Source organism: Paenibacillus sp. J31R122 (assembly GCF_056269185.1).
In genome coordinates this window covers 288,356-346,026 of record NZ_JBWDNM010000004.1, presented here as the reverse complement: position 1 = coordinate 346,026, position 57,671 = coordinate 288,356, and the positions used below count along the sequence as shown (strand labels likewise).

Annotated in this window: 51 protein-coding genes (2 of these 51 running past the window's edge); 12 read left to right on the top strand and 39 right to left on the bottom strand. The window is 42.3% G+C overall.

What is annotated here, in order from left to right; translation table 11 throughout:
* The 3 genes from AC0YN7_RS09400 to AC0YN7_RS09390 all read right to left on the bottom strand — a co-directional run.
* A protein-coding gene (locus AC0YN7_RS09400) for a GTP pyrophosphokinase (RefSeq protein WP_475809717.1) crosses the window boundary here: on the bottom strand, positions 1-250 show its beginning. The gene continues 503 nt to the left of window position 1, outside the view; the window shows 250 of its 753 coding nt (coding positions 1-250); the start codon lies at positions 248-250; its stop codon lies beyond the left edge, outside the window.
* Positions 251-665: 415 nt separating this feature from the next.
* Positions 666-1,772: a serine hydrolase domain-containing protein gene (locus tag AC0YN7_RS09395; RefSeq protein WP_475809716.1), complete on the bottom strand. Its 1,107-nt coding sequence runs from the start codon at positions 1,770-1,772 to the stop codon at positions 666-668.
* Positions 1,773-1,786: 14 nt separating this feature from the next.
* Positions 1,787-2,695, bottom strand: a complete 909-nt coding sequence (locus AC0YN7_RS09390) for a serine/threonine protein kinase (protein WP_475809715.1) — start codon at positions 2,693-2,695, stop codon at positions 1,787-1,789.
* 263 nt (positions 2,696-2,958) lie between these two features.
* Here AC0YN7_RS09390 and AC0YN7_RS09385 point away from each other — a divergent pair, with 263 nt between their 5' ends.
* Complete coding sequence (locus AC0YN7_RS09385) at positions 2,959-3,603, top strand: phosphatase PAP2 family protein (protein ID WP_475809714.1); 645 nt, start codon at positions 2,959-2,961, stop codon at positions 3,601-3,603.
* Between the two features lie 151 nt (positions 3,604-3,754).
* Here the strand turns inward: AC0YN7_RS09385 and AC0YN7_RS09380 are convergent, their stop codons facing one another.
* From AC0YN7_RS09380 to AC0YN7_RS09350, 7 genes are all read right to left on the bottom strand, one after another.
* Positions 3,755-5,557 carry an alpha-1,3-galactosidase-related protein gene (locus AC0YN7_RS09380; protein ID WP_475809713.1) on the bottom strand — a complete coding sequence of 601 codons (1,803 nt, stop codon included), beginning with the start codon at positions 5,555-5,557 and terminating at the stop codon, positions 3,755-3,757.
* Positions 5,558-5,755: 198 nt separating this feature from the next.
* On the bottom strand, positions 5,756-5,887 hold the full coding sequence (locus AC0YN7_RS09375) for a hypothetical protein (protein ID WP_475809712.1): 132 nt from the start codon (positions 5,885-5,887) through the stop codon (positions 5,756-5,758).
* A gap of 201 nt (positions 5,888-6,088) precedes the next feature.
* Positions 6,089-7,501 (bottom strand): endo-alpha-N-acetylgalactosaminidase family protein, encoded by a 1,413-nt coding sequence (locus AC0YN7_RS09370; protein WP_475809711.1) that lies wholly within the window; start codon positions 7,499-7,501, stop codon positions 6,089-6,091.
* 54 nt (positions 7,502-7,555) lie between these two features.
* Complete coding sequence (locus AC0YN7_RS09365; protein ID WP_475809710.1) at positions 7,556-9,631, bottom strand: endo-alpha-N-acetylgalactosaminidase family protein; 2,076 nt, start codon at positions 9,629-9,631, stop codon at positions 7,556-7,558.
* A gap of 232 nt (positions 9,632-9,863) precedes the next feature.
* Positions 9,864-11,474 carry an extracellular solute-binding protein gene (locus tag AC0YN7_RS09360; protein WP_475809709.1) on the bottom strand — a complete coding sequence of 537 codons (1,611 nt, stop codon included), beginning with the start codon at positions 11,472-11,474 and terminating at the stop codon, positions 9,864-9,866.
* Positions 11,475-11,496: 22 nt separating this feature from the next.
* On the bottom strand, positions 11,497-12,390 hold the full coding sequence (locus AC0YN7_RS09355; RefSeq protein WP_475809708.1) for a carbohydrate ABC transporter permease: 894 nt from the start codon (positions 12,388-12,390) through the stop codon (positions 11,497-11,499).
* Positions 12,391-12,403: 13 nt separating this feature from the next.
* Positions 12,404-13,306, bottom strand: a complete 903-nt coding sequence (locus AC0YN7_RS09350) for an ABC transporter permease (protein WP_475809707.1) — start codon at positions 13,304-13,306, stop codon at positions 12,404-12,406.
* A 234-nt stretch (positions 13,307-13,540) separates the two neighbouring features.
* Between AC0YN7_RS09350 and AC0YN7_RS09345 the strand changes: the two genes are divergently transcribed.
* Positions 13,541-15,643, top strand: coding sequence for a helix-turn-helix transcriptional regulator (locus tag AC0YN7_RS09345; protein ID WP_475809706.1), 2,103 nt, complete (start codon positions 13,541-13,543; stop codon positions 15,641-15,643).
* 63 nt (positions 15,644-15,706) lie between these two features.
* On the opposite strand, the gene AC0YN7_RS09340 is transcribed toward AC0YN7_RS09345, so the two are convergent.
* The 3 genes from AC0YN7_RS09340 to AC0YN7_RS09330 all read right to left on the bottom strand — a co-directional run bounded on the left by AC0YN7_RS09340 (position 15,707) and on the right by AC0YN7_RS09330 (position 18,711).
* Positions 15,707-16,867 carry a cytochrome P450 gene (locus tag AC0YN7_RS09340; RefSeq protein WP_475809705.1) on the bottom strand — a complete coding sequence of 387 codons (1,161 nt, stop codon included), beginning with the start codon at positions 16,865-16,867 and terminating at the stop codon, positions 15,707-15,709.
* 304 nt (positions 16,868-17,171) lie between these two features.
* The gene (locus AC0YN7_RS09335) at positions 17,172-17,738 is read right to left on the bottom strand and encodes a TetR/AcrR family transcriptional regulator (RefSeq protein WP_475809704.1); all 567 of its coding nucleotides are present in this window, start codon (positions 17,736-17,738) and stop codon (positions 17,172-17,174) included.
* Between the two features lie 109 nt (positions 17,739-17,847).
* Positions 17,848-18,711 carry a helix-turn-helix domain-containing protein gene (locus AC0YN7_RS09330; RefSeq protein ID WP_475809703.1) on the bottom strand — a complete coding sequence of 288 codons (864 nt, stop codon included), beginning with the start codon at positions 18,709-18,711 and terminating at the stop codon, positions 17,848-17,850.
* Between the two features lie 189 nt (positions 18,712-18,900).
* On the opposite strand from AC0YN7_RS09330, the gene AC0YN7_RS09325 reads away from it, so the two are divergent.
* From AC0YN7_RS09325 to AC0YN7_RS09315, 3 genes are all read left to right on the top strand, one after another.
* A complete protein-coding gene (locus AC0YN7_RS09325) occupies positions 18,901-21,513 on the top strand; it encodes a GH116 family glycosyl-hydrolase (RefSeq protein WP_475809702.1) in 2,613 nt (870 codons plus the stop codon).
* Positions 21,514-21,586: 73 nt separating this feature from the next.
* Positions 21,587-22,957 (top strand): aldehyde dehydrogenase, encoded by a 1,371-nt coding sequence (locus tag AC0YN7_RS09320; RefSeq protein WP_475809701.1) that lies wholly within the window; start codon positions 21,587-21,589, stop codon positions 22,955-22,957.
* A 36-nt stretch (positions 22,958-22,993) separates the two neighbouring features.
* The gene (locus tag AC0YN7_RS09315) at positions 22,994-23,641 is read left to right on the top strand and encodes a lysoplasmalogenase (RefSeq protein WP_475809700.1); all 648 of its coding nucleotides are present in this window, start codon (positions 22,994-22,996) and stop codon (positions 23,639-23,641) included.
* On the opposite strand, the gene AC0YN7_RS09310 is transcribed toward AC0YN7_RS09315, so the two are convergent.
* Positions 23,636-24,457 (bottom strand): uroporphyrinogen-III synthase, encoded by an 822-nt coding sequence (locus tag AC0YN7_RS09310; RefSeq protein WP_475809699.1) that lies wholly within the window; start codon positions 24,455-24,457, stop codon positions 23,636-23,638. The genes AC0YN7_RS09315 and AC0YN7_RS09310 overlap by 6 nt on opposite strands.
* A gap of 575 nt (positions 24,458-25,032) precedes the next feature.
* Positions 25,033-26,145, bottom strand: a complete 1,113-nt coding sequence (locus AC0YN7_RS09305; protein ID WP_475809698.1) for a hypothetical protein — start codon at positions 26,143-26,145, stop codon at positions 25,033-25,035.
* A gap of 333 nt (positions 26,146-26,478) precedes the next feature.
* On the opposite strand from AC0YN7_RS09305, the gene AC0YN7_RS09300 reads away from it, so the two are divergent.
* Entirely contained in the window at positions 26,479-26,622 is a 144-nt protein-coding gene (locus AC0YN7_RS09300) for a YoaP domain-containing protein (protein WP_475809697.1), read from the top strand.
* A 552-nt stretch (positions 26,623-27,174) separates the two neighbouring features.
* Here the strand turns inward: AC0YN7_RS09300 and AC0YN7_RS09295 are convergent.
* Positions 27,175-28,374: a benzoate/H(+) symporter BenE family transporter gene (locus tag AC0YN7_RS09295; RefSeq protein ID WP_475809696.1), complete on the bottom strand. Its 1,200-nt coding sequence runs from the start codon at positions 28,372-28,374 to the stop codon at positions 27,175-27,177.
* 227 nt (positions 28,375-28,601) lie between these two features.
* Here AC0YN7_RS09295 and pdxR point away from each other — a divergent pair, with 227 nt between their 5' ends.
* A complete protein-coding gene (pdxR, locus tag AC0YN7_RS09290; protein ID WP_475809695.1) occupies positions 28,602-30,041 on the top strand; it encodes a MocR-like pyridoxine biosynthesis transcription factor PdxR in 1,440 nt (479 codons plus the stop codon).
* A gap of 37 nt (positions 30,042-30,078) precedes the next feature.
* Here the strand turns inward: pdxR and AC0YN7_RS09285 are convergent, their stop codons facing one another.
* Positions 30,079-30,975 carry a VanW family protein gene (locus AC0YN7_RS09285; RefSeq protein WP_475809781.1) on the bottom strand — a complete coding sequence of 299 codons (897 nt, stop codon included), beginning with the start codon at positions 30,973-30,975 and terminating at the stop codon, positions 30,079-30,081.
* 196 nt (positions 30,976-31,171) lie between these two features.
* On the opposite strand from AC0YN7_RS09285, the gene AC0YN7_RS09280 reads away from it, so the two are divergent.
* On the top strand, positions 31,172-32,347 hold the full coding sequence (locus tag AC0YN7_RS09280) for a hypothetical protein (protein ID WP_475809694.1): 1,176 nt from the start codon (positions 31,172-31,174) through the stop codon (positions 32,345-32,347).
* A 73-nt stretch (positions 32,348-32,420) separates the two neighbouring features.
* On the top strand, positions 32,421-32,777 hold the full coding sequence (locus AC0YN7_RS09275) for a helix-turn-helix domain-containing protein (protein WP_475809693.1): 357 nt from the start codon (positions 32,421-32,423) through the stop codon (positions 32,775-32,777).
* A 1-nt stretch (position 32,778) separates the two neighbouring features.
* Here AC0YN7_RS09275 and AC0YN7_RS09270 read toward each other — a convergent pair whose 3' ends face one another.
* The 19 genes from AC0YN7_RS09270 to AC0YN7_RS09180 all read right to left on the bottom strand — a co-directional run bounded on the left by AC0YN7_RS09270 (position 32,779) and on the right by AC0YN7_RS09180 (position 53,454).
* Positions 32,779-33,633 carry a hypothetical protein gene (locus AC0YN7_RS09270; protein WP_475809692.1) on the bottom strand — a complete coding sequence of 285 codons (855 nt, stop codon included), beginning with the start codon at positions 33,631-33,633 and terminating at the stop codon, positions 32,779-32,781.
* An 80-nt stretch (positions 33,634-33,713) separates the two neighbouring features.
* Entirely contained in the window at positions 33,714-35,999 is a 2,286-nt protein-coding gene (locus AC0YN7_RS09265) for a hypothetical protein (RefSeq protein ID WP_475809691.1), read from the bottom strand.
* Between the two features lie 30 nt (positions 36,000-36,029).
* Positions 36,030-37,370: a UDP-glucose dehydrogenase family protein gene (locus AC0YN7_RS09260; protein WP_475809690.1), complete on the bottom strand. Its 1,341-nt coding sequence runs from the start codon at positions 37,368-37,370 to the stop codon at positions 36,030-36,032.
* Positions 37,371-37,400: 30 nt separating this feature from the next.
* Positions 37,401-38,777, bottom strand: coding sequence for a sugar phosphate nucleotidyltransferase (locus tag AC0YN7_RS09255; RefSeq protein WP_475809689.1), 1,377 nt, complete (start codon positions 38,775-38,777; stop codon positions 37,401-37,403).
* Complete coding sequence (locus tag AC0YN7_RS09250) at positions 38,774-39,733, bottom strand: polysaccharide pyruvyl transferase family protein (RefSeq protein ID WP_475809688.1); 960 nt, start codon at positions 39,731-39,733, stop codon at positions 38,774-38,776. The genes AC0YN7_RS09255 and AC0YN7_RS09250 overlap by 4 nt, the downstream gene beginning before the upstream one ends.
* 1 nt (position 39,734) lies before the next feature.
* On the bottom strand, positions 39,735-41,087 hold the full coding sequence (locus AC0YN7_RS09245) for an oligosaccharide flippase family protein (RefSeq protein WP_475809687.1): 1,353 nt from the start codon (positions 41,085-41,087) through the stop codon (positions 39,735-39,737).
* 9 nt (positions 41,088-41,096) lie between these two features.
* Positions 41,097-41,996 (bottom strand): glycosyltransferase, encoded by a 900-nt coding sequence (locus tag AC0YN7_RS09240; protein ID WP_475809686.1) that lies wholly within the window; start codon positions 41,994-41,996, stop codon positions 41,097-41,099.
* Positions 41,997-41,999: 3 nt separating this feature from the next.
* Positions 42,000-43,031 (bottom strand): glycosyltransferase family 4 protein, encoded by a 1,032-nt coding sequence (locus tag AC0YN7_RS09235; RefSeq protein ID WP_475809685.1) that lies wholly within the window; start codon positions 43,029-43,031, stop codon positions 42,000-42,002.
* Between the two features lie 20 nt (positions 43,032-43,051).
* The gene (locus tag AC0YN7_RS09230; RefSeq protein WP_475809684.1) at positions 43,052-43,624 is read right to left on the bottom strand and encodes an LbetaH domain-containing protein; all 573 of its coding nucleotides are present in this window, start codon (positions 43,622-43,624) and stop codon (positions 43,052-43,054) included.
* A 4-nt stretch (positions 43,625-43,628) separates the two neighbouring features.
* Positions 43,629-44,750 (bottom strand): glycosyltransferase, encoded by a 1,122-nt coding sequence (locus AC0YN7_RS09225; RefSeq protein WP_475809683.1) that lies wholly within the window; start codon positions 44,748-44,750, stop codon positions 43,629-43,631.
* Complete coding sequence (locus tag AC0YN7_RS09220) at positions 44,751-45,920, bottom strand: glycosyltransferase family 4 protein (protein ID WP_475809682.1); 1,170 nt, start codon at positions 45,918-45,920, stop codon at positions 44,751-44,753. It abuts the gene before it with no gap.
* Complete coding sequence (locus tag AC0YN7_RS09215) at positions 45,917-47,251, bottom strand: hypothetical protein (protein WP_475809681.1); 1,335 nt, start codon at positions 47,249-47,251, stop codon at positions 45,917-45,919. The genes AC0YN7_RS09220 and AC0YN7_RS09215 overlap by 4 nt, the downstream gene beginning before the upstream one ends.
* A complete protein-coding gene (locus tag AC0YN7_RS09210) occupies positions 47,244-48,359 on the bottom strand; it encodes a glycosyltransferase (protein WP_475809680.1) in 1,116 nt (371 codons plus the stop codon). The genes AC0YN7_RS09215 and AC0YN7_RS09210 overlap by 8 nt, the downstream gene beginning before the upstream one ends.
* A gap of 31 nt (positions 48,360-48,390) precedes the next feature.
* Positions 48,391-49,083 carry a sugar transferase gene (locus AC0YN7_RS09205; RefSeq protein WP_475809679.1) on the bottom strand — a complete coding sequence of 231 codons (693 nt, stop codon included), beginning with the start codon at positions 49,081-49,083 and terminating at the stop codon, positions 48,391-48,393.
* Positions 49,080-49,988 (bottom strand): UTP--glucose-1-phosphate uridylyltransferase GalU, encoded by a 909-nt coding sequence (gene galU, locus AC0YN7_RS09200; RefSeq protein WP_475809678.1) that lies wholly within the window; start codon positions 49,986-49,988, stop codon positions 49,080-49,082. Before galU ends, AC0YN7_RS09205 begins: the two co-directional genes overlap by 4 nt.
* A 63-nt stretch (positions 49,989-50,051) precedes the next feature.
* Positions 50,052-50,744 carry a CpsD/CapB family tyrosine-protein kinase gene (locus tag AC0YN7_RS09195; RefSeq protein ID WP_475809677.1) on the bottom strand — a complete coding sequence of 231 codons (693 nt, stop codon included), beginning with the start codon at positions 50,742-50,744 and terminating at the stop codon, positions 50,052-50,054.
* Positions 50,725-51,480 carry a YveK family protein gene (locus tag AC0YN7_RS09190; RefSeq protein WP_475809676.1) on the bottom strand — a complete coding sequence of 252 codons (756 nt, stop codon included), beginning with the start codon at positions 51,478-51,480 and terminating at the stop codon, positions 50,725-50,727. Before AC0YN7_RS09190 ends, AC0YN7_RS09195 begins: the two co-directional genes overlap by 20 nt.
* A 144-nt stretch (positions 51,481-51,624) precedes the next feature.
* Positions 51,625-51,930: a hypothetical protein gene (locus tag AC0YN7_RS09185; protein WP_475809675.1), complete on the bottom strand. Its 306-nt coding sequence runs from the start codon at positions 51,928-51,930 to the stop codon at positions 51,625-51,627.
* Positions 51,931-52,674: 744 nt separating this feature from the next.
* Positions 52,675-53,454: a squalene/phytoene synthase family protein gene (locus tag AC0YN7_RS09180; protein ID WP_475809674.1), complete on the bottom strand. Its 780-nt coding sequence runs from the start codon at positions 53,452-53,454 to the stop codon at positions 52,675-52,677.
* 355 nt (positions 53,455-53,809) lie between these two features.
* Between AC0YN7_RS09180 and AC0YN7_RS09175 the strand changes: the two genes are divergently transcribed.
* Together AC0YN7_RS09175 and AC0YN7_RS09170 are read left to right on the top strand one after the other, a co-directional pair.
* A complete protein-coding gene (locus AC0YN7_RS09175; RefSeq protein ID WP_475809673.1) occupies positions 53,810-54,364 on the top strand; it encodes a methylated-DNA--[protein]-cysteine S-methyltransferase in 555 nt (184 codons plus the stop codon).
* Entirely contained in the window at positions 54,365-55,183 is an 819-nt protein-coding gene (locus AC0YN7_RS09170; RefSeq protein WP_475809672.1) for an SPL family radical SAM protein, read from the top strand.
* Between the two features lie 9 nt (positions 55,184-55,192).
* Here AC0YN7_RS09170 and AC0YN7_RS09165 read toward each other — a convergent pair whose 3' ends face one another.
* Both AC0YN7_RS09165 and AC0YN7_RS09160 read right to left on the bottom strand, forming a co-directional pair.
* On the bottom strand, positions 55,193-55,873 hold the full coding sequence (locus AC0YN7_RS09165; RefSeq protein WP_475809671.1) for a DNA alkylation repair protein: 681 nt from the start codon (positions 55,871-55,873) through the stop codon (positions 55,193-55,195).
* A 21-nt stretch (positions 55,874-55,894) separates the two neighbouring features.
* The gene (locus tag AC0YN7_RS09160) at positions 55,895-56,515 is read right to left on the bottom strand and encodes a DNA-3-methyladenine glycosylase family protein (RefSeq protein WP_475809670.1); all 621 of its coding nucleotides are present in this window, start codon (positions 56,513-56,515) and stop codon (positions 55,895-55,897) included.
* A 228-nt stretch (positions 56,516-56,743) separates the two neighbouring features.
* Here AC0YN7_RS09160 and AC0YN7_RS09155 point away from each other — a divergent pair, with 228 nt between their 5' ends.
* Positions 56,744-57,421, top strand: coding sequence for a GntR family transcriptional regulator (locus tag AC0YN7_RS09155; RefSeq protein ID WP_475809669.1), 678 nt, complete (start codon positions 56,744-56,746; stop codon positions 57,419-57,421).
* Between the two features lie 181 nt (positions 57,422-57,602).
* Here the strand turns inward: AC0YN7_RS09155 and AC0YN7_RS09150 are convergent, their stop codons facing one another.
* Positions 57,603-57,671, bottom strand: partial view of a M81 family metallopeptidase gene (locus AC0YN7_RS09150; RefSeq protein WP_475809668.1) — the end only. Its footprint extends 1,392 nt past the window's final position; only the last 69 of its 1,461 coding nucleotides appear in the window; its start codon lies off the right edge, out of view; its stop codon occupies positions 57,603-57,605.

The following is a 57,671-nucleotide window of genomic DNA, read 5'->3' as shown; positions in this document are numbered from 1 at the left end:
TAATCTTGTTTTTTATATTTGAGAGATCAAGATCTATACCTTTCCTATATATCTTTCTCATTATGCTTTCCAGCGATTTTATGCGAGACTTCGTATTTTCAATCGGATTATAGTCATGTAAAATGTGAAATTCCTCTTTTAAAATTTCTGTCTTCGTCTCTAGCTCATCTAAAGCGAACTTGTACATCATCATGAATCGGGTCATTTCCGTTTTCATTTTTTTTAGCTGCTTGACTTGATCTGAAGTCATTATTATGTCTTCCCTTCAATGTGCAATCTTATGAATTTAATTATAACCTCTTTGATCTTGGAATCCAAATTGCTAGACTTCTTGCAAGAGCCGCATACCGCTTGCTTCAAATTCCTTTATAGGGGAAAATGATACATTCCAATTATAGTGGAGGTACAAGTTTTGATTCAGAAATCGTAATGTATAGGTAACCACATATGGCGTTTCAATATAAACCATCGTAAGTTTCAACGTTTTTTGATCCAGCCAAGAAGCATAGGTGACAACCTGTTGTCGATGCTGAGATAAATCTTTTACAAAGATATCATGGGTATGTACTGGTTGGAATAGGTTAAATGGAACAACTTTATTATTTCCTCCATCTTCATAACAAAATTCAACTTCCAGCAGCTCTCCGCTCCTATAAAAGCTGATTTTATTGAGTTATATAATCCATCTCATAGCTGTTATTATTTATATCAAAAATGTCATCTAGTAAAAGTTGTGAATCTGCAAAAGAAGACTTCATAGAAGAGAGTTGCTGCTCTAATATAGAAGCATCATCATTCACTCTCTGAATAGTCGTATTATCTAACTTGTCGATAATATATTCATAGATTAAATCCAACAGCGTTTGGAGCTGATTCATACTTTTAAAGCTTGATGCTGCCGCAATAACGATATTTTCTTTGGGTGCTACAAAACATAATTGTCCAAATGCCCCATCGCCTCTAAAGGCACCTCGTCGGCACAAAAGAAATTGATAGCCATAGCCTTGCGAGGAATCTATTCGATCCGTATTGCCGCGATTGTCACTGTGTTCCATTGTAGCTAATCCGATATATTTTTCAGATACTATTCTCTGATTGTTGTATACCCCTTTGTTCAGCAGCATCTGTCCAAACTTCGCAACGCTTTCTGTTGTGAGGCTTAGCCCCATGCCTCCCGCTATTATTCCTTTGGGACAGGTTTCCCACGAAGGCTTTGCGATCCCAAGCGGCTCAAATAGCCGCGGCATTAAAAAATGAATTAAATCTTGGCCCGTTGCTCGCTCAATAATAGCCGACAACATATACGTTGCATGAGTATTGTACAGATAACAGCTCCCTGGATCATTTAATATGTCCAAAGACAAAAATGTTTTTACCCAGTCTTCTTCCGCTGCTACTGTACTGTAAATATTATCATGATGCCCTGTACTCATAGATAACAGGTGGTGGATGGTCAGCTTCTCCAGGTTCGAAGAAACCGTCTGCGGTAATTTATCAGGAAAGAAAGATATCACTTTATCTTGCAAGTCCAGAAACCCATTGTCCCAAGCTATACCAACTGCTATAGATGTAAAGCTTTTGCTAAGTGAATATAGTAGCTGTGCGCTGTCTCTGCGATAAGGCTCTCGCCAGAACTGTGCAGTAGCTTTGCCGTCCTGCAGCAGCATAAAGCTGTTTACCTCTAAATCCAGCTGCTCCATTTGCGCAAAAAAATCTATTAACGCCTTTGAGGAAAGCCTATGATTTTCTGGAATATCACTTATTATTTCCAAGACTGTGCCTCCAGTCAAAACAAGTTACTTAAATATTTCGGCACACCATTATTAATATTACTTTGTTTCCATGCCGCCTTGAATTCAGATACATTTAAGTACCGTAATTCTCGATCTGGATTTACAGCCCGTAAAGCGACAGCATAAAGCTCCTGGCCTGCTTCCCATTTTGAATAAGACCTATCCATTTCCCCGCCCAACAAACCAAAAGCAATTGCTCCCATATTGAATACATTCGTTTTTTCGTCAATGGGCGCATTAAGGATGAATTCTTCTGGAGACTTAGACCTTACTGCACCCCAAAAATGTTCACCAATATCATTTGTAGCAGGCTTTTCTCTATAAAAATCAATATCACATATTCTTGTTGCATCATTATCAAAATCATAAAGAATGCTTCCGTCATAAAAATCGATAGCTACATATCCTTTGGACTCTATATACTGATGGAAGGAAAAAATTGTATTTAGCGATTTTAAACGCTTCTCCAAAGTTAGGTTTTTATATCGAAAAAACGGAGAATCAGGGTGATTATATTTAGCTGCTCCGGAGTATGACCAATGCGAATGCAAGCATTCACCATCAAACCATTCAAATACAGCGGCATAACCCGTTTCAATATGAAAATGTGTTACCATATTGATTAGTGCTGGATGACTTAGCTTGTCGTATAAAGGTATAGCTTGAATTAGACGATTAACAGCATCCTGCGGGTCCCCATTGAAATCTAACGGCTTTGTACCGGCAAATTTAACAAAATATTTTCTTCCTTCCTTTTCTACACCGAAGCAGATATTACCCGAATCCTGTTGGTCAAATACGCGGAATACTCGGCCAAGCTCTTTAAGCCAATTAAAATCATATGCTTCTTGCAATTGAAAGGTAACCTCATCTATTTCAAAATTAAATAACACTTCGCTCATAATGCCCCCTGATCGTTTTAAAAGTAATTGCTCACGTATATCATTTTATCAAGATTGGCAACTGCGGCAAGGGTAAAAACAATTATATCCTTATGTCGTAATACTCCTGTTGATAAGTTGTTTACTGCTGTGGTCTGCAGAAAATGTATTTACCTGACTAAGATAAAAATATATGACCACTGTTTTAAGAAATATCTATTGTGCTGGCAGCATATAAAGCTTAGGATGGAATCTACTTTATGATTATCAAGTGAGGACTAATAATGAAAATGTGGTTAAAAAAGTGGGTGTATATTTTAGGCATTTTATCGATTCCTCTTCAGGGGCTAATTTATGTTTGGATCGCTCGCAACATTGGTCCAAACAGTTATCTGGACTATGCTTGGGTCGATACGCATATACCTTTTGTGAAGTGGTTCATCTTCCCTTATATAAGCTGGATGCCTGTTCTTTACCTTAGTTTTATATTTATGGCCATTGTGAATCGCAACGTCTATTGGCGTACGCTTCTGATTTATAATATTTCCGTCATGGCATGTAATGTCTGTTTCTGGTTTTTTGCTACCCATGTCCCTCGCCCCGACGTAGAAGGAGCAGATTTGGCTAGCATGCTTGTTAATTATATTTATCTTTCTGACGCACCATTTAACTGCTTCCCGAGTGTTCATTGTTTGACGAGTTACTTACTGTTCATTACCTTTAAACGTGATCTTGTAATCAAGACTTCTATGCGTATCTTTCTATATACTCTGCTGTGGCTCATCATCATTTCCACCGTATTTACCAAACAACATGCGCTATTGGATGTGTTTGGGGGAATCTTTTTCGCTGAAGTCACATATCGACTAGTCCATTATGTTTCTTCAAATAATCGGAAGCGTGAAAAGCAGACCTCTATTAGTTTGTAGTATCATAAGTAGAAAGGGGCAACGTAAGTCCTCTATCTAAATCTATAAAAAATATACTAAGTGATATTTGTGAGATGAGCAGAGTGACAACAAGCAAAAAAACATCCAACCTGGGTGCAATCCCAATTTGAATGTTCTTTTGAGTATCTGCTTATTCGCAATTCAACAATAAAGGCTGCCCGGCATCGATCACTAGATCTTCCTCCGACATTGAAATTGCCGTCACAGTTCCGACTTTCTCGCCCTCAAATGTATTGCCGCTTATCTTCACTTCGCTGCATGCCAACAATCGGATATGGGAGTCACCTTTTACCGCAGCTTTATCTTCCGCAAGGCTGCTATGCATTATCCGATTGTTCGAGAATATCAGATTTCTAGTACTCTTAGCATCTAAAAGTCGCGATCCTACCATTTCAATATCGTTTCCTTCTATAGCAATGTTGGAATGAACAGGGTTTTTCGCCGAAATGACCGTATTTTCCGGATGAATTAGGATAACGGGTTCGTTGCCCTCTGCACAGGAGATAATCCGATTGCCCCGCACTTTAACATCTCTTACCATACCAGACTCAAACCAGCTTCCAGCATCATCAGCAATGAGGATAGCGCTCATCTGCGTACCATCGAAAACATTGCCTTCAATGATCACTTCGCGACGAGTCGTGACGAGAACCCCGCGAGTAGGTATTCTCTTGAAGCAATTACCACGGATAGACACCTCTGGTGTCCATGTTACATTCTCAATGACGTCCGCTTCTTCCATGTTCTCCGGTATAGCTTCATCCAGCGTCAGTTCGATTTCCCGCAAGGAGATTATAGATATGGCAACAATCGTACGAGTCGCATAAGGCGTTAATTTGCTGGTTGAAATAAAATCGACCACATCTCCCGGCTGAAACGCTTTGAATCCGTAGCTTTGATGATGCATAAATCGAACACGAATGCATCGATCTGCGTCATTGCCTACGATCCTAAGATGCGTTCCATGGACGTTGATCGCATCATCATGTGCTCCCTCAAACACACTGTTATGTATAGATATCTTCCCCTTGTTACCGGAGAAATGCATAAAATCAGCAAACGCCGATGCTGTTCTTCCGCTTGAAGAATGAGGTGCCAACTGCAATTGTTCGAATATTAGGTTTTCACTTAATTGACCAACGATACCAAGACCATGCATATATCTCATTTCTATATTGCGCCATACGATATTTCGGCAGCCTATAATTAAGGAACCGACCTGATCCCTTATACCGTCCCGCATTTGAAAAACATGATCGATCTCTGTTCTCGGAGCGGAATCAAACAACAAACGAAGCTTGCCCGGCTGGATTTCTTCTACTAGAGTCGCCAATGACATTGGATTAGACACACGCCATGTTCGATTGGTGCAGGGATCATATTCTTGTGACGGTCCGTCGGTATAGCTCCATCCTTCACCAACCCAAAGCAACTTCCCATCCTGCAGCATATAGCGTGAATCGGAATGCACCGTCACGTCCCAGTGACGCTCGCCAATTGCTGTAATTCGCATTTCAGAAATCGTAGGACGAGCAAAATCGATATTCAGATTTCGTATTTCCGCATCCTCGCAGCCATCCATAACGAGTGGCGTCATTTTTCCATGAAAGAGCAGCAGTGAATCGTTACCTTCCAAAATAAATCGGCTTATTCCTTTTAACAAAAGTCCTATCGTCTTTGTCGGATCGGGGTGTTCCTGTTCGCTTGCCGTATTAGAAACATAATATGCCTCTTTCGCAGCATGATCCGGGTACAAATCATATCGCCCTTGAGGAAAATCAATGACAACCAGGCCCATCACGCCGGAAGCGGCAGCTATTGTTGATTGTATGGCCCTCATCGCATCCTCGCCTGAATCCGGTCTTGCTCCAAAGTCAGTTACCCGAAAAACAGCTATCTTTTCGTCTACCGTATCATTCTTTAGATTAGACAATAGTCTTCACTCCCAAGAAATAAGTTATGGAATATACGTTGTTCAGTTTGAACTGAATAAATTTTAACATCTATACAAACAAAATTGGAGGTTATTTCCTTTGAAATATGGTAATTGTCAAAAAATATGTACAGAACCCCCGTTTTTAATAAAACATAACGGGGGTTCCAATCACTATGATCTTATTTAATAGAAACCTTATTTAATAGAAGCTGCTTTCTCGTTCATCAGCGCAAGAATCGCTTCATAGTCTCCCATTTTCTTAATCTCTTCTTTGTACTTGTCCCACTCGTCGAAGCTTTTTTCACCAATGATGAATTTGGTTACCAAACAGCTTTACACCGATCATGATCCTCGTGAAGATTTGATTTACCCATTTTAATTTTAATGCTAGTAGAGCCTTACTCGACAATTCCAGTAACATCATGTCCACCGCAGCCAACATCCGTACTATCTTCTCACTAATTGGGCACAGTGCCTAAATCAGTCGCCTTCACATATTCATTCGTTATCAATTGAAAGCTTCCTAAATTATTGATTCGGAAAAATCGCTACAGCCATTCCTGGAGCCAATGAAAGCTCCAATTTATCACCGAAGAGCTGACAGCTGCATTCCACTTCCGTTAATCCATCAGCTGTAATCCGATAAATATCTACAGATGTAACATTGTCCCAATCCGGAGGAATGGTCCACATCCTGACTGAATATCCTTGCTTGCTATAAGCGATCAGCTCTGGTTGAGCTTGCCAGAGCGCAGGAAAGAACACATCGTCACCTTCGCGCAGCATCCTGCCATTGCATCTAATCGAATGATCATACAAATGAACGGTATGCCCCCCTGAATATTGCATCACTCGGTTATCACCTTCATTCTCCAGGCAGATCCGATCCAATTGGTTAAGATATTGATATTGCAGCATTTTAAGACAGAATCGTTCAATCAACAGATCATGCCAATTCTCACGTGGAGCACTATGCTCAAAATCCCAGAATACATCCTCTCCATGCACACCCACCCCGAAGAGAAATTCCAGATCATGCCGAACCGGTATTCCCGGAAGCGTATAATCGCGAATCGCAGCGCCGCTCAATAGCTTTGCAGGCCTCTCTATAAAATGCTGCTCTAGGTTCTGATCGAACCACCAGCACCAAGGCTGTAATCCGATAAATGGGTCGTCGCGTAGATGGGCAAAGTTTTCGCTTGTCACATCGATGCCACGCTCGCGAAAATATCGGATTGTACGGCGCATATAGGAAGATTCCTCTTCTTGCGAAATTCCGTGAAAAATGTTTGCTCTCGGAAAATAGGCATCCAAATGCACGGTTCCTACTTTATCCAGCTGCAGCAAAGAAATCAGCTTCTCGATTCGCTGGACAATAACGCCGCTTTCCCATTCACGCTTGTAACAAATTTGGTAAGCTGCCTGGTTATTGTAGCTCCCGATTTGCATCAAGGTACCATCCTCGTTGCGTGCTATTAGATCATGCTCCATATAGAAGTCCCAATGCGGACTGTTATCGTAAGCATCCGTCATATTGACATGGACGCTGATTATCGTATTATGCTTCCGTGATTCTTCCACTAGCCACAAATAACTGTCTCTTGCGGTTCTATCCTGTGCTCTCTTAAGATGCGCATTAACCTCATCCCATGCCGGATACCTGTCATCATGTCCATTGTACTGCCAGCCGACAAGGTAAATAATTTTCGGGATCCCTCTTGTAATCCGATCGGTTTCCTCAATATATTGTAAAGCCTGTTCGAATGTACAATAAACATTAGCTCCTCCATGCCCATCAGGAACTGCCATGCCTATCTTCATCGTCAGCGTCTGGCTATAATCGAAATTATACGGACTTTCCGGTTGCATATTTTCTTTCCAGTCATAGTAATGTCCAGGTATCGCGCGCCACGCTTCATGCTTTTCGGTCATTTGAGTCATTTGTATCTCTCCTCTTCTATTAAACTATTAAATTTACTCGATCATTCAGCATAATTAATTTGCGATAATAACATCTCTTTCTATGATGACAGGTACATGAGGTTCTAATTTCACTTTGATTTTTCCATCCATGATGATAAAGTCCTTTATACTTTCTTTACCTGATTTGGATAGTCGATATAGTTGAAAGCTAGAATTATTCCATCCATCAGGCAATATCCAAAATCGCTCAGTTCCATATCGGCTATACATGTATATAGTATTGCCAATAGGGATAAAGCGGTTATGGTTTTCAGCAATAATTATGTTATTCCAAATTACATTTAAGCTATCCGATTTCTTATTAATCTCTACTTTCACACCATCAGCAAATCTAATATTTACCCGCTTATCATCTTCCCGCATCTCTATCATTTCCCGTGCAAGGTAAAAGCGATAAAGCATTGACCCAAGATATATAATATCGACAATTTGATGCCAATTCACTTCAAATGAATTCGTCTGAAACTGATCAAATTCATGTTTGGATAGCACTCCCTGATAATAAATGTCCGCATCGATGGACACGCCTTTGCCCCAAACTAGAGTATCTGTCCGAACACTTCCCCCACCAATAATTTTACCGTGATAGAGGATTGATGGACTAAAGTGCCAGTAAGCGCTAAAAATACCAGCATCTTCGATCGGCATTCCATTTTGACCTTCTGTTGATACATCAATTCCTTTTGAATTAAAATACTGGATAATCGGTTTCATCCCGCATTCCAACTCTTCCAAAGGCCCAATATATGTATTGTTTTCCCAGCTAACGTTGGTATTTCGAAAGGCATCTATATGAATTGTTTTTTCAATGGGAACGAGCTGTAAGAGTTTATCAATTCGATCAAATACATTACCACTCTCTACATCTTTGGTATGGCAAATGTGGTATACTTTTTCTTCGCCACTGTTTGGACTGTCTTGTGCCCCTAAATTGAGCCAAACACGTTCTGATCCGTCAGGATCGCGGCTAAGAATGTCAGGATTCCAATCAGGTGAATCAATATAAGCATCATCCACATTAATATGATAACTGACCGTACAGTTGAATTCTTCTTTGGCTCTTCGAACTAAATCAAATAATTCCACTCTAGTATCTTCTGGGTTCATCGCCAATTTTGTATTTATCTGATTTAACGAAGGATAACCTGTGTCATGTCCTTCAAACTGCCAACCAACCAAATAAGCAATCTGGGCAGCACCGTTTGTAATGCTGTGAATTTGGCGAATAATTTCCAACGCTTGCTGAAATGTCGTCATGACTTCCGATTTATTGTTTGCACAAAAAATTTTATACCAAATGGCCGCTTTATATATCGGATTTGCTTCAGGAAGTTTCCTGTTCATCCATAGTTGATACTCACATTCGTCGGCTTTTCCGTCATCATTCATATCTGTAATAAAGACAACTCTCATTTTGAGAGGGGGCATTATCCTATCGCGAATACGATATTGATAGGTATTTGGGGTGATGGAAAAACTACCGGAACGGTTTAGATATTGATCATCTTCCGATAATTGAGTTAATAATGGAATTACCGGATAATTTGTGTGTACAAAACAGCATACTTGTTCGTTAAATAGACACGTATGCATCGTCGGCACAGGTTGTCGTTCAGGAATTGTATCCAGAATTTGTTCCCGAACCAGTTTTCTATTATAAAGCCCTCTTCCCCCACTTGGAATTAACCTCCAATTGGTTTGATGGATCTCGGTACGCCAAAAGTAGAATTCCTGATCTTGGCAAGTTATTAATGGTTGATCCGTCCAATCTATACTTTGCAATGGAAAGTGAGTATCATCGATCACATTTATTCGCACACAAAGCTCATGTTCTTCTAACTGATATTCAAAAAGCAAATTCAAATCATGAGTAATCAATTTCATTCTGTATGAAACAGAAAGCGTATCCGAATTATAATCCGCATTGATATCCCAATCGTCCCAATTTGTAATACTATTATTTATAGTCAGCTTACCTTCAGGACTGCTACCGAGAATTCGCGATCCAGAGGCTTTGTGTACATATTGTTTAACTCCAGGCCAATTATACAATTCTACCACTAAATGTTTATTTTCTAATGTGTACATACATATAACCTCCAGATAGACACTGAATTTCCAATCCATAATATTCCTAGCCGACAGGTTTCACCTCAATCTTAATGTATGCTCCCAAAGCTCTGAAATCAGTGTTCGTCGGCGGTGGAAATAACTTTTTTGCTTCTTCTATGAGATGTAACTCTGTATGAAATAGCTCTCCATGAATAAGGAAACCCCCGCATTTATAGAATGCATTCGGGGGTTTCCACTTCTTATGAGCTTACTTAGTAGAAGCTGCTTGCTCGTTCATCATCGTAACAATGGATTCATAGTCTCCCATTTTCTTGATGTCTTCTTTGTACTTGTCCCACTCATCGAAGCTTTTCTCACCGATGATAAACTTCGTTACCATCTCACTGACATAAGTTTCGATCGGCGTCATGATCTCGCTCCGTTTCGCCTGCTCTTCCTTGCTCAATAATATTACAGGAGCCCTATCCATCGGTGCGATCGATTCTGCACCACCATATTGATTCGAAGCTACGAAGATAATTTCATTAATAAATTTTCCTTCTGCATAGAATGGCATTGGTTTATATTTTCCGATGTCAGCACCGAAATCCTGTGGAGTAAAGACTATTCCTGGGCGAGAACCCATGTACTTTACCAGTTCATTTCCAGGAATGTCAGCATTCATTATTTCCGGTAAATAGTACTTTTTACCATCTTTGATTTCATACGTCATTCCTTCAATACCCCAGTTGATTAGATCTATCATTTCATCCGAATATTGATAATCGATCATTTTTACGAGTAGCTCCGGATTTTTTGCTTTCGCAGAAATGAGTACACCATTATAAGGTCTAATAATTTGACCCGGTTCAGTGGATGACATTTTCCACGACTTTCCGTAATTAGGGTTGTTAGGGAGTAATGCAGCGCCCCATTCCATAGTGCCTTTCGTCATGATGTTAAATTCATTTCCAAACCCGTACCAAGCGAGCGGAATCATAAAGGACTTGCCCGTCGTTGCCTTCTGCTTCACCTGATCATCAGACTGTGTAATAATCTCGGGATCCAACAATTTCTCCTTGTACAATTTACTTACAAACATAAGCGCTTCCTTAAAGGCATCCGAAGTTGCACCATACGTAAATTCAGTACCATTCCAGAAAATACCGGAATTTGTATGATTGGAATATTGAAATCCTTCTTCCACTTTTGGCCAACCGAATGAATTGACCGGGTAAATATCTGGGTACAACTCCTTTAGTTTTTGGGCTGCGGCGTAAAATTCATCTTGAGTTTCCGGAATTTTTATGTTGTGCTTCTTAAAGATGTCGAAACGGTATAACGAACCGTACGCTGATCCTTCATTATTTTCCTTATTGGTAAAACCATCACCGAAGAAATACATATTGCCTTCCGGTGTATACATACTCGATTCAACATAAGGTGTGGACTCGAGGAACCTTGAGTAATTTGGAGCTTGATCTAAATATTTAGAAATATCGAGAACGATGCCTTGTCTACCATATTGAACAGCCAGTTCTCCTCCTTTGTTGGTCATAATGTCCGGTAGATCACCGCTTGCTAGCATTAGCTTAAATTTGTCTTCATACTCACCCCATGGAACGTACTTCCAGTCAATATCCAATGGACGGCCGATGTATGCCTCCATTCTCTTCTGCCATTCCTTTTGAATTTCAGTATTTTCCGGAGTCGTTCCAAAGGAAGCAGCCATGATGGACACCTTGAGAGGTGCTTTGTCGTCGCTTGCTTCCGAACTCTCGTTGGAATTAGACGAACAGCCCCCGAGTACTATAGTGAGTAACAGCAGTAGCGCTAATCCTGATAAGCCCAATAATTTGGTTCTTTTGAACATTTTCATTATTTCTTCCACCCTCTCAAATTTATCCTTTGATCGAACCAATCATCATACCTGTCGCAAAATGCTTTTGTAAAAAAGGATAGAGCATTAACATCGGTATAATGGTAACTATCACTGTTGCCATCTTAATGTTCTTGCTATGAACTTTCATGTCACTCATCATTTTGAAAGTTTGTGCGTTCATCGTTGAGTTATCTGTTTCCAAAATCATTTTCCGCAAAATCATCTGAATGGGATATCTATCCTCATTATTTAAATAGATTAAGGCATCGAACCACCCATTCCACGCACCAACAATTCCAAACAAGGCGAATGTCGCAAGCAAAGCTTTGGAAATCGGTAAATAGATTTGGAACAATATCCGAAAATCACTCGCTCCGTCCATATAGGCCGACTCGCCCAAATCTTTCGGAATCGTCCGGAAGAAGGTTCGAAATAGAATGACATTAAAGGCAGAAATCGCACCTGGAATGACCATAACCCATAACGTATCCAGCAAATGCAGCTTGCGAATCAGCAAATAGGTAGGAATTAATCCGCCTCCAAAAAACATCGTAATCGTCAAAAATATGATCGTGAACTTACGCAGAACAAAGTTCTGTAATGTAAGCGGATAAGCCATCATCGATGTTAACAGTAACATAATAAATGTACCTATCCCTGCATAGATAACCGTATTCCCAAACGAAGTAAGTAATTTCGATTCCGAGAGGATATATTTATAGCCTTCCAAGTTAAATCCACGTGGAATCCAACTCACTTTCCCTTGAATAATCATTTCAGGTTTACTGAGTGAGATCGCAAATGTGTTTACTAACGGATATAACATGATAATACATAAACCAATTAAAAAAATATAATTACTGAAATCAAATATTTTGGAGGTTAATCCTTGTTTGTAATGCTTAATGTTCATAGTCACTCTCCGTCTACCATAGACTCGTTTCGGAAACCTTCTTGGATATCCAATTGCCACCCGCCACAAAGACGAACGCGATCACCGAAAGCATAAACCCTACGGCTGTGCTGTATTCGTACTGAGCTCCGAGAATTCCTTGGCGATACACATAGGTATCAATTACATCTGCCGTTTCGTAAATATTCGGATTGTACATCAATATAATTTTTTGAAAATCTGTTCCTACAACACTTCCGAGCGACAAAATAAATAGGATCGTCGTTGCAGGAATGATCGCGGGCCAAGTAATATGCCATAGCCGCTGCCATCTATTCGCTCCATCTATAGTGGCCGCTTCATGAAGTACTTCATCTACACCTGATAATGCCGCCAAATAAATAATCGTTCCCCAACCGACGCCCTGCCAAATGCCTGATCCGATAAAGAGTGTTCGAAAATATTCTGACTTAGCCAAAATAGGAAACGGTTCAGCTCCAAACCAACTTATAATTCGATTAAAAAGACCATCTAGTGCCGTAAATTCTTTGATGAAACCGACAATAATTACAACCGATAAAAAATGGGGAAAATAAATGATACTTTGAACCGATCTCTTAAAAAATTTGTTATTCACTTCATTTAATAGTAATGCAAGAATAAGAGGTGCTGGAAAACTCCATAGTAGAGAATAGATGCCAAGTAAAAATGTGTTCTTAATTAGTCTAGGACTTAATGGGTTATTAAAAAATGAATAAAAATGTTTGAGGCCTACCCACGGGCTGTTAAAAATTCCTGCAGCAACATCGTAATTTTTAAATGCGATTAAGATTCCATAGATGGGAAGGTACTTGAAAACGATTACAACAAGTAAACCAGGCAGTATCATCAGTAGCAAGTTACGCTGCCTGTAGCATTGGGTCATAAATGATTTCAATGTCTTCCTCCTTTCCTTCGTTCTAGTTATAGCGTAATTCCATGCTAGAAGAAGGACAAGGCGCTGAACTTAATAATAGGGTCAGTTTTCAATATTTAAAGCCCGTCGGTATTTAATATAGGCATCAGTTTTTAATATAGATATAGATTTCGATTAGAAAAATACGTATGATTAACTTAGAAATGTAATCGCTATCATAATAGATTAGCAGAATGTAGAATAGGGGGTCGCTGTATGAATACTAGATTTTTGAAGCTAAAAAACCAAAACATGTACGTAAAAATTATTACACTCAACCTGATTTTCACTCTTCTTTTTTCGTCGATCCTCCTGTACAATTCCCAGTATTTGAAAAATACCGTTATACATAATCTCAATCAAACGAACAAAGATTCCTTAATTGATATCGCCGGAGATGTTGATCAACAGCTTAATAAGCTTAAGCAAAGTGTATTTTCATTAAGCATGAATTTGGACATGGTCTACCTTAACAAAACGGATTCCAGTGCACTGGGTTACAAGTCAATGTTAATACGGTTCAATCAGAAGTTGAATGAGCTAGGTCGTCTACTGCCATTTGAGTCTTCCATTTTCGTCTATTTTAATGATAAAGGTTACGTAACAAGCGCTGATGGAAGCCGCCAATTGGATCTATTCTATGAGAAGCTCCGTTTGGAAAGCACTGATTTCACCTGCAAGTGCCTACATCTAATAGAGCAAAGTGACACTTTCCAAAATTATGATCGGTTTATGACCTATGTATATCGAATTAATAACGTTGGATCTATCATAGTCAAAATTAACAAATCAGGTCTTGAAAGTGATCTGCGCAAATCCGCACAAGTACTAGACAATATGATATGGATTACAATGGAAAACGGTGGAATGGTGGCGGGGAATTCCCGAATTACTGCAGACCTAAAAGATCAGTTACAGTCCGAGGCTTCTTCATTCGTTATTGATAATAAAAAATATTCCTCCATCCAAATGACATTAAACAAATTCAACTATACCGTTCTTTACCCTGAAAGCATCCTTCAGCAAAAAATTCGTCAAGCCAATCAATACACGATGCTGCTGTTCATTGTGTTTCTGGTCATATCCACTGGGTTGCTCATGGCAAATATGACCATTTATAGACCGATCAAATCAACCATTACCAGTCTAAATTCTACCAACCAAAAGATGAAGCAAGCATTGAATGAGCAGAATATGATTATGGAGCAAAATGCACTCTTACGACTTGCTTCTGACACGTCACAGGACATTCCACAAGAGATGCTTCAAGCACTTCATAACGCATACAATAACGGTTATATTCTGACTTTCTTTATCGAAACACATCGCGGTACCAGCCTAGAGCATGCATACAAGACGCTGGAGCAGCATTTGTTAACGTATTTTACTGTACATAAATTAATTCATCGTACGGATGCCGGTACCTACCTCATCTATAATATGAACCCTGTTGATATGAGCAGAGAGATGCCTGTCATTCTCGACATAATCGCATCCGAAGGCTATTTCATTATGTGTGGTATAAGCGGGTATATGACCGATATTAGTACGATACATCAAGCCATTCAGGAAAGTACTCAAGCTATTGAGCAATACCCGTACAATTGGGAAGCTACCCATCATATCGCTAACTTCACCGACCATACTTTGATCCAAGAAACATCAATTGCCCTCTCTATCGATAAGGAGCAGGAATTAATTGCTTATGTATTAAAGGGCAACCAAGAAAGCTTGAGACAATTTTTTTCCGGTACAGTCCGTCATTTGATGAAGCGAATGACTTATCAGGATATTCGTATTCTCCATCGATACTTAAACGATTTGTTTAATGTCATCATCTCTAGCAAAAAGATCAAAACGACTCATTTAGGTGATGCGCTAAAAATGGACTTAAGCTCCGCCCGCAATCCTGAGCTTGTTTATATGGAGCTGCTCCATAAATATGATGCACTTACCTCTTACTCAACCAATCAAGATATGACGCTGTATGATAAGATCGTTATTTTTATTGATGAAAACTATAACCGGGACTTGTCGCTTACTATTATTGCCGATCAATTCAATATCACTACCGTTTATTTATCAAGCTATTTCAAAAAAAATTCTGGCTATAATATTACTCATTACGTTAAAAATGTCCGTATGAATGCGGCTCTTAAACAGCAGATCCAGCACCCTCATCTGACCATTAAAGAAATTGCTGATAGGGTCGGTTATTGCAGCGAGCAGACGTTTACCCGGCATTTCAAAAAAACATTCGGAACTACGCCTACACAGTACATGAGAATCCCGATGGAGAACGTACTCATGGAAAACTGAATAACTGGAGAACGGAACAACTGGGTGATTCCCGTTCCGTTCTCCATCCACGTCACCTTATCTCTATAGAATTGAACTGCTCTCATGATTCGTATCCCAGCATATAGATAATTTTTTCACACCGAAAACAATCGAACTATCCAATCTTTCCAGCACTGTATCTGCTTCCTGCTGCAAGCCTTTGATTCGCTGTAACAATACGGTTAGCGCAATTTTTGCCTCCAACCGCGCAAGTGAAGCACCAAGACAAAAATGAATACCTTGGCCAAACGCAAGATGCGGATTCGATCCACGACGTATGTCAAATTGCTCTGGCTCCGTGAACACCCTCTCATCATGGTTGGCTGATCCAATCCAAACGACAACCTCCTGCCCTACCTCAAATTGTTTTCCGTGCAGCTCAGTTGCTTTTTTCACCCTCCGGTACATAGACTGTACAGGTGAACAATAACGCAGCACTTCTTCAACCGCTTGCGGAAGCAGCGCCAAATCCTCCGTTATTTCTGCCAACACCGAAGGCTGATTTTCCAGACAAAGAACCGCAGACGAGATGAGATTCGTCGTCGTTTCGTTCCCCGCGACAAGCAACAATATGCAAAAGCCGATCAGCTCCAGCTCATCCAGCTTTTCTCCTTCACATTCCGCGCGTACGAGATTACTGATCAAGTCATCTTCCGGCTGTTTACGGCGCTGTTCGATGATATCACCAAAATACTCACTCATATCCTGTTGGCATTGCAGATAACGTGAATAATCGTTTCCAACTAGTGCATCTGACCACTCCTTGAAACGATCAAGATCCTCAGAGGGAATTCCGAGCATTTCAGCAATAACGATGATAGGAAGAGGGCTGGCAAAATCATGGACAACGTCCATACGGCCATACGGTACTACCCGATCGAGCAGTTCATCAGCAATTTCCTCGATTTTCGGAGCCAGCGCTTCGATCACTTTCGGAGTGAACGCCTGCATGACTAATCTGCGCAGCAGTCTCTGCTTGGGGGGATCTGTTCGTAGAATACTTGCCTCGATTGGCTCCTCCTTTTGCGGCTTTTCCGTAAATTGAGACGAAAAGTGCTCATGATCAGACAAGACCAATTTGACATCATCATACCGAAACATAGACCATGTATTTGACTCTGCATGAAATGAGACAGGGTCATGATCCCTCATTTGTTTATACCACGACAGCGGAACCAGTTTATCCGTTTTTAACCAATCCATAACGTCCACCACACTTCCTATTTTAGTTATAATGAGCTTCAATTCTTTTTTGTACTGACTAGTCAGTTTAAATCATACATAGTATATCTTCAACTGTCAATCCCATCTAGCTCTATTTACAAGCATAAACGGCTGGCGCCGTCTTCTGGCGGCATAAGCTCGTTTCGCGGTGAAATATAGGTGAAGTATAAGCGTGAAACTTATACTTTCCTATATTTGAACAAAAAAAAGACCTACCTTGTAGTAAGGAGGCTTAGACAAACACTATTCACTTCAATTCATTCGAATCAACCAGGTCATTCTTCTATATGAAAAGTGTAGAGGTGACGGACATATACATAAATTGTTCAATCTCTTCTTGCTTCAAATCGTCTTTATGGTTCAAATAATAGCCGCAAAGCCCGTTGAGCATACCAAGGATGCCTGCAGCCGCCAGATTAAAGTTCATTTCCTTGAACATGCCATCACGCCAGCCCTCTTCCAAAAGCGAAGCAATAAAGCCGATATATCCGACACGCAGTTCTTTCATTTCTTCCAAAATATCCGGTTCAATTCCGTTTGACATCTCATTGAAAAAGATATGTGCCAACCTATTATATTCCAGGTAAAGGTCAATATTATGTTTGATCGCAAGCAAGACCCGCTCTCCCGGGGACAAATCGTCGTTCAGAGCTTCACTGACCTTGCCGGTAATCATCTCTAGCCCTTCGATTACGAGCGCCTTAAACAATTGCGCTTTAGACGGAAAGTGATAGTATAACGTACCCTTCGCCACAGACGCCTCCAAAGCGATGTCATCCATGCTTGCCCGATGATACCCATTTTCCGAAAAAACGGTAAGGGCCGCCTCCAAAATTTTGACTCTGCTCATTTTCATCCTGCCTTCACCACAGATTTATAGTCCAAGGTTTTTCTTTTCATTATACTCTGCGATCAAGTATTGTCCATACAGTTAGCCTATGGAGAATGTATTGGATCACCTATTCTATGAATCTATCCCTATACTTCCCGGGAGTGATTCCTGTTGCTTTTTTGAATGCATTTGAGAAGTGATGTACGTCCGAAAACCCACAATATTCACTAACAAGTTGAATCGAATGATCGTTCCTCAACAACTCCAGTGCATGATCAATTCTAACTTTTAGCAAATATCGATATGGGGAAGTCCCAAAGGCTTGTTTGAATAATACTTGAAACCTCGACGTTGATATGCCAGCTCTTTGCGCCATATCACTCACTGTGATCGGTTCGGAGAAGTGGAACGAAATATACGAAGTGATCCAATTCAGAAAAGGTTTGGTCTGGATAGAGGAAAGCTGTGGTTTCATATAATCCTTGATAATGGCGGCCACGCATTCATAAACGAAATGATTAGCCTCCATGCGACTGATGAAGGTTTGCAACTGCCAAAGCTCTATAGCTTTCAACAACAGGTCACGCATTTTTTGTGGCTGGTTGCAATTGAGCTTAAGCGGAATTTCGAACGCTGTAAAATCATTCAATCTCGGCTGCATCAAATCCACATGATTCGTCATATCCAATTGTCCCGGCAGCGTAATAAAGCTTTGTTCTCGAAGCGGATTATAGAAGAAGTCAAGGTGAATGTACGGGTTTATCGTATTGGTTATCCCTTTTATAGTATGAATATCGCCAGGCTGAAGCAAACAAAAGTCGCCTTCATTTAAAGTATAAGGCACCCCATTGAGCTGAATCTCGAATATTCCTTCCTGAACATAGAAAAGGATGTAATCCAGCAAATTGCGTTCTCCCAAATAAAACGGAGGGCGAATCGCATAATCAGCCTGACGAATGTAAGGAACAATATCATATTGATCAATCTCCATCCCAAGTCTCCTTATGGAAATAACCTTCTTGAATGCCAAGAGGTTATTAATCGCAATCGTTTTTTACAAAGAGAATAATAGCTCTCTTCAAAGATTTCACCCTCAAATTCTTCTATTATTATAGCATATTAGCCTCTAAGTATAAGTGCCGCCACTAGCTGCAAATACGAGAGAAAAAGGAGTGTTAAAATGAAAAAAGTATATAAAGATGCAAAGACAAAAGAAATCTCTTTCCCGCTTGGCGGAATTGGAACGGGTTGTATCGGCTTAGCGGGAAATGGCCGATTGATCGATTGGGAGATCTTCAACCGACCGAACAAAAAGAGCTTCAACGGCTTTAGCCATTTTGCTGTAAAAGCAGAGTCTGATGGCAAGGTATTGGATGCTCGTGTGCTCCAAGGCGATTTACAAGCGCCCTTTGTGGGTGAACCTCTGCGAAATGCTCCATTGCATAGCGGATATGGCTTCGGCCCAGAGAGCAACACAATGGCTGGCATGCCGCATTTTAAAGATACTACCTTCAGCGGTGAGTTTCCTTTAGCACAAATGAATTTCGCCGATGATCAATTTCCGGGGACCATTACTTTAAATGCGTTTAATCCCTTTATCCCTTTAAATGATCATGATTCAAGCTTGCCGGCTGCTTTTTTCGAAATCGAATTTACGAATACGAGCCAGCAGCCAATTACCTATACGGCATGTTTATCTGTCGGCAACCCGGTGCCTTCAGAGAAAGTCATTCATCAGTATAAGAAAGAAAACAGCAGCGCTCATGAGAGCATTCATTCCATAAAGTTATTATCCAATCAATTTGCTGCGGACGATCCTCAGTTTGGAGATATTAGCGTTGCAACCGATGCCGATTCCGTTAGTTATCAGGAGTTCTGGTACCGCGGCGGTTGGTGCGATAATTTGGAGATGTTCTGGCGGGATTTTACCACGCATGGACCGATGAAAAATAGACATTACCCAGAGAGCTCACCCACTCATCCAAGACATCGGGATATGTCTTCCTTAGCAGCGCACATTGACTTGCTTCCTGGGCAGAAGGAGACAATCCGTTTTGTTATTAGCTGGAATTATCCGAATTGCTATAACTTTTGGAATCCAGAGAAGGACAACACAACGCTTTGGAAAAATTATTACGCAACGCTATTTGCAGATTCTAGCCAGAGCGCGGCTTATGCACTGCAGCATTGGAATCGACTTTATACGGAAACAAATTTGTTTAAAGAAGCTTTATTCAGTTCAACGTTGCCTCCTGTCGTAATCGAAGCTATTTCTGCTAATTTGTCGGTATTAAAAACGCCAACAAGCTTAAGACTGACCGACGGTTCGTTTTATGGATTTGAAGGCTCTATAGCCGATATCGGCTGCTGTGAAGGCTCTTGTACCCATGTATGGAACTATGCGTACGCCCTACCTTTTCTTTTCCCGAAGCTGGAGCGCAGTATGCGTGATCTGGATTATAAGCACAACCTGCACGAAGACGGCAGAATGTCCTTCCGCCTCATGCTTCCTCTAGGCCGTGCAGCTGATGGGTTCCATGCGTGCGCGGATGGACAATTTGGAGGTGTAATCAAAGCCTATCGCGATTGGAAAATTTCCGGTGATACGAGCAACCTGAAAGCTAACTGGCCGGCTATTAAACGTTCCATCGCATATGCTTGGGCCGATAGTAATAAAGATCAGTGGGATCCACAAAAGCGGGGCGTGTTAGACGGAAGGCAGCACCATACGCTGGATATGGAGCTATATGGGCCTAATTCGTGGTTGACGGGCTTCTACCTGGCAGCGCTTAAAGCAGGTGCGGAAATGGCTGAATATTTAGGAGAGCCTAAGCTCGCAATGGAATACCGTGCAATTTTTGATAAAGGACGTCAATGGACGGACGAGAACCTGTTCAACGGTGAGTATTATATGCAAAAGATCGACTTGCAGGATCGGAAAATTCTAGAGCCATATATCTCAGTAGAAGACGACGATACCATTCTGGCATACTGGAACGAAGAAGTTCAGGAAATCAAATATCAGGTTTCCGAAGGCTGTGTGATTGATCAGGTCATCGCACAGTGGCATGCTAATCTATGTGGTCTGGGTCAAATATTCGACAACCAGCAGGTGCGCAAAGCGCTAAAATCGCTCTACAACTATAATTTCAAATCCTCTATGAAGAATGAAGCCAATACGTGGCGGTTGTTCTCACTCAATGATGAAGCCGGCATTGTAATATGTTCTTGGCCTGAAGGAATCACCAAACCAGCCGTCCCGCTAACTTATGCATCTGAAACGATGACAGGTTTTGAATACCAAGCAGCATCCCATATGATACAAGAAGGGCTGATTGAAGAGGGGCTTTCGATTGTAAATGCAATTCGCGAACGTTATGACGGGGAGAAACGAAACCCTTGGAACGAAATAGAATGCGGAAGCAATTATGCCCGATCTATGGCAAGCTATTCCTTATTGCAAGCATACAGCGGATTCTCATTTAATGCGGTAAAGGGCTTGATCGGTTTTCAACCCATCCTTACCGAGGATGGTACTTTCCGCTCATTCTGGTCTTTGGATAGTGGCTGGGGATTGTTCAGCGTACAAGCAGAGCGTATACAGCTCCAAGTTTTGAAGGGTATTCTTAATTTATCTCTGTTTCAGCTTCCAAATGCATGGCTTGCCCAAATCACAGCTGTTCATATTGAAGAACATCCTGTGAAATTCAGCATTGAGAATAATCTTATCCATTTTCCAGACACCATAGCATTGGGTGAGCAGCGTGTATTAGAATTAATACTTCAGAAATAAAGCCAGCAGGAATCAGAAGATTGACGGTCGAATATACGGTTGTATAGCAAATTGAAATTAAAGGGGTGACAGAATGGAAAATTACTCCGCATTAATTAGTAAGCAGAGAGCTTTCTTTAATAAACATGAAACCAAGCCTCTCCCCATCCGGATTGAAGCACTGCACAAATTAGGAGAAGCAATAAGGAAATATGAGAAGGACATTATTCAAGCTTTGAAGCTCGATTTGAATAAATCCGAGTTCGAGGCTTATTCAACTGAAATAGGAATTGTACTGAAAGAAATCCGTTTTGTCATTAAGCATCTGCGATCTTGGGCTCGGCCCAAAAATGTAAAAACGCCAATTACTCATATCGGCTCGAAAAGCACTATTTATTATGAGCCCTACGGAATTGCTCTCATTATTGCTCCTTGGAACTTCCCTTTCCAATTAGCTGTCGCACCGCTTATTGGTGCCATTGCCGCGGGAAACTGTGCCATCGTTAAGCCGTCAGAGCTAACTCCTCGAACATCCGAGGTATTAGCGCATTTAATTAAAGAAACGTTTCCGGAAAAATATATAGCTGTCGTGCAGGGGGGCGTAGAAACAAGCCAAGCTCTGCTGAATGAGAAGTTCGATTATATCTTTTATACGGGGGGCATTCCTGTAGGAAAAGTGATAATGGAAGCAGCCTCCAAACATTTAACACCGGTCACCTTAGAATTAGGGGGCAAAAGTCCCTGCATCGTTCATAAGGATGCCCACTTGAAGCTGGCTGCCAGACGAATTGCTTGGGGAAAGTTTATGAACGCAGGTCAAATCTGTGTAGCACCGGACTATATTTACATTCATCATTCGATTAGAGCCGCGTTTATTGCTGAATTAAAGAACGCTACTGAACAATTGTATGGTGTCCATCCGCTCGATAACGAGTCCTATACGCGAATCGTAAGCGACAAGCATTTTAATCGGCTGCAATCGTTGCTCCATGATGGAGAAATTGTAATAGGCGGGAAAAGCAATCGCGACAGATTAATTATTGAGCCTACCGTAATAACAGGTATAACATCTGAAAGTACGATCATGCAGGATGAAATATTCGGTCCTATTTTGCCTGTACTTGAATATAGTGATATGGAAACGGTTCTGGGAGAAATCAATAGTAGGCCAAAGCCGCTTGCCCTGTATATCTTCTCAGAAAGTAAGGATATACAGCAGCAAGTGCTTACTAATGCTTCTTTTGGCGGAGGCTGTATAAATGATACGGTCTATCACTTTACCTCTCCTTACTTACCCTTTGGTGGAGTTGGAAGCAGCGGAATCGGTGATTATCATGGTCAAAGCAGCTTTAAGCTTTTCTCGCACCGCAAAAGCGTGTTGAAGCAGACCACGTTATTTGATATTCCTTTTCGCTATCCCCATATTAAAAATGGACTTAAAAAAATTAAAATGTTTCTGAAATAAGGATCATTCTACATGGAAGGACGAGGAGTAATCTCAATGAAAAAGTACTGGTTACCCGCACTTATATTATTAATGAGCTTGCTCTACATATTCGTTATTCCTTCTGACCCGCATATCATCAAGATACTATTCAAGTTAATTCCGATGTGGCTCATAATCGTGTATGCCTATCTGCAATTTCCTAGCGCCAGAAGGCGATATCATTGGCTGTTATTGATCGGATTATTTTTCTGCATGCTTGGCGATGGTCTGCTGCAATGGTTTGTCGTAGGATTATCCGCCTTTCTCATCGGTCATCTATTTTATTTGTCCGCATTTCTAAATAGATGGCATTTCTCGAAGCTTCGTATGCTAACAATTGCACCGATCGCTCTTTTCGGCGTATTCATGGGTTCTGAAATTGTTCATGCGTTGATAAAAGACAGCAATGAATCCTTAATCGTGCCTGTTGTTCTCTACATAATCGTCATTTCCTTAATGACATGGTCAGCCATTATGACCGGACACAAATGGGCAATTATAGGAAGTATCTTGTTTACGATTTCGGACTCTATTTTATCCTGGAACCTATTTGTATCCGACATAACGTATTCAGGTACACTCATCATGACAACTTATTACGGCGCTCAATTTTGTATAGCCTACAGCATTCGAACAATAGCTGCAAATAAGACCATTCTATAAGGTAGTCGTCTCATAATATCGCGCAATTTCGATTATCATCGCACCCATACGTTCTAATTCTGGGACGACGATTCGTTCTATACCCTGCTCTTTCAGCGCCTCAGCCGTCACTTTGCCAACCGCTGCTGCCAGAACAGGTCCCTGAAAAGCTGTCATAACCGTTTTTTCATGACCTTTTGCAGCCGCATAGTTGAAGAAATATTTGACCTGAACACCTGTCGTAAAGCATACGGCATCCACTGAGCCTTCTGACAACTCCGCAATGAGCGTATCCATCGTGCTGTCTTCCGGCGGAGTATGTCTGTAGGGCAGCACCGATTCTACATCCGAAGCGCCTTTATCCAGTAAAAACTTCTCCAGCTCCGGAGACGGTTCGCCATGGAGTTGAACGAGTACCCGCTGACCTTCAAAGCTGCAGTCCTTCAGGTTTTCCATGAGGCTTTGAACGGTGCCGTCGTCATCACTAACAACCGCACTAAGCCCCGTTCTCTTAAGGAAGGCCGACGTTTTATAACCTCTTGTTGCTATTTTCGCTTTTGTAAATGCAGCCAGCACTTCCGTATGAATACTTAGTTTTTCAGCTGCCTTAAGCAGGCTGTCCGCACCAATTCCGGTTGTTAAAATAATCCAGTCCGTACCTTCTTTAGCCAGCTTCTGCAAAGAAACAGCTACAGAAGCATCTTCTATTATCGTTAAACCCTGAAGAGAACGAATAATCGGCGTACCGCCCTGCTTCTCAATAATCAAACTCATTTCATTCGTTTTCTGTGATCCCCCGATTACAATACGCTTGCCTTGCAATGCTTCGTTCCCCATGATGATTCTTGTCACCGCACTTTCTATGATTATACTAATCTACGCTAACGTCATTATACCTGAAGGAAAATAAACGAACAGCTTATTTATTTAAGTTGTTGTCCCTTTTTAATACTCACAACGTAGAACAAACTGGTTTCTTTTGCATGCGAAGAAAGCCTGTTGATTAACCTAATACTGGAAACCAATAACAAGCAATAAGGAGCTCAAAAACGGTTCATATAAATATAGTTTTAAGTTTCACGCTTATGCTCTTCCTATTTTTCGCCGTGAAACGAGCTTATGCCGCTAGAAAAAGACCCAGCCGTTTACGCGTGTGCCGCATAGTTTCAAATTCTGAAACTAAATAAGGCTGCAATAGGGTAAACTGCGATTTAGTGTCAACAGATGAACGTAATTGCTGGTTGAGCGCGATCTATGCCCTCTTTATGGTGGATTAGTTGCATATTCTGAAATTACACCATCGCTATTTCCATAAAGATACTCATTAGTTTCACATTATGACACTAATAAATATGGCCTCCAAGCTACCAATGATTAATCACATGCAAAGCAATATCCTATCGACATAGCAACTAATACAAACCCTTCGCTTCAAGTAAAGCCAACTTTTCAGTGGGTACACTCTTTGCGATATCCTTTCTACCGCGGAACGCTTCCTCGTCGACGAAGAACACAAACTCCTTCACTAGTGGTCGAATATCCCCCCCTTTGAACTGATTGAGCTCCTGCGCTACTTCATACCACAGCTTTTTTGACTCCCTCCACCAGTTTCCCTTTGATTCCCAGTACTGAAGGAGGATGGAGAATTGCTCTGCCAACTCATTATTTTCAAGCTGCAATTGATATTCAGTCGGATGCTCGCTAGAATACCATAGTTCGTCTTTCTTGTGTTTGCCCTGCAACTGTTCAATTCGAGTTTCTTCTGAGCCCAACTGTACAATGGGATTGGAAATAGCATCCGGTGTATCATGAAGATAGATTGCAGCAAAGCACATTTTTTCTTTCGGATTTCGTTCGCAATATTCTAGTAATTCTCGTTCCCATTCCATAATAAGCGATTCAATTACTCGCTCTCGCAACTCCAGCGTTTCTGATTTTTCCATCTTTAAATAGATCGTTTTGTCATGCTGATCTTTAATTTGTTTAAGTGTTTCACCTTCATCGTATGTAAGCGTATAACGATAATGACGGTTTCCTACACCCGAATATACATCCCGCTGAATTGATATGATCTGGCGGTTTTTATCATCATTTTTGTATAGTTCCTCGAAATACCAACTTTGCATCAGTGAGATACCGTGCCTAACAATAAATTCCACATACTGAACTGGCAAGCCTTGCTCGAATACAATTACTTCGATGCTGTCCAGCTTATCGTTATGGTATTTTCTTGTTATTCGCCGATTATTATCGACAGATTGATAGCTACAAAAATCTACCGATGTTTTTTTAGTTACAAGTACGTTTCCTTCAGCATCGAGTCCGTATAACCAACCATGATCTTTTTTACTAATGCCAGCTGGCTTCTCATGATTTCTTTCAAAATAAAAGGGCATGACTTCATATCTATTGCCTCTTGTAAACTCCCACTTCACAACCTTGTTCTCTGCTTCGGCCATATACAGGTTTCTATTGATTTGTGAATCTTCACATAGAGCTATGTAATCTTTTCCATCAATACTCATTGGACACGCTCTCCCTATTGCAAGTAAGTCACAAGTATTTGAATAACAATTCAGTTTATTATAACTAACAACAGCAATTTTTGTTCTATACAAGAAGAAAAAAAGCCATAGGCTGAGGGTTGTATCATCGCAGCTGATACAACCGGCAAAGTTGCGAACCGAACAAACAATTCAGGACGAGAGCGACACAAAATAAAAAACGATTATAAACCAAGAACTATTCAACAAACGGGGAACGTTAGTTAAACATAAAGGGTTCTACATATTAAGCATGACTAATATATAGAACGTACAATAACTAAAACTGCCAATGAGCTAGGTATTGTCTTAAATGTGATCGAAATTAATAATTATAAAGATTCTCAAAGCTCACCCTCCGCTAACGGTGCTTTTAACGTAATATACAACGGCAAGCTTCTCACATACCAACCCATCACAAAACGAGAGTTTCTGAAACTTCTTCAAGAAGCAAAATAACATAGATGAAAAGCACCAAAAAGCCAGCGTAAAAACGAGACCACTGAAAAAGTTCATAGCATTAAAACAGAGTACCCTTCCTCGATTTTTTTGAGGAAGAGTACTCTGTTTTTACAGAATAAATATTGCCTTGATAACGGGCGAAATGCAGTGCCTCCCATTTGTATGTTTAAATATGGCTCGACCTAAAAATCAGCGTTTGACAGAAAGTGAGTTCAGCCTACTCTACTTTTCTCTTCTGTTGTCGTATTTGACTGTATTATATACAACCAACTCCACTTCAAAAACGTTGTATTTGTCCCAGACTGTATTTCATACAAGCTAATCGCCTGTTACGTAGATAAAGAGCTTCAAACAACCTATTTGATTGTATCTTTTCCATTCAAACACATTGAAACATGGGAATATAAGCTGTTTGAATGTACGATATCCATTCTACACGCCCATCTATCCCACTTACATGCGTTGAAACACAGGTTTTTCAGTGAACTCCGTAAAAACGCTTGCTTTTGTCAACTTCTCGCATCCGAATAGGCAATCCGTTAATTATCTCTAAACTGCCTCTGCTTTTTTGCCTTCGCCCATTAGCTTCGCTGTAATAACCCCTACAACTAAGCACCATACCGGTGCTGAGATGCCAAGAAAGGACACATTGGACACCGCGATAGCAAATGTAAATGCTGTTGCATAGCGATATTCAGTCCGGGTAAATGCAGATTGCAAACTCTGAATAAATACGCCAACTAACGAGAAGCCTGTAATAATAAGTATAAAAGAAAAAGGAAGTATTTTTAGAAACGCAATAACCTTCCAAGCAAATAAACCAAACAGCGCTACGAGCACACCAGAGACGATCGCTGCGTAATATCTTTTCTCCTTAGGTCCCGCTTCTTCATTACTACAAAGCATACTCATCATACCGCCAATGTTAATCGTGTGGCCGCCCAGCCATCCGATTGCTATGGTAGAGAGACCTGAAATCGTTATCGTTTTTGCAGCAGGAGGCTCGTAGCCATTTTTGCGAAGTGCCGCTAGGGCAACGAATAGATCATTGCTTAGAACAAGAATTGCCAAAGGAAACGCTAATGATACCAATGCGCTCCATGAAAATACCGGGGTAACGATATGCGGCAGCGCGAACGGTATTTGCTCTATTTTCGGGAAGTCATAGCTTATCCAAAGTGCGAGCATTCCCATACAGATGACTCCTAGAACGGGAGGACATTTTTTGAACAGCCTCGGAAATAAGAAAAAGCCAACCAGCGCCATTCCGCCTACAAAAGGGCCATCCTTAAATGCCGGAACAATCTGTACAATGTGGTTGAAGATTAGACCTGCTAGCATCGCGTCCATAAGTGGTTTTGGAAGAACAGCAAGCAGCTTGTCAGAAAGTCCTGAAAACCCGAATATCGCAATAATCAAACCTGCCATTATACTAGCGCCAGCCAGTTGTTCGACAGTGAATTGTGAAACCGACGTGCTTAAAAAAGCGACAGCCGTAATCGAATGGGCGCCGCCAAAAGGGATCTTATAGCGGATCGACAAAATGACATTCAATAAGCCGCCAAAAAAATAAACAGTAAAAATCCAAGCTACTAGCTCAAGACTCGTAAAACCAGCCTTTTCCGCACTGCTGACAATCAAAATCGCTCCGCCTGTACAAGCTAGTAATGCGGATAAAATACCGGTTATCACTTGCTGTGAAGATAACCCTAAGTTGTTTTTCAATACAAAGTTCGAATTGTTTTTCATGTTATTCTGTCTGTTCCCATCTAGTAAATTGAGGCGTTCGTTTCCTCGTGAAACCTATATGAATCATCGCATTAAGTTCATTTAATGATACAAACAATTATATATTTTGTGACCGTCCATTTCCGCTTTTATTTCCCCAACCATTCGTATGGCTGGTTAATTGAGCTGCTTTCGCTTATTGTAAGAATAGACTCTTATTATAATTTTGAAAAGGATGCTTGTATTTCATGTGGAAACCCGATCGTTCAAATAAAACGGCTATCTATCAACAAATTATCGATCATATCGAACGAAGCATTTCATATGGAGAGCTGCCCCCAGGGAGCATGCTGCCTTCTGAGCGAAAGCTTGCGGAGCAGCTCGGTGTGAACCGAAGCACGGTCATTCAAGCCTATGAAGAGCTGCGAGCTTCAGGGTTAATTGAAAGCGCGGTTGGCAGCGGAACACATGTAAGCCGTACAAAATGGGGAATTTCGCCTACACATACTCCTAATTGGCGCCAATATACAGAGGGAGGAACCTTCCTCCCTAATCTTCCGCTCATGAGACGTATTCGTGAGGTCACTTTAAATGATCCGTCGATTATCAATTTCGCCAGCGGTGAATTGTCATCCAATTTATATCCGAACGAGCTGGTAGGCAAGCTTATGAAGGAACAGAGCTTTCATGAGCATCTTGGTTATGACGATCCGCAGGGCTATAAGCCATTGCGTGAAAGGCTAGTGTCCAGCTTAAAGCTGCACAACGGGATCAACACGACGGACTCATCCATTCTAATTACTTCCGGCTCTCAGCAATCTCTCTATTTAATTACGCAATGCCTGCTGTCGCCAGGCGATGCTGTCGCCATTGAAGATCCATCTTATTGCTATTCGTTGCCTATGTTCCAGTCTGCTGGCTTACGAATTTTCCGACTGCCCGTGCACGCAGACGGGATCGAGCCTGAAGACCTTATTACTCTCTACCGCCAGCACAGAATTCGCATGGTATTCCTTAATTTGAATTATCAAAATCCGACTGGCACTGTACTAAGCGAGCCAAAGCGAAAGCGTCTCCTTCAAATAGCTGCTGATCTGCGCATACCAATTGTAGAGGACGATCCGTTCAGCCTTACATCCTTTAAAGGCTCAGCACCCGCTCCGCTTAAATCATTAGATACAGATGGCATCGTTTTATACATAGGGTCACTTTCTAAAATAGCCGCATCTGGTTTACGCATAGGATGGCTGCTCGCGCCTCAATCAGTCATTGATCGATTGTCAGACGCAAGGCAGCAAATGGACTTCGGATTAAGCATCGTATCCCAATGGGTTGCGGATCGTCTGTTTGCCTCAGAGCATTTCGACCAGCATCTAGTTCAACTGAGACAAGCGTTAGAGCATAAGCAGCAAATAATGGTTCAAGCCTTAAGAGATTGCTTGCAGGAGAGGGTATCCTTCACCACGCCGCAAGGCGGACTTAATTTATGGTGCAAAATCAATCAAAACGTTAATGACAGTAAATTACTAGAGGAATCCATTAAACGAGGAGTCTTGCTCGTACCTGGCAGCGTGTTTGGCTCGGAGTCAGGCTTTGTCCGGCTTAGCTACGCTAAGCCGCAGACAGAGGAAATTCATGACGGTATCTCAGCAATTGCCGAGGCATTAAAGACATTGAGTAGAGACTGAGAATGAGATCTGCGTGGTTTTTTATCAAAAAGAATTATTACTGAGTACGGTTATTACCCATAATTGGTCCGATTTCCTTCGGCAATTTTTTGGACGCGCTCGGAACCGCTCTCGGCTTCTCATTAATAACGTCGGAAGAATAAATCATAATGCTGACAACGCCCCCGCCCGCGAAAGCACGGATTAGAATAGGCTGGCTGTAATTATTTTGGAATACAAAATCCGGCCCTTGCCAGCTTACCGTTGCATCGCGTCCGGGCGGCACATAGTGAACGCTTCTGCTATGCGAATATCGATTAACGATTTGAAGCCCCGCATGATCCACCGCATTGAACAGTGTCGATGATATTTGACAAATCCCTCCCCCTATCCCTTCGGACACCTCTCCTCTTACGATGACGGGTGCACGCAAATAGCCCTTTTCCTCCGTCCGTTTCCCAACAATCTTATTGAAGGAAAACGTCTCGCCAGGAAATAATACATAATTATTAATTGCCTTGGCGGCTAAACCGATATTAGAAGACCGGTTTTTATTGTTGCTATTGTAATAGGTCGCATATTGGCCAATCCTCTTCACATTTATAGAAGACAGAAGCTCACTATCCACTTTAGGGTGAATAGTCAGCATCGGGGCTTCAATCCTCGTTATCTCGCCTTCAAAAATATAGCTGTAAAATTGCTCTGTAAATGCTCTTCTATTGAGTTTACTCCCTGCTTGCTCAGCTATGATTTTACCTCCACTATCCAGAGTGGCATTAATGGGCGCCCTATACGTTCGCGAATTCAGGTCATCCATTAGTTGATCTAGCTTTTTATCCATTACAATCGGAACTCCCGGCAATGGATGGATATAATCGGAAGGAATTACCACTGCTATCTTTTGTCCATGATGCTCAATCGTCAACGGCTCTTGCTGTTGGACTTGCTGAAACATAAATAGAAGGGCCAGTATAAATTGCAATCCCAAAGTCGAAAACCTCCTGCTTACGATCTTATCGACATAGTATGTTTCTGAATGCCACAGTCCATACACAAGAGGATATGTACATAAATAGTGATGAACTAGCTGAAAATACGAATACAGCGTTTAAGCACATAATTTTCACATCACTTTATACGGAGGTATTCAGATGGAACCGCGTTTATTAAGAAAGCTTGCCATTATACTTATTGCAGCATTAGCTGGATTTATCTTTCAGCCAGCTGCCACAAATAATATCGTAAATGCAGCTAAGCCATCCCCTCAGACTAAGACCAATACGAAGGTCATTATAAAAGTCCGTTCTGTACAAAACGCGGCCCTGTTTAGCGAGCTTGCTATCGACAGCTCCGATATGTCGAAAGCATTGGTTGAAGGAAAGCTGGAAAGTTCTGTAGAAAGCACCTTCTTGCCCGATATCGAAGTCACTCTTATTCAAGATAACAAGCCAGACCTCTATCGTTTAGAGCGAACAGGGAATCTCTGGAATGAATCAAAGATGAACCGAATCGTCTTAAGCAAAAACGTTGCAAATGAATTGATTCATCTTGCTGAATCGTTGCGGACTCACCATTATGGGGACCTTATTCCATGGGAGACAGCGCAAATCATGGTGCCGAGGAAAAGTAAATTTTCCGTCACTGATCTGGAAACCGGCCTTACTTTTCAAGTGCAAAGGCGAGCAGGACATGATCACGCGGACGTACAACCGTTAACGAAGACGGATACGATGATCATGAAACAAATTTACAACGATCATTGGAGCTGGAAGAGGAAAGCGATTCTCGTTCATAACGGGCAGGATTGGATTGCCGCTTCAATGAACGGCATGCCTCATGGCGGTGACGGCATACCTGAAAATGGCTTCTCCGGACATTTCTGCATTCATTTTTATGGGAGCAAGACACATAAGTCCGATAGTCCGGATTTGGCGCATCAGATGATGGTGTATCGAGCGGCCGGAAAGCTGCCAGCTTATTTCGACAATGCCTCTCCGACTGTATTGGCGAAGTCGTTTATCGAGGTAATGAATCATCAGGACAATGACTTATTAAGACAAATTGCTGTTGGACTTTCGAAGGAGAAGCTCGATTTTTTTGCTGAGGAGATGTTGTCTCTCCGCTCGATTCGAGAGCAAAAGCAGCCAAAATCAAAGGGTATAACCGAGATATACGATCCGAAATTAGATGAGAGCCTTTCTATGGAAATTAAACTGCCGCTCACGCTTGAGAAAAAGAACAAACAGCCTCAAGCTGCGAACTATATATTTATTTTCAAAAGAGAATCCAAACAATCGCCTTGGCGGTTTATAGATATTGTGACATAAACCCTCTTTGTACAATCAACTGGTAAACATGCTATAATTATGTGGGATTTACTAGGGGGGGGGAGTTTATCGGATGTTCGCGAAACGATTAAAGCAGATGCGGAAAAATAGAAAATTAACAATGCAGGAAGTGGCTGATTATTTGGGGGTTGCAAAAAGCACATATGCGGGGTATGAATCAGGATACCGTCAGCCGACGCTTGAATCCATTCAAACGATTTCCAGAAAGCTGCGAACGTCAGCGGATTATCTTCTAGGATTAACAGATTATCCCGAGCCTCCTGCTGAATTAAACCATAATGCCAAAGAATATTTGAATTACGAGCAGCTCCATTGGGATGGTGTTCCTTTGGAGAGGGACGATCTGGAGTTAATTCGCAATTTGCTTGAACGTGTGCTCCGTGATCGTACCCTGCCAAAGGAAGAATAGCTTAACCTCCCATTAGCTGCTGCAGATTAGCTTCATACTCTGTTTTAAGCTCTTCCTTCAAAGCGTAAAAGGTTTGCTTCCATTCCTCTATCATCTTCGGTGCTACAGAATCTTTCTCCGCGTTATCGATTACCTCTTGGAACTTAGTGTCACAATCAGATTCCGCGGCCTCCATTTCCTTAAGCAGCTGCTCATTGAATTGCTGAAAGGCAACGGGATCAAATATATCAATATCCTGAATGGCTGACTCTGCTCCTATTAAAATATCATTCATATTCTGTGTACACATCACTTGAACCTTTATAATTTCTTGCTCATACTTCACTGTTTGGTTGACTGGCGGTTCAGTTGGAGTTGTGACCGGCGGGGCTGTCGGCCGTACTCTAGGCGGTTTAGTAGGTTTTTCCGTTTGGGCTGAACCACCCTCAGACGGATTTTTGCCCACAGGCTTCTTTGGCGCTGGCGCAGCTGTCGGCTTCGGCTTCGGCTTCACAGCTTGCTCGGAACCGCTGATTGTACCCTGTCCCTCGGTCTGGTTAGCTGCCGATGAATCCGGTGTTTCTTGCTCTTCCTCTGTTTGGTTTGCATCCGTCTCACCTGTCACAGAAGGCAGTTCACCCTCGCCAACTGTTACACCCGGTAAATTCGTCGATTGCTGTCCGCCTTCCACTTGCGCTGTTTGTTCGCTCTGATCGGGTCCAGCCGCATGAACGATTACCCCTTTCTCGTTGGACGTCTTCCAATGCAGCCCTCCCCATGTCAGCAGCAAGCAGAAAGTTATAGAAGCTAAAATAATGTTGATGGTGTCCGGTTTCTGGAACCGACGCCTTTTCCTGCTTTTATGTTGTTTTCCCATCGTTTTCTGACACCACCTTCCTATAAATAAAATCATACGTCAGCCTTCTTTCTCCATGGAGAAAGAAGGCTGACTTGTGCTTAAAAGCCTAATACATCTTCGACAATAAGGGCGATCACTTTGTTAACTTCATTTTTCACTTGCTTTAGCGCTTTGTTTTTAATCGTTTTCGAAGCGTCTACTCTATTAATTTGATCGACTGCTTCATTTCCAGCTAGAACAACTTCCATAATCAATTCTATTTTTTGTTTGTCATCTTTAGCAGCTGCTAGCTTTACTTCTATCTCGTCAAATTTCTTATCAAGAGCAGCAGTAATATTTTTTATTTCGGCTTCTGGATCAATTTCCACATCGCCATTAACGAGCTTAACCTCTTGCTCGAATAAAACCTTTGCTGACCCTCCGTGAGAAGCAACTAACGATGCTTGAATAACAGCCGTTCCTTCCGCTACTTTATTCGGAATCGATACTTTCCCATTCGAGTCTACCTTAACATCCTTGCTCCCCGATACTTTCTTCCATTTCAGCACGGAGGTAGGAAGCTTGTTTCCGAAAAGCGTTAAGCTATATTCATGATGTTTGCCGTTAGCTGTCACTTTCACTGACGATACCGTTTCCGAACGAAGATAAGCTACGATCATTGCCTTTGAAGCGGACTCATCATATTTTAGCTTATCCTGAATGTTGCCGATCGCGGAGTTTACATCAGAGGACTTTACTCCAAGATTGGACAATACCTTGCTTAAGACATAATCGTCCTTTTTGGATAAAATCTCTTCTATCGCCTCGCTCTTTATCTCATCGATTTCCGACTTGCGACTAAGCAGCTCCATTAGTTCTCTCGGCTTCATATCCTTGATGCTGTCTTTTATTTCTCCCTCTACTCCCAAGCGCTTATCGCTGTCACCGAACATGAGAATAAGGAAATCGTCTATCGTAAGATTTTTCACCTTGCCTGCCTCTGCTATCGTCTTCAGAGTAGCCTTGAATTGTTCATTGGTCCTAATTGCTTCTAATTTAGATGGATCATATTGGATGGAGCCAACTGCTTTAATAATTTCAAAGAAACTTGCCTTTAACTCCGCTTTATCTACCGAATTCGGAAGCTGACGCTCAATTTTATTCCACATTGGATCAATAAGCGCCTGATGCTTCGTTTGATTAAGCTCAGCAATCTCCTCCAGAAGCTTACGAACATCTTTTATATCTTGAGGATCACCTGCAAGAAGAGCAGCTTTCAGCTTATTCATTCGCTCTAGGAACGGCTCCACAGGGAAGATATCTTGAACCCCTTCACCGGGCTTGAGTGTAACCTCTTGCTCGAATACAACTTTTGCCGATCCGCCGTATGGATTAAAGAGACTTGCCTGAATTACTGCCGAACCACTAACAGCCTTTGGGGACAGCTGTACGGTACCATTCGACTGCACGCTGACATCCGCGCTTCCGGATACTTTAGCCCACTTCAGCGCTAGCTTTGGAACATCAACGCCAAACACCTTCAAGCTATAATCATGCCGGTATCCATCCTCGCTTATCTTCGCGGTTGCCGTCGCTTCAGAACGAATATAAGCAACAGTCATCGCGTTTATGGCCGGTTCATCTTTCTTCAGCTTGTGCTGGAAGTTCATTACCATTGACTGGATATCCTGAGACTTAACGCCAAGCCCATCCAAAATGCGGCTAAACTTATAAGACTTTTTGTCACTGAGCAGCTTATCTGATGCTTGAATCAGCACCTTCGTAATTCCTTCTGTATTCCCCAGCAAGCTGAGTATTTGCATGGACGACATTTTCCCTAGCTCACTGCTTATCGTTCCTTCTATGCCCTTCCGACTACCGCCGTCACCGAATAGAAATACTAGAAAATCATCCATTGTAATGTTCGCGTCGCCACCGGCCGCTGCAATTGTTTTCAGCGTCGCGCGATATTCTGCATTCGTGCGAATGGCCTCCAAATCAGCAGCTCCGGCATCATATCGGAACGAGCCAACCGCTTTAATAAACCGGAAGAGACTTGCTTTGAGCTCCGCTTGATCAACTGAGTCTGGGAGCTTCTTACTGATTCTTTTCCATATCGGATCAATCAGGTTCTGGTTTGCGGATTCATCAAGCGCTGCAATCTCATCACGCAAATCTCTTACATCCTGAACATCCTTCGGGCTTCCTGCCGCTAGAGCATCATGAAGCTTTTGCATTCTCTCCAAAAAAGCGCTCGATGGTAGCTCCGTTTCAGCGGCATTTACTGCTTGAATGAATCCTAGCTTCTCCGTCAGCCCCTTTTGGCTAAGTGGTATTCCGCCTAGTACCGCGGCTAACATGGAGACCGCGAGCGTAGATGCAGTTACTTTTGTTCTGAACGTCATTTTATACATCCCTACCTTTCCTATCTGGTTCTAAAATTGTAAAACAGGCACTTGCTGCTTAACACCTTGATTCATGCTCGGACGGCCGACAGAATAATAAACGAAATCCGTTCCAAGCAGGTCCTTCTCTTCAAACACATTACGTCCATCAATGAGGATAGGCTGGTTCATTACCTCTTGCAGCACCCTTAGGTCCACTTTGGAAAACTCATCCCACTCCGTCAGCAAGCACAGCGCATCTGCACAACCAGCCGCCTCTAACGCATTATCACACCAATTGACACCACCTTTCCCGAATAAATGACGAAAGTTAACCATTGCAATCGGATCGTAGGCTTTGACATTCACACCGTTGTCTACCAAATGCTGAATAATCTCCAAGGCTGGCGAATCACGAACATCATCGGTATTCGGCTTAAACGCTAATCCCCATACAGCTATCGTTTTCCCTTTCAGCTCGCCGTTGAACACCGTCTCCAGCCTGCGAATAACATTGAATCGCTGATCCCTATTTACTTCTACAACAGAATGAAGCAGCTTGAAATCGTAGTCGACATGACCCGCGATCTGAATAAGGGCGCTTGTATCCTTCGGGAAGCAAGAGCCTCCATATCCGATTCCGGCATTCAAGAAGGAGGGGCCAATACGTTTGTCGTAGCCCATTCCTTCCGCCACCCGTGTCACGTCAGCCCCGACCTTCTCACAAATGTTGGCAATTTCGTTAATAAACGAGATTTTAGTTGCTAGAAACGCATTTGACGCATATTTAATCATTTCTGCGCTTCGGATATCAGTAACGACGATATTTTCTGTCAGCTTCTGATGCAGCTTAACGATTATGTCAGCCGCACTTTGGTTATTAGCTCCGATGATGATTCGGTCAGGATGCAGCGTATCCTTAATAGCTGAACCCTCACGCAAAAACTCGGGCAATGATATGCTGTCAAAGCGTTCGCTCGTACAGGAGCGTATAAGAGTGCCGAGCCGTTCATTTGTTCCGACAGGCACGGTGCTTTTCACAGCAATTATTTTGTAGCCGTTCATCGCTTCCGCAATTTCAATCGCCGCTTGATCGATATAAGCAAGGTTGGCTTCGCCGCTCGGCAATGGAGGTGTTCCGACTGCAAGAATGATAATATCTGATTGACGCACAGCGTCAGGTAAATCAGTCGTAAACGAGAGGTTTCCTGCCAGTCGGGAGGCTGCTGAAAGCTCCTTTAATCCAGGCTCATAGATTGGTATTTCACCGGCATTCAGCATGTCAATCTTGCCAGGATCCTTATCTACGCAGATGACACGGTTGCCGAGCTCCGCGTAGCAGACACCCGATACGAGCCCTACGTAGCCCGTTCCGATAACCGTAATGTTCATTCTCATCTCTCCTTATCGAATTACATTCCTTTATACAGAACAGAGCTGCATAATCTCGTCCCAATTAAAAGCGAGCCGCACGATGTCTTCTTCTATAAGCTCCGACCCGGTTTGAACCTCAATGATGTCCATTTCCGTTTCCGCGCGCAGGCTATGTCTACTATTTTTGGATATAACCAATACATCGCCGGACTTTACCGGGAAGTGCTTTCCATTCAAAGCCATAACCCCTTCACCTGAGACAACCGTCCAAACCTCATCCCTGAGCTGATGGTACTGATAGCTTAAATTTTGACCTGACGTAACACATATTCGTTTGGTCAGCACCTCTTTGCCATCTGGATATTTCAAGTAATCCAGCACCCGGTAGCGGCCCCAACGCCGTTCCTCATACATGGGACGTTGATCCGCATGCTTCATGACCTCTTTGATCATCGGACTGGATGCTTTATCCGACACTAGTATTCCATCCGGGCTCGCCGCTACGATAATATTGCTTAAATTAAGCAGTGTAATCGGTATGTCGAGTTCATTGATTACATGTGTGTTAACCGAATCGCCTGCAATAATTCCTTTGCCGATCAATGAAGTTTCAATTTCCTCAGTTAATGTATTCCATGTGCCGAGATCCTTCCAATCCCCTTCGTAAGGCAATGCCACAATATGATTGGATTTCTCTACAATTTCATAGTCAAAGCTGTTTTTAGGAATCCTTCCATATTGCTTCAGCATTTCATCGTATTGAATTGGAAAATCATTGGCGATTAATATGTTAATAAGAAAATCGAGCTTGAATGCAAACACGCCGCAGTTCCAAAGCGCAGCCTTCTCAATCATTGCTGCTGCTTCCTCTTCAGGAGGCTTTTCCCTAAAGCTGTTTACTTTCATGTAAGTCTTATCAGCATCCGCATCGGTTAATGCCTCCGGTACGATATAACCGTATTTCTCGGAAGGAAAGGTTGGCTTCACCCCCATCAGCGCTAGATCCGCACCCGATTCGTTCAATACAAGCTCAAGCTCCTTCGTCTTATGGAAGAACGATTCTTCTACATAGGGATCAACTGGCATAACGACGACAGTTTCATTCAAGCTAACGCCTTGCACGGAATATAAATAGGCAGCCGCCAGCGCGATCGCAGGAAAGGTATCTCTTCTCTCCGGCTCTACGATAATCTCGATCTCGCTTCCAAGCTGGCTGTGAATCATTTCGACCTGCGGCTTACTTGTCGCGATATACGCGTGGTCACGCAAGCCCGCCGACGTAATTTGGGACCATACTCGCTGAACCATCGATTCTCGCTCGGCTTCTTCATTTTTTAACACCTTCAAAAACTGCTTGGACCTCGACTCGTTTGACAATGGCCACAGACGTTTGCCCGAGCCTCCTGATAAAAGAACTATTTTCATCGAACAACCTCCTTCTTCACAACTAATTGAGCGGATTTGACTGAACTTGTCCACGTATTATAGTAATTGGAGTTTTTGCCGTACGAATTATCCAGCAGTGTGTTGGGCTTGTCCATTAAGCAGGACAATATATGACCATGCAGCCTTGAGGTTTGCACATTCCGATATCCGCTGAACCGTTTGACCGCTTTATCCACTAAATAATCGCTATACTTGCACCAAATCGCCTGCATAGGAAGCGGACCGCTGCCTTTTTTCATTATTTTAACGATCATGTTGATCGACTTTTTCTCTACTCGGTTGTACAGGGAGGCCCAGTCCAAATAGTCGCCGCTGCTGACTGCTTCAAACTGCTCCTGCTCGCTCGTTTTCTCAATGTCAGTACGGAAGAAGCAGAGCAGTTCTTTACCAGGAGTGCTTTTGGGCAAAATCGGCCATAATTGATGCGCCATATCTGGCGACAAGTAAACGCAGCAATTATGAAATTTCTGGGCAGCCATATCATAGGTCAATGTGTCCCGGACAAACAGATGAACATCCTTATGATTGTTGAAAATTTGTGCCGTTCGATCATATTCGGATTCTTTTTTAAAAAAAATGGTCTGAGGCAATAACACAATACGGTGATTCGGGTAATCTTTAACAATTTTCTCACGCAATTTCTGATGTACAGGGTAGAGGTCTCCGAAATTCCCTCCGCCTTGAAGGACGATAATCTGATCATTAGGAATGATCAGCCTGTCAGGAAAATCAAGAACGCTGTAACGCGCTTGGACGCGGATATGATTGTCTTTAAAAAATGCCTCAGTGCCTTTCATGATGAGCAAATCTCCACCATTGTTGTAAACGGGATAATCGATATAATAAATGCTAGAATTCGGCGGAATTACCTTCAAAATTTGACGCAGCTGGTTTTTCAATGCTTCCATGGGATGTATGTTCCGTTCCAATTGCATATCAACGCGCTCCTTTACGTTGTTTTTTGTCCTTCAGACGCTCGATCAGAAAATGAAAATCCTTTTTCACAAACAACATGTCTTTCATCCTCACTTGGAAGACAATCCGCATCGACGCCATCGTCACCGCTAAGCGAATGAAAGCGCCGATTAGTAAAGCTAGTGCGATTCCGTTCAATCCATACATCGGGGTGAAGACGAAGAACAAACCAATCGTTATTGCCAGCGCGATGAGCTGCCTCATTAGAACGAGACCTGGCCGACCCATCGCATTAAATGCTGATGCTAAAATCCATGAGCCCCCTCCGATAATGCATTCGAAGGATAGAAGATAGAAAGCTGTACTCGCCTCGAGAAATGGCTCACCGAACAGAATTCCCATCAGATAGCGCCCGATGAATAGACACGGAATAACTGCAATCATCATCAAGAGCATAGATAATCGGAATGCTCGGCCAACCGTTTCAATAATTGCCCCCTTCTCCATGCCTGTTACCTTTGGAAAAATAACGCTCGTAATGGCCATCTGTACGACATTAAATATGCGGGACAGCGCGTATACGACCGTATATAAACCTAAGTCTCTTGCTGTCAGCATCGACAGAATGATGATTTTATCGAATTGGGCATACAAGGTACCGAGCAGTTCGACTCCGAATACTTTACTCCCATATCCGAACAATGCTTTAGCAGCCAGTCGATTTCCAAGTCCACTCAGCCAATCGATTCGAAGTGTATCTCTAATGCTGTACAACGACCATATAATGACCGCCATGCTGGTTACTAGAAACACTAACGAAGCATAATGGAGGCTTAAGCTGCCTACCGCCCAAAGCACAATTAGCCCAATAAGGTTGCACAGCGGCACGGATAATCGCAAGCCATTGTATACATTGAATCTGCCCGTACTTTGAGCCAGTGCCGATACTAAATTTATCGCGAGTAAAATGGGCAGCATCAGTACCGTGTACCATCGTGCAATTTGAATGACAGCGTCTGGATAATTCCCAAGCCATACCGGCAGCCCTATCCACGCAACGACACCGATAATGACACTAACCGGTATTTGGAATAGAAAGCCCGCTCTTACGAAATCTCCGCCATTGCCTTTGTTTTGCTTGATGTTATAAATCAGTGAGGTCGGCAACCCGAATCCTACGAGACCCGCGAGCAGCGTCGGCCAGAATAAAATGGCCGAAAACTCCCCCTTTCCCACCACCCCGAACATACGGGCAGTGACGATCGAGGTTAGCGTACTAATGACAAGTACCAAGAAGTTAGTTGCACTGGTGCGAAGAATCGTTTGTACGAGTCCATTTCCTCTCCACGCTTTATGAATGGCGAGCTGTGACATAGCTTTCGGTCAACCCCTACTGTTATAGCGCAGGATGCCGACAAGCGATCCGTTGCGATAACAAATTTTAACGATCTGCCGGATAAATCTTTTGAAGTGAAAAATCGAGAGCAGCGATGTCCCGACAGCCTGCAGCAAACGAATCGTATGCTTTAGGATAGACACAGCGCTCTTGTCCTGCCGCTTTACCGCGTCACTCACCCCTTGCCAATAAATCCGCTTTAAGAACCAGGTCTTTGTCGTTCGTTCTTTGGCTATTTTGTGTTGAACGGGTGCAAACGGCGTATAGTACACCTTATATTTCTCACGCAGTCTTGCTATCAGTTCGCTTTCCTCACTCGACAGCAAATTACTGCCCACCCTTCCTAGATCCTCGCGAAACGGCTTGATTTGGCGGAAAACGATCATTCGGAATGCGACATTCGCGCCGTATGGGATGGCTGGAGCAGGCATTTCCACTATTCTGTTTGAGTAATCCAAAATAGTGAATACTGCGCGATGCTCCGCGGGAATCCAATCCGGCTCCGCGGTTTCCCAGATCGGATCGATTTTGCCGCCAACGCAGCCAATTGAAGCATCGCTTTCAAAGACGTCCACAATGCGTTGTATCCAGTCGTAGGATGCAAGCGCATCGTCATCCAGAAACAGAATATATTCGCCGTAAGCCTCCTGTATCGCCCTGTTGCGGGCAACCGATAAGCCCAGCTTCTTTTCTAAAAAATATCGTATCCTTCTTCCATGCTTCTGCCGAAGGTTTAGGACTACTTCAGCCGTATTGTCTGTTGACAGATTATCGATCACGACAATTTCAATTTCTTCTTTATCAAAGCTTTGAGCAAGGACGCTCTCAATCGCCTCTCCTGTATCCTTCGCCCGGTTATGGGTGCAGATGGCCACCGTTACCTTCATCCTTTATCCCCATCCTTGATAAACTTTTTTGATCTTCCGCGCGATAGCGCTCCATTCCAATTCCTTCAGCACCTCATCATACTTTGGCGCTCTTTGCTGCTGCTTCACATACGAAGCGGCTATCATCGCATTTTTCAATCCGATAGGATCGGTTGGATCGTAGCCGACCACCATATCCTCCTTGAAATATTCAGAGACGAAATCATTGTCCGGCATGACAATCAGCTTCTTGAACGATAGGCCCAGAATTGCCGAGCCCGAGGTTGTAATCTCCTTGTACGGCATGACCATCACATCGACAGCGCTGATCAGATCAGCAACCTCCTCATTCGGAACGAAGCGTACATCCAAAATAATATTTTCGGTATCCTTTACTTGCTTCAGATACGTCTGCATCTCTTCGTCCGCTTTTCCCGCGATGATCAGGTAGGATTGCTTTGTCTTAACCGCATTAAAGGCTTCAATTAAATCCTCTACGCCCTTGTAGGCTTTGATCGCACCTAGAAATAAGTAAATATCCGCATCCTCGCTAATGTTGTAAATCCGTCTGAAATCCATCCCTTTCGACTTGTACACGCCCAAATAATGGCCATGCTTCACGACGAACAGCTTGCTTGCCGGGACATTGAATTCGGTCATCACCTTCCGCTTGATAGACTCGGACGCAACGATCAGCTTGCTGCAAAATTTGCAGATCAGCGATCGCATGAAGCGCTCCAGCTTCGGAAATTTCACATGATGCGGATACAGATTATGAATCGTCCACACAAGCTGAATGTTCCTTAGCTTCAAATAAAGCATTGTCATAATAAAAATGAACGACTTCACGATAAACAGCAGTGGATTCCGATTTTGGTAGGCATGGTGCATCCAGTGAATGTGGACAATGTCCCCCGACTTCGCTTGACCGACCTGCAGCATCAGCTTGCCATGCTTCAAATCCCTAATGTCCAACCCTTCATCGCTGAGCGAATCTGTTAATAAATCGTTATAAAAATTCAATTCGCTAGATTTTGGCCACATCCATACTTTCATTGCTTACCTCTCCCGACACTTTAGTTGTATCTGCGAATCCAATCATCCGGTACGTTAATCTCACGGATAACCTTGGCTGGAGCTCCGCCAGCCAGCACATTAGCTGGAATATCCCGCGTTACGACACTGCCGGACGCGACAACGGCATTTGACCCGATCGTAACGCCTGGCAGGATGACAACCCCTCTGCCAACCCAGACATTGTCCGATATAATAATTTCTTTGCTTCGCGATTGATCGTCTGCGTCTACTGGATGAAAGTTCGTATCGATTATGTTAACCATAGGGCCAATAATCGTATTGCTGCCGATTTGAATTGATTTCGTACAGCCGATATCTAAGCCATAATTAAAAAATACGTTATCTCCAACCAGCAATCTCGCCTGCTTATTGACGGTTATGGACGATGGAAACGGCTTCGCGTGAAAGGAAACATTCCTGCCCGCTAAAAACTTGCCCTTGTTTCGAATCGTCAGCTTTCCTGCAATCCGACCATACATACCGACTGAATTTGTTTTAAACGTTAGTACTGCCGCTCCTTTCAGAACGGCAAGCAGCTTGCCGAAGTTCATTTGCTTAATTGAAATACCCATGCGATCATCCCACCGCTTTCGACTTCATGCCCTGAGCCAATAACATAAGGTAGGTGAACTCCACCTTTCGAGCGATCGTCTTCATATTAAAGTCATTCATAACACTGGCGTAGCCTTGACTTGACAGCTCCTGATGGTTGACTGACTTGTCATAAACCCGTTGAATGGTTTGATACAGCTCCTCCACATCGCCGTCCTTTACAATGAAGCCGCCTTTTGTCTGATGAATGATTTCGGGTGCTCCTCCAGAATCCGAAACAATGACAGGAGTCTGCACGAGTAAGGATTCAATGATGACTCTGCCGAACGGCTCGTTTAATGAAAAGTTAATCGTAAGATCACATTCTTTCATAACATCAAGCGGTTTCTTGCTATAGCCGTGGAAGATCACGTTATGCTCTAAGCCATAATCGATGACCTTCTGGATCATTTCGTTAAAATAATCCTCTGATCCGTCTACGGAAGTATCACCGACAATAAGCAGCTTCCAGTTGCGCTTTCCGTTGTCGGCTAATTTCTTCACAGCCTCGATGACCAGATGATATCTTTTCCACTCCACGATCCGACCAAATGTCCCGATGATGAGCGTATCATCCTCCATAAAGCTTCTGCTCTTCATCGACAGAGCCATATCGGGATCTACACCGTTATATATAATGGTTTTATTGCTGCCTTGAATCGAATTTGCCACAAAGTGCGAGATACAAATAACTTGGTCGAAAAAACGTGGCAATACGTTATTAAACATCCGTAAATGTGTATAATCCCGATGATGCCAAACCAATTTGCAGCTTGTTAAAAATTTTAGCGGAGCGGTATACCACGGTGCTCGCCAGCCGTTGGCGTGGATAATGTCCACACGGTTTCTTTTCACAAACGCTCTTATTCGCATAACGGTTTCTATATAGCCAAAGCCGAATTTCTTCTTAATGCTGTTTAGACGAAGCGGAAAATGTTCGTAATCGGTCCTGATTTCATGCAAGTACTCCGCGTCAGCGGGCGCCAGCAAAAAGATACGATATTTAGATACATCCAAGAAGTTAATTAAATGAATCAGGCTTTGTTCGGCGCCTCCTTTTTTATCCGCGTGGGTAACAAACATGACGTTAATTTTTTTGTTGTCCATTTACAGCACCTGCTTCATTTGATAACTAGTGTTTAACGATTGAATATACCCCATCAGAACCTCTTTATGGTTGTAATGCGTGTGTATAAATTGCTGTGACGACAACAGAAGCTCCCTTGCTTCCTCCGGATTATCAAACAGCTGCTTAATCCGTTTATAAAATTGCTCGGGACTGTCGGCAACCATAATGTGCTCCGTATCAATAAGTCCTGTACCCTCACAGCCTATAGATGTTGAGATGACTGGAAGCCCATTCTGAATGGCTTCGATTGTCTTAAGCTTGACGCCGGCTCCATTTTGCATGGGATTAACGAATAGGTAGCCGTTTTTATAAATGCTGTCCAGACTCTTTGGCGAGTCATGTACAATTACGTTGGTCATATCGTATGGCTCGAGCCAGCTTAAGCTCTGGTTTCTGCTGTTGCCCGCCACAATGAACTTGTAATCCGGCTCTTTCAGCATCAAGGGATGAATATGCTTGAGATACCACTGAATCCCTTCCCGGTTATTCGGCATAAATAAGGAGCCGATAAACACAACATTTTTGCTTTCAAAGCTGCTAGTACTGAAAATGTTTTTCGTAACCGGCGGCGGGAGGAACAAGCATTTGGCAGTTGGATTTAGCTTTTGGAAGCTTTCAAATTCCTTGCTCGAAATAAACAAATACTTGTTGACCTTCTCCAGCATCTTCTTCTGTAAAGTCGCGAATTTGCTGCTCTCCATGTGGTAGTACATTTTGTGCAGCACATTTTTGGTGCTTCTGGCAAGCGCCTTGAAGTATACCGCCTCGTCGTTATGAACTCTCAAAATGACTTTTTCATGTTTAATTTTCGGATTATTCAGAATGGGATAGACATAATCGCCTTCAAGCAGCACATAGTCATAATCCTCTGCAATTTGTACATGCTCCAGCTCATTTCTCGACTGAGCCTGCATCGGAATGATATGCAGCAAGTCAGCTAGCTTACTTCTTCGGTCGCACAGCACAATTTTCTCAACATACGTGTATACATGCTTCATGTCTGACTCGGTAGGCATTTGCTTGCCGCATACGATGAGATGGATCCTCCAGCCTAATTCGGCCAAAACCTGAATTCTTCCCCATGTATCCACCCTTCCGCCATGGTCAGCGGGATACGGGAAATCACTGCACACTACAAGCATCTTCATTTAGCTACCCCCGACATCGTTGAATTTTCCATCTCATTTTTTCCTAAGAAGACACTAATAAAGGCAAAGAGCAGCCAGACTTCATACTTAATCTCCAGCGTTACTAAAAGCATATTGAACAGAATAAATACAAGAGCAAGGAACAGAATCGAGCTGGATTTCACCTTTACAATCAGGTTTTTGGCTAGCTGGTAGAAGAACAATACAGAGAAAATTCCACCGAACATCACCCATTGGAAAAATCCTGATTTTACGCCCAAATTTTTATCCGAGCCCGAATATAGCAGCAGCTCCCCAGCGTTAATCTGGCTTATCCCAAAGAGGTTGTAATAAAAATGGGACATCATGTTAATCGCGTCATCCAAATACTTATCGAAATAGATGAGATAAGCTCCCGTACCCACTCCCAGTGGATGGTAAAAGACAGTAATGATTGCGATAAGGATCGTACCCATACGCGTGTAAGAGGACGTATAATTCTCGATATCGTTACTGAAGGAGCTGACCAGCCCCGCTGAGAAATAGTTGAAAAATAAATACATGGCCAAGATAACCGAAATGAGCAATATAAAATTTTTCTTCTTCCTAAAATCCAAAAACTTAATCATAGTTACAATGAGCGTTAGCATGCAGACAATTAAGAAGCCCTTTGATCCGGTGACGAATAAATAGTATAGAAAAAAACCGGAGGTATAGATGATCGTCAGCGTCCTGCCCAAGCTGCTCAAATACTTGGTCAGATAGATCAGAATCGCGGAATAAACGACGATAATTGATCCTGTCGTACTGCTTTCCGAAGTGAGCAAGCGAACCCTCCAATAGAGATTGTTTCCTGCATGCAAATAAGTAAGAGCATTCGGCATGGTCATCAGCTCCAAAATCATAATGACTAGGAGCAAAGTAACCACCGCGAGAAAACAGCCATAAATCACTTTAAAGCTATTTATTTTTGAAAGTACGAGCTGCATATGCCGGATATAAAACAGAATGAGTACAAAATAGATCAATACCTTAACCGATTTGCCAAGCAGGTTTTCAGAACCAAAGCTGTAGCTGCCCTGAAGGAATTGAATGAGAATGTATACGATACTGATAAAGCTTAAATAGAGAATAAAGGCGAGCATAATCTTCTGAAGCTTTGTTGTATACATGACCTTCTTATGTTTAGCTAGCATCGAAATTTCGCAAAATATAAACAGTGGAAGCAGCAGAATGATGGGCGTCCTGCCAATTTCACCGATCATATTAACTAACGGGAAATCCTGATAGACGGTCAGTACAAGCAAAACACAGAGATAAAGCGCCAGAAAGAACTGTTTTTTATTAGACATATTTTTTAACCGTTATAGAGTACCGATCTCTTCGTTTGCTGATGGCATCCTTGTATAAAGTTTCAATTTGCTTGTTCATCGTATCGGAATGAAATTTGCTGCTGAAAATCTTCTCGCCTGCTTGTCCCATCCTTTGCAGTTGGCTCTTGTCGAGAGCATGAACAATGTCAGCCAGCTCATTCTTGTTGTCAAAGTCAAAGATGTAGCCATTAACACCGTGCTGGATAATTTCTGGGAGCGCGCCTCGATTACTTGCAATGACAGGCTTCTTATTACGCAATGCCTCAATAGCGACAATACCAAACCCTTCCCAGCGAGAAGGAACAATAACAGCGTCACACGCCTGCATGTAACGATCGATGTCCGCGTTATTCACCCAGCCGATCTTGACTGCGCAGTTCGGGAATTCATATTGAACATCTTCCAGAACGGTATCCCCGACCAAATACAGCATAACGTTCGTAAAGCTATGCTTGTTAAAAACCTCAAGCAGCAAATCAAAACCCTTTTGTCGATCAAAACGGCCGACATATAACAAGTTAATCATTTCTTCATCAACGACAAATGGGTCATGCCTCGAAGGAGGCGCATCCGACACGCCGTTATATACAACGACTGATTTCTTGGATGATAGGCCATATTGCATAGCCATTTGATATTCATACTTTGATATATGGATGATGAAATCCGTTCGGATTGACAGCAGCTTCTCAACTGAAGCGAACAGCCTTTTTTTCCACGACTTCGTATCCATTAGGAACGCCCATCCATGAGCACAGTAGATGACGACCGGGCGCTCCTTCTTGATAAGAAGTAACGCTCGCAGGAAAAATCCCGCGAACGTTCCATGGACATGCACGATATCCGGATTAATTTCCTTTAATGCTTTCCTGATCGCTCTCATAGCTGTAATAAAATATGTAGGTTTTCTTTTATAAGGGTACAAGAGCAGCCGATCAGCACTAATTTGAAGAGTACTGCGATTTGAATTTTGCTCGGATGCTATGAGATAAATATCATGGCTTGATGCTTGATACTTCAGCACCTCATTCAGATGAGTTTCGATGCCGCCCTTTGTAAATTCCGAGATATGTAGGACCCTCGCCATTATCTCGCCTCCTAAAGCTTCCTTGAATTAATTAGTACGCATCTTGAGAGGCTACAACAGCCTTCACCGTTCTGAACATAATTTTGATATCCAGCCAAATGCATCTTTTCTCAATATAAGCAAGGTCCAGCTCGACCATTTGTTTAAAGCAAAGATTGTTTCTGCCGCTAACCTGCCATAATCCTGTACAGCCTGGTGTAACGGTTAAGCGCTTTTTGTCATGATCCGTATAGTCCGCTACTTCCCTTGAAAGCGGCGGCCTTGGACCTACTAAAGACATATCGCCTCTAAGCACATTTAATAATTGCGGCAGCTCATCGATACTCGTTTTCCGAATAAATTTGCCTACCTTCGTAACACGCGGATCATCCTTCATCTTGAACATCGCACCGCTAATTTCATTCTTATCAAGCAAATCCTTCAAGAGCTCCTCGGCATTGGTCCGCATGGACCGAAGCTTAAACATGCGAAATGGCTTCTGATTTTTGCCGATTCTCGTCTGGTAGAAGAAGACTGAGCCCTTCGGGTCCTCCAGCTTAATAAGGATCGCGACGAGGACCAGCAGCGGGCTTAACATAATCAAACCAGCTATCGAGCCGCAAATATCAATGGTACGTTTGAGAAATAAGTACAAATCAGTTTGGCTTTGAACCTCTGAATTCGTTCTTGCTTTTGAGTAATAATCGGATACGCCGACTATTACTTCATCCCGTGGAGGCGTCATCTTCTTTCACCCCTTCCTAAAATCAACTGCTTGCCAAGTTCACGCTCCATTATTTCCTCAAGCCCCGTCATCAGCGGGTGTCTAAGCTCACTGTTTCGAAGTGCAAAATCGATCGTCGTCATAATAAATCCGAGCTTCTCGCCCACATCATAACGAATACCTTGGAAATCAAATGCATATACGCCCTTATCCAAATTAAGCTTTTGAATCGCGTCGGTCAGTTGAATTTCTCCGCCAGCCCCGAGCTCGTGTCTCCCCAAATATTCGAAAATATCCGGAGTCAACACATAACGGCCCATAATAGCCAGGTTTGATGGAGCTTGTCCTTGCGGCGGCTTCTCTACAAACCGAGTCACCTCATAAAGATTATCAACTCTCTCGCCTGGATCAACGATTCCATATCGATGAGTTTGATCGACACCCACCATCTGAACACCAATTACAGAGCGTCCGGTACGCTCGTACTGTTCAATCAACTGCCTGGTGCATGGCACTTCGGCCTCCACGATATCATCGCCAAGCAGCACGGCAAATGGTTCATCACCAATGAAATTGCGCGCGCACCATACGGCATGTCCAAGGCCCTTCGGCTCTTTCTGCCTTATGTAATGAAGATTTACGTTAGAGGATTTTCTAACCTTTTCCAAGATATCGAACTTCCCTTTTTCCTCCAAAGTATGCTCGAGCTCAAATGCAATATCGAAGTGATCCTCGATTGCTCGTTTCCCTTTGCCTGTCACGACGATGATATCCTCCACACCCGATTCAATCGCTTCCTCCACGATGTATTGAATGGTCGGCTTATCAACTATAGGAAGCATTTCTTTCGGCATTGCTTTCGTTGCTGGTAAAAAACGAGTACCGAGTCCTGCGGCGGGGATAATAGCTTTAGTTACTTTTTTCAATTGATATCACCCTATCCTATTATTTTTGTATTTCTTTACAGCCATTTATTGAGAGAAATGACGCTATGCGTCATCTCGTTCTCCATAGTAATAAGAATAAATATCGGAGTCGTTTTGGTTGATCTTATTAAGAACGACGCCGAGCAGCTTTGCCTTCACATGCTCGATAGAAGCCTTTGCTTTGAGCACAACTTCTTTTTTCACTTTTCCTGAGTCGATGACAAGCACAACACCATCGCTTTGGGTAGCTACAATTTGGGCATCCGTGACTGACATAATTGGTGGAGTATCGATAATAATGACGTCATACAGTTCCCTTGCTCTGCTCAGCATTACAGCCATCTGGTCAGACGAGAGCAGCTCTGAAGGATTAGGCGGTGTAGGTCCGGCATTCATAAGCCACAGGTTCTCCGTATTGGTATGCTGGATGACGTCCTTGATCTCCTTTTGATTAAATAATGCTGTCGTAAGCCCAATTCGATTCGATTTCCCAAAAATAAAATGCTGGGAAGGCTTTCGCAGATCTGCATCTATAAGAAGCACTCGTTTGTTCGCTTGGGCAAAAGCGACGGCTATATTGGCGCATGTCGTGCTCTTGCCTTCACTCGGCTTAGAAGAGGTAACCATAATGACTTGCAGCTTATAATTAATTGTCGAGAACTCAATGTTAGTCCTCAGCATCCGATAGCCTTCGGAAATCGGTGATTTAGGATTAATTGCAGTGATAAGGTTCCATTTAGGAATCAAGCGAGACATTGCTTTCCCTCCCAACCTTTTTCGGTAGCGGTGCATTGCTTTTTGGTACAATCGAATCATTTTCATCAAACTTCGGAATCGATGCCAGTACAGGTACTTGTAGAAGCTCCATGATATCCTCCTCCGTCTTGACCGTGTCATCCAAATAATCGAGCAAGAAGGAAATTCCAACCCCAACCATTAAGGCAAGCACGAATGCGACTGCAATATTCATATTCGGATTCGGAGCTACCGGACCGTGATTCTCTTTCGGATCCGCTTGGTCCAATACGGTTACATTATCAACCTTCATCAGCTCTGGAACTGACTTTTGAAAAACGATAGCTACAGCATTTGCGATCTCAGCCGCTTTCTCATACGAATCATCTCGAACTGTAATGGACATAACCTGTGTTTCATTGACCGAGCTGACACTTACCTTGCTAATGAGCTCCTGGAACGTCACATCAAGATTCGGATACTCCTGCACAACCTTTTTCATCATACGAGGCGTTCTTAAAATTTCCTTATAGGTTTTGATAAGTCCAATCGTAGAGTTGATGGAGCCAAGATCAATACTTGGAATCAGTGAGCTGCTTTCCTTGTACTGGTTGATAATTAGTTTGGCGGAAGCCTCATATTGCGGTTTGATGAAATAATAGGAGTAAATACCAATGCTCAAACAACTAATTGCTATAATAAGCACGATCATTAACAGCCTTCTTTTGACGATCATTCCATATTGTTTTAATTCCAAAATGTTTCCTCCATTATCAAATCCGTCATCTCCCATACTGCTTCAGGAATAGTTATTCTTAATGAGTATAGTATGTATGAATTTATTCAAAACGCGAACTTTTGGACATGGTTTTATCAGACATCCAACTAATAACCGAGATTACTAATCCAAGTTATATAGTCGTTGTCCCCCCGTATTCATAAAATCATCAACTGTTCCGCCATTTATAATATGATCCATCATATCGTCCGAGCAAGCTTCAAACCCCAGCTTCCTAAGCAGCATGGATACTAGCGCAGCCATATCAACAGATTCATTCGATGGTTGATAACCGGTGAACATAAGAAGCTCTGTTAATGATCTCGTTTTCTTGGTCCCCTCTTGATTATTTAGGTTAGGATCTTCGGATAGCATTTTCAAAAAACGCTTCAGCTTTACTTGCTTCTGCTCCTGACTCGAAACATTCATCTTTGCAATCCTCCATTCATCAAGGTCTTTTATAACTCTAGACTGCTACAAACGAAAGGATAATACAACCTATATTAGGAGGTTCTAATATTAGCAAAATATAATTTGACCTCTATTGCTTTCTGCTTTGAGTCTAATTATGACACAATAGCTCACATTTCTTGAGGGAATAAAGACATGGTGTCGATTAGACAATCTTACTCATTTTCTTTATGAATTTCATAAGTAAAGTCTCCTAATACATCGGGATAATAGGATATCAACCCGCATATAATTATGGAAAATATTATTTAATTATTATGATGAAAGCGTTTAATCGTCATATTTGATCTTCCTTCTTTAGACTCATTTAACCATATACAAAAAATGACTATAACCCTTTTAAAATAAAGGATACTGCACTTATATAACTATGCTTAACATTATGAATTCGTAAAAAATGACACTATTTCTGTAATAAAATAAGGGACTATTGTCTAGCTTGTTGAAAAACCAGGATAAAAATAGCTATTCGACATTTTTTGCGACTATAAATGACAATAAAAAAAAGTGTTAAGATATAGTTTTTACCTAAAATAAAATAAAAAACTAAGCTTTTCCGTCTATACGGATCAGCTTAGTTCCAAATTAGTTCCAAAAAAACATCTATTGATGATTTGTAGAAAGCATATTTAGTTTCTGTTCCCCTATTTATCAATAGGTTATCGGGATTTTTTTACTATCAATCAGGATTAATGGACATGACTAATTGACTTGATTCACAAGCTTCATGACCATATCGCGCGTTAGCTTGTTACCGCCGGCAGCAATAAGCTTTACTGTAGCATGAGCTAAAGTAAGTGGTATTTTGCAGAAGGTTACTGCTGGGCCCGTTTTCAATTCCTTCACATACGCATCAGCCAGCTTTAAATTGCGACGTGTATATTGCAGCATTTCCTTTTGTCCCCAACCCTCTGGAAAGAAGTTTACGCCCCGCTCCGCATCCTCTTCTTTGTTGCGAAGAATATTTACAGCTTGGAGCCCTCTGCCGAAGGCAACTGCTTTCACGTGATCGGATTTCGTACCGTCATGCCAAAACCATATTTCCGACAGCATTTCCCCTACCATACCCGCAACACTGTACGTATAACGGTCCAAATCCTCTTCTGTCCGAATCACAAATTGATTCTCAACCCATTCGGCCATTTCCTTTGCCATCATAGATGTATAACGATAAACAACTTGATTGACCGATGGTGGACATAGAAGAGCCCACTCGTCTAGCTGCATCGTAACCGCTGGCAGCACATCCTTATATGGAGCAAGCAGCTTTTGTGTTCTATCAATCACGTCCGAGGATTTAAACGCTTCATGAAGCGCTAGCAGCAGCTCGATCTTCAATTGATCCGCGATCTCTTCGTGATCCTCGATCTCATCAATTGCGCGCATACATAAATAGGCAGATGTGACTGCCTCTTTCACGCCTAGACCGAGGCGACTAATCGGAATATAGAAAGTTCTGCTTGTATTTTTTAGCATAGTCATTGCAGTATTCAGAGTAAATACCCCTTTCAGAACAGTTCAACTTATTTAGGTTAACCTCATATAAAAAATTCTACATGTTTATACCCCGCTGTGCAACAAAAGTCACAAAAAATAGCGATGTTTTATACTGTTTTTCAAAAAAAGCCATTCATGAGCATCGTAAGCAACAATATTTCATGAATAGCTTTTCTATTTTTACTATTTCAATCGATTTTTATGCCTTCAAGGAGCAACCATTTCGTTATCTTGCTGTTACAATCAACAATACGTACAAACGCACACATTGGGGGTTATACTTATCGTAGAGATAAATAAGAGAGGGATAGCTAGATCATTTGCTGGAGGTAATTTAAATATGAACAATAAAACGAATACTCCGATTTATTGGACTTTATTGACACATGACGATTGGAACATGCATATGGCAGCAACGTCTGAAGGTCTTTGTTATGTAGGCTCTCAAAATCAACCTTTTGATGAATTAGCTGACTGGGCCAATGTCCGTTTTCCGGGCTCTGCATTAATCCAAAACGATAAGCTGCTGCAGCCCTACGCAACAGAACTTATCGAATATTTGCAAGGGACACGCAAAAGCTTTAAAGTTCCGTTCGACTTTCGTGGGACACCCTTTCAATTGGCTGTGTGGAACGCACTCTGTGACATTCCTTATGGACAAACAAAGTCGTATTCGGAAATTGCTGAACAGATTGATAAACCGGCCGCAGTTCGCGCAGTTGGTGCTGCCATTGGCGCAAATCCCGTATTAATTACCGTACCTTGTCATCGTGTTATCGGGAAAAATGGAGCTCTAACTGGCTATCGCGGCGGTATCGATATGAAAACGAAGTTACTCCGTTTGGAAAAAGAAGTTACAAATTATATAGCAATACAATCGGATTGGAGTCTTTAAATGAAAACAGAATATTTATATAAGCAGCCGAAAACACTATTAAATAAAGGGACTGGCTTTCTATCTGGCTATAGTCATTCGCTGAATCCCTATACGGGCTGTTCATTTGGCTGCTCATATTGTTATGTGCGGCAAATGCCAGTGTCTACTTTCCGGAACGCAGAGTGGGGAACCTGGGTTGATATCAAAAAGGATGCAGCAGAAGTATTCGGGAAAGAGCTTCAGAGAGCCAAAAAAAAAGGGCCGGTTACTATCTTTATGTCTTCGAGCACAGATCCCTATCAGCCCATTGAGCATAAAGAAAAAATAACCCGATCTTTACTCGAAGTCATGGCTGACAATCCGCCCGACTTTTTGTTCGTCCAAACCCGCAGTCCGCTTGTTCATAGAGATATTGATCTGCTTAAACGTCTTGGTGAGAAGGTACGTGTAAGCATGACGGTGGAAACTGACCGAGAGGACATCCGCAAGCATTTTTCGCCGGAAGCCCCTCCTCTCAGCGCCAGATTTAAGACGCTGCAATTGTTGGCTGACGCAGGCGTTCCGACACAGGCAACGATAGCTCCAATGCTGCCGAGCAGTGAAGAATTTGCCGAGACACTGCGCCAGCTTGTCAACCGCGTCTGTGTGGATGATTATTACATGGGAGACGGAAGTGGAGGAAAACGGACACGTCAATTAGGTATTCATGCTTTGTACAAAGAGCTGGGTTTGGAAGAGTGGTACCACCCCACAGCCTATCAACTTGTTTATGAGCGTTTGAAGCAGGTTTTTCCTGAGGATCAAATCTATGTGAGTCAAAAAGGCTTTGAACCTTAAAAGCTTTAGTTAACGTTTCATGCCCCGAATTAATTGTTTCGTTTCCTTATCCACCCGGTGTGATTCTGTAATTTTTTGTAGAGCTTTATTGTACGTGAAATCATCTAACTCATTATTTATTAAATACGTCATGGTAGGATCAGGCAGCTTCACGTAACAGATGGATACTGCCCAAGCAACCGCCATTTTTACATAATAGTCCACGCGAATAGTGTTATCCAAACGTGTTAAAACGCTGTCGATATATTCCTCTTCTATATAGAAGTTAAGCAGCATAACGACTCCAAAACGTATTTCATATTCCTTCTCAGACAAGAGATAAGGCTGTAGAAAATCCCATACTCTTGTCTTATTCGTCTTCGTGAACTTTAGTCCTGTACAAAAGCTGTCACATACCGACCAATTATTGATTTTAGGAATAAATTCAGCTACATAACGCAGCATTTCTTCAACATCTGTTTTGATATAACCGATCACCATGCCTTGCAGCATAACTTCTTCAAAAAAATCACTCTCGGCCTGCTCCAGGTAGGCTCGCCAATCGTCGTTTACAATGAATTTGGCGAGCTTGCGCAGCTCCGGCAGCCTAACTCCCAATACATTATTAATAGTTGGGATAAGCGATGCCGAAAATTTTTGATATTTCTCATCTGCCATTTCAAATAACTGTTCCTTAATTGTTGTATCCACTCGATTGCTCCTTGTCCTTAATTACGATTCAAATGAAATTTCCCATAAATAAATGGAAGCTACCGAGCCCAATGGCGAATATTTGAGGCGGTATTGTTCAAACTGTTCTTTTGTAATAGAGGGCAGTCCATACAGCTTCATCATCCCTCTGCGAATGGCAATATCTCCCCAACTGACAACATCACGGCGTTCCATCGAATTGATCAGCAGCATTTCCGCTGTCCATTGGCCAACTCCCTTTAACGTCATCAGCTTTTTGATAACTTCCGCATCAGATAAGCTAGGAAGCTCTTGCAAATCAAAACTACCTTTCGCGATGATTTGTGCAATATTTTGAATGCAAACAGCCTTTTTCATCGTTAACCCGCATTTTTGTATATCATCAGCAGATTGTATGGCTAGATTATGCGGAGAAATCTCTCCAAGCTGCCTCTGCATTCTTTCCCAAATGGTATGAACCGCTTTAACCGAAATGAGTTGGCCTACAATGGCATAGACGAGCGCAGTGAACAGGTCAGGAATGATCAACCGCTCAACCTTGCCCAAACGTGTCATCGCAGCGCCAAGTGTTTCATCCACGCTTTTCAGGTAACCTATTTCATCTTGCCCATAGCTAAAATTTTTGGTTATAACAGTTCCCATTCAACCATTCCCCGTCCTGACCTTAATACACTCCCTTAATTCTACCACTAAACATAAGCTACTTTAACTATACTTCAACATCGTACGTTTGTATGGATAGTTGATTATAATAGCAAGATAATGAAATTAAATTGTCTACAATATTACAATACGATGTTTACAAACGAATTATATAAGTTATAATTTTCATATAGGAAAGCTTAGGCTTTAGAGGAGCGTGCAAGATAAATGGATAACTTTCAATTTGATGAACAAAAGACAACCTCACTACGCCATAAAATTACCGATGATATCCGTAAAGCTATTTTTAAAGGTCACTTAAAACCGGGAAGCCGTCTTCGTGAAGTAGAAATATCTAAACAAATGGGTGTCAGCCGTGGGCCGATCCGTGAAGCGATGCGTATGCTTGAGCAAGAAGGGCTGCTGTATTCGCATCCCTATAAGGAAACTATGGTTGCTGAAATTACGGATGAAGAAGTATCAGAGGTACTGATTCCAGTCCGTCTAACCCTTGAGAAATTCACGATACGTAAAGCATTGCCCCTTATGGACGAAACACATTACGATCGACTAAGAACCTTCATCAAGGAAATGAAAGAAGGTGCCCAGCAACAGAATATATCCAAAATGGCAGATTGTGATCTAGCCTTCCATGAATACTTGGTCACCCTGTCGGGGATGAGCAATATGATTACTATATGGAAGTCTATCTACAACCGGATCCGACTGCATTTCATTACACAAGTGAGTGCTTACGAGGATCTGAATGTTCTATGTCAAGAGCATGAAAGTCTGCTGCTTACGATTATAGAGGGTGATTCCGACAAAGTATCCGAGGCACTGACCGCACATATCAATACAGTCAACTTCGGGATTAAGCAGGGGAATAATCCTTCCCTCGATTAATCCACATAACCAACCGCCCATCTTAAATGATAAATTTCAAGATAAATCGGTATTCAGAGACAACTATTTGAATACAAATTAATGGATAATTAACTCAGTCTTGAACTCCGTAAAAGGCGCGATACAGCAGATCATCATTGATGAATGCTGTACCGCGCCTTTTTTCACTTAGGACTTGCAACTAAAGCACTGAATCAAGAGGATAAATCGGTCGCTTTATATGCTTATAATTGAAATGTTGTAAATTAGC

Bases quoted from the DNA above. Each gene is read 5' to 3' on its own strand.
- AC0YN7_RS09215 (WP_475809681.1), bottom strand. From the start codon at position 47,251: ATGTCTAATAAAAAACAGTTCTTTCTGGCGCTTTATCTCTGTGTTTTG.
- AC0YN7_RS09155 (WP_475809669.1), top strand. From the start codon at position 56,744: ATGGATAACTTTCAATTTGATGAACAAAAGACAACCTCACTACGCCAT.
- AC0YN7_RS09360 (WP_475809709.1), bottom strand. From the start codon at position 11,474: ATGAAAATGTTCAAAAGAACCAAATTATTGGGCTTATCAGGATTAGCG.
- AC0YN7_RS09305 (WP_475809698.1), bottom strand. From the start codon at position 26,145: ATGAGTATTGATGGAAAAGATTACATAGCTCTATGTGAAGATTCACAA.
- AC0YN7_RS09355 (WP_475809708.1), bottom strand. From the start codon at position 12,390: ATGAACATTAAGCATTACAAACAAGGATTAACCTCCAAAATATTTGAT.
- AC0YN7_RS09220 (WP_475809682.1), bottom strand. From the start codon at position 45,920: ATGAAGATGCTTGTAGTGTGCAGTGATTTCCCGTATCCCGCTGACCAT.
- AC0YN7_RS09315 (WP_475809700.1), top strand. From the start codon at position 22,994: ATGAAAAAGTACTGGTTACCCGCACTTATATTATTAATGAGCTTGCTC.
- AC0YN7_RS09275 (WP_475809693.1), top strand. From the start codon at position 32,421: ATGTTCGCGAAACGATTAAAGCAGATGCGGAAAAATAGAAAATTAACA.
- AC0YN7_RS09285 (WP_475809781.1), bottom strand. From the start codon at position 30,975: ATGTTTCAGCAAGTCCAACAGCAAGAGCCGTTGACGATTGAGCATCAT.
- AC0YN7_RS09265 (WP_475809691.1), bottom strand. From the start codon at position 35,999: ATGACGTTCAGAACAAAAGTAACTGCATCTACGCTCGCGGTCTCCATG.
- AC0YN7_RS09280 (WP_475809694.1), top strand. From the start codon at position 31,172: ATGGAACCGCGTTTATTAAGAAAGCTTGCCATTATACTTATTGCAGCA.
- AC0YN7_RS09170 (WP_475809672.1), top strand. From the start codon at position 54,365: ATGAAAACAGAATATTTATATAAGCAGCCGAAAACACTATTAAATAAA.
- AC0YN7_RS09225 (WP_475809683.1), bottom strand. From the start codon at position 44,750: ATGGACAACAAAAAAATTAACGTCATGTTTGTTACCCACGCGGATAAA.
- AC0YN7_RS09390 (WP_475809715.1), bottom strand. From the start codon at position 2,695: ATGAGCGAAGTGTTATTTAATTTTGAAATAGATGAGGTTACCTTTCAA.
- AC0YN7_RS09340 (WP_475809705.1), bottom strand. From the start codon at position 16,867: ATGGATTGGTTAAAAACGGATAAACTGGTTCCGCTGTCGTGGTATAAA.
- AC0YN7_RS09160 (WP_475809670.1), bottom strand. From the start codon at position 56,515: ATGGGAACTGTTATAACCAAAAATTTTAGCTATGGGCAAGATGAAATA.
- AC0YN7_RS09345 (WP_475809706.1), top strand. From the start codon at position 13,541: ATGAATACTAGATTTTTGAAGCTAAAAAACCAAAACATGTACGTAAAA.
- AC0YN7_RS09230 (WP_475809684.1), bottom strand. From the start codon at position 43,624: ATGGGTATTTCAATTAAGCAAATGAACTTCGGCAAGCTGCTTGCCGTT.
- AC0YN7_RS09385 (WP_475809714.1), top strand. From the start codon at position 2,959: ATGAAAATGTGGTTAAAAAAGTGGGTGTATATTTTAGGCATTTTATCG.
- AC0YN7_RS09330 (WP_475809703.1), bottom strand. From the start codon at position 18,711: ATGGAGATTGATCAATATGATATTGTTCCTTACATTCGTCAGGCTGAT.
- AC0YN7_RS09335 (WP_475809704.1), bottom strand. From the start codon at position 17,738: ATGAGCAGAGTCAAAATTTTGGAGGCGGCCCTTACCGTTTTTTCGGAA.
- AC0YN7_RS09210 (WP_475809680.1), bottom strand. From the start codon at position 48,359: ATGGCGAGGGTCCTACATATCTCGGAATTTACAAAGGGCGGCATCGAA.
- AC0YN7_RS09260 (WP_475809690.1), bottom strand. From the start codon at position 37,370: ATGAACATTACGGTTATCGGAACGGGCTACGTAGGGCTCGTATCGGGT.
- AC0YN7_RS09180 (WP_475809674.1), bottom strand. From the start codon at position 53,454: ATGACTATGCTAAAAAATACAAGCAGAACTTTCTATATTCCGATTAGT.
- AC0YN7_RS09370 (WP_475809711.1), bottom strand. From the start codon at position 7,501: ATGACTCAAATGACCGAAAAGCATGAAGCGTGGCGCGCGATACCTGGA.
- AC0YN7_RS09310 (WP_475809699.1), bottom strand. From the start codon at position 24,457: ATGGGGAACGAAGCATTGCAAGGCAAGCGTATTGTAATCGGGGGATCA.
- AC0YN7_RS09365 (WP_475809710.1), bottom strand. From the start codon at position 9,631: ATGTACACATTAGAAAATAAACATTTAGTGGTAGAATTGTATAATTGG.
- AC0YN7_RS09295 (WP_475809696.1), bottom strand. From the start codon at position 28,374: ATGAAAAACAATTCGAACTTTGTATTGAAAAACAACTTAGGGTTATCT.
- AC0YN7_RS09240 (WP_475809686.1), bottom strand. From the start codon at position 41,996: ATGAAGGTAACGGTGGCCATCTGCACCCATAACCGGGCGAAGGATACA.
- AC0YN7_RS09325 (WP_475809702.1), top strand. From the start codon at position 18,901: ATGAAAAAAGTATATAAAGATGCAAAGACAAAAGAAATCTCTTTCCCG.
- AC0YN7_RS09175 (WP_475809673.1), top strand. From the start codon at position 53,810: ATGAACAATAAAACGAATACTCCGATTTATTGGACTTTATTGACACAT.
- AC0YN7_RS09205 (WP_475809679.1), bottom strand. From the start codon at position 49,083: ATGACGCCTCCACGGGATGAAGTAATAGTCGGCGTATCCGATTATTAC.
- AC0YN7_RS09195 (WP_475809677.1), bottom strand. From the start codon at position 50,744: ATGTCTCGCTTGATTCCTAAATGGAACCTTATCACTGCAATTAATCCT.
- AC0YN7_RS09270 (WP_475809692.1), bottom strand. From the start codon at position 33,633: ATGGGAAAACAACATAAAAGCAGGAAAAGGCGTCGGTTCCAGAAACCG.
- AC0YN7_RS09250 (WP_475809688.1), bottom strand. From the start codon at position 39,733: ATGCAATTGGAACGGAACATACATCCCATGGAAGCATTGAAAAACCAG.
- pdxR (WP_475809695.1), top strand. From the start codon at position 28,602: ATGTGGAAACCCGATCGTTCAAATAAAACGGCTATCTATCAACAAATT.
- AC0YN7_RS09245 (WP_475809687.1), bottom strand. From the start codon at position 41,087: ATGTCACAGCTCGCCATTCATAAAGCGTGGAGAGGAAATGGACTCGTA.
- AC0YN7_RS09235 (WP_475809685.1), bottom strand. From the start codon at position 43,031: ATGAAAGTATGGATGTGGCCAAAATCTAGCGAATTGAATTTTTATAAC.
- AC0YN7_RS09320 (WP_475809701.1), top strand. From the start codon at position 21,587: ATGGAAAATTACTCCGCATTAATTAGTAAGCAGAGAGCTTTCTTTAAT.
- AC0YN7_RS09185 (WP_475809675.1), bottom strand. From the start codon at position 51,930: ATGAATGTTTCGAGTCAGGAGCAGAAGCAAGTAAAGCTGAAGCGTTTT.
- AC0YN7_RS09255 (WP_475809689.1), bottom strand. From the start codon at position 38,777: ATGAAAATAGTTCTTTTATCAGGAGGCTCGGGCAAACGTCTGTGGCCA.